Genomic DNA, 57671 nt, shown 5'->3' with positions numbered 1-57671 from the left:
TATATAAGTGCAAAAACAACCGTAAAAATCCTACTACCGATTTTTACTTTGTTACAAATAGCAACAAAGTATTAGAAAAGAGCCATGAAATTTAAGGAGGTAAAATCAATGTCGAACAAAGTACACCCTTATATTCCGAATATGGTACCGGAAATTCAACAAGAAATGCTTAAGGAAATCGGAGTAAATTCTGTCATGGAATTATATGATTGCATTCCTAGTGAGCTTCAATTAAAGGAAGATATGAATCTGCCAAAGGCTCTTACAGAGTATGAGCTTCGTCGACACATCGAAGAAGTACTTCAAAAAAATACTAGTACAAAAGAATACTTGAACTTTTTAGGTGCTGGTTGTTGGCAGCATTTTATTCCGGCAGTGTGTGATGAGATCAATCAGCGATCAGAATTTTTAACAGCATACGCAGGTGAACCTTATGAAGATCACGGCCGTTTTCAAACGCTTTTTGAGTATCAAAGTTTACTAGCAGAATTAGTAGATATGGATGTAGTCAATGTCCCTACCTTTGATTGGGGGCAAGCGGCAGCTACCTCAATTCGAATGGCCGCACGAATAACGAAAAGAAAGAAAGTGCTTCTTGCAAAAACAGTAGCCCCTGAAAGAAGCAAAATCATTGTTAATTATGGTACACCAGACCTACAGTTTGAATTTGTAGACTTTCACACAGACTCAGGATTCATCAATCTTGAAGATTTGAAAACTCATTTGAACGAAGACGTAGCAGCCTTTTATTTTGAAAATCCATCCTATTTAGGCTTTATTGAATCACAAGGAGAGGAAATTTCGAAACTGTTAAAAACAAATGGAACGTTGATGGTTGTTGGTGTAGATCCAATTTCTCTCGGTGTTTTAGCACCACCTAGCCATTATGGAGCAGACATCGTATGTGGTGACTTACAGCCTCTTGGTATGCATATGAATTACAGCGGTGGTCAAGCAGGATTTATTGCAACGAGAGATGAGATCGAATATGTACAAGAATATCCTTCTCGATTATTTGGTGTTATCCCTACGATTAAAGAAGGTGAGTACGGTTTTGGGGATGTTGCCTATGAACGTACATCTTTTGCCTTGCGTGAAAAAGGGAAAGAATCGGTTGGAACTCAAACAGCCCTATGGGGCATAACTGCTGGTGTCTACTTATCCTTGATGGGACCAAATGGCATGTATGAAGTGGGTCAGGCGATTATGCAAAATAGTCAATATGCAGCAGGACAGCTGAACCAATTAGAAGGAATAAAGGGATCACATTTAAAATCATCCTTTTTCAAGGAATTTATTGTTGATTTTAATGAAACAGGATTAACAGTTGAAGAAATCAATCAAAAGCTTCTTCATCATAAAATATTTGGCGGGAAAGATTTGTCCGTAGAATTTCCTGAGCTGGGACAATGTGCTTTGTACTGCGTGACAGAAGTTCACACAAAGAATGATATTGACCGCTTCGTTCAAGTACTTAAAGAGATTATCGGTAAATAGAAAGGAGCCTAATAAATGAACGTCATTCAAAGCAATCTAAAGCATAATACAAATTTCCATCAAGCAAAATGGAATGAGCCCATTATTTTTGAACTTCATCAGCAAGGTGAAAAAGGGGTCGAGGTTCCACCTGTTGATGATGAAATCGTAAATATAGTTGGTGACGGGATTTCTGAAATCCCACAATCAATGCAGAGAAAAGAAAAACCAGCACTTCCTGAGATTGGTCAGGCAAGAGTATTACGCCATTATCTTCGTCTATCACAAGAAACGCTTGGGTCTGATTTTAATGTTGAAATCGGGCAAGGGACATGTACGATGAAATACATTCCAAAAATAAATGAGCTCCTTATTCGAAACCCTAAAATGATGGAGCTTCATCCTTTACAACATGAATCGACCGTACAAGGAATGCTGGAGATTTTTTATAAGCTGGATTTAAGCATGAGAGAAATTTCTGGAATGGATTGTTTCTCTTTCCAACCGAGTGGCGGTACACAAGCGTTATTTACGATGGCATCGATTGTACGCAAATATCATGAAGTGCGCGGCGAAGGTGATCAGCGTGACGAAATTATCACAACGATTTTTTCCCATCCATCACAGGCAGCTACTGCAGCAGTAAAAGGCTATAAAGTGATTACTTTACATCCTGATGAAAATGGATTTCCGGATATTGAAAAACTGAAAGCTGTTGTTTCGAATCGCACTGCAGGCTTTGTGGTTGCGAACCCAGAAGATACGGGGATATTTAATGCGAAAATTAAAGAGTTTACAAAAATAATTCATGATGCTGGCGGACTTTGCTATTATGACCAAGCAAATGCCAACGGGTTGTTGGGTATTACACGGGCGAAGGAAGCAGGATTTGATATGTGTTTCTTTAATCTTCATAAAACCTTTGCAGCCCCGCATATGTGTGGCGGACCAGCAACGGGAGCATTGGGTGTGATTGAAGAATTGAAGGAGTTTTTACCAGCCCCAATAGTTGAATGCAAAGATCAACACTATTATTTAAACTATGATCTGAAGCATTCGATTGGAAAGGTTCGTGCTTTTCATGGGGTAGCACAAACTGTCCTAAGGTCCTACGCTTGGATCCGAGCATTAGGAGCAGAAGGGCTTAAAGAAGTAGCGAAAACAGCCGTTCTTAATAATAATTATATGTATCATAAAGTGTTAAACATTAGAGGTGCAAGTGCTCCATATGTAAAGGGCCATCGATTAGAGCAAGTCCGCTACAGCTGGGAACAGTTAACAAATGAAACTGGGGTTACAACTGAGGATGTCCAAAGAAGGATGACCGATTTTGGTTTGCATTACTGGACGAGTCATCATCCTTATATCGTAAAACAGCCATTTACTTTAGAGCCGACAGAATCTTATTCAAAAAGAGATCTAGACGAGTATATTTCAGCCCTTGAACAGATTTCAAATGAAGCATATGAAAATCCAGAACTAGTAAAGAATGCTCCTAATCAAAGTACGATTCATAGGCTGGATGAGCAGGATTATTTGGATCATCCAGAGAAATGGTGTATTACTTGGAGGTCTTATCAAAAAAAGGTTGTAGCAAAACAAGGAGTAGTAACCAATTAATTTTAGGTCTCTGATTGATCAACAAGATTGAGGTGAATTTACATGACATTATTTCAAAAGAAAGATGTTCGGAATCAACATCTGCTACAACGAAATCGATTGAGCCCAAGAGCCCACTTTCTTTCGTTTCAAAATGAAAGAGAGGCGTTATCGTTCGTTCAAGAGGCTTCTTCCCGGATTCAATTGCTAAGTGGGAAATGGAAATTTTATTATGCTGAGCATCCATTATTGATACCAAAGAATTTTTACGAAAAAAGTTATGATTGCACTGGATGGGACGACATTCAAGTTCCAGGTGTGTGGCAGCTGCAAGGATATGGCAAACCACATTATACAGATCTCTATTATCCATTCCCTGTTAATCCGCCACATGTGCCGGAAAAAAATCCAACTGGGTGCTATCGAAGGAGCTTCTTTATTCCGAAAAATTGGGATGGTAGCAATGTTCATATTAAGTTTGATGGTGTCGATAGTGCATTTCATTTATGGGTGAATGGAAAAGAGATCGGGTATAGTCAAGGGAGCCGCTTAACATCAGAATTTGATATTACCCCATTTATTCAGGAAGGAGAAAATAGTATAGCGGTTCAAGTGTACCAATGGAGTGATGGCTCTTATTTGGAAGACCAAGATATGTGGTGGTTAAGCGGTATTTTTCGAGATGTTTACCTTTTATCAGTGCCAAAGGTTCATTTATTTGATTTTTATGTTACAACGAAGCTAGATGATCAATATAACGATGCAGACTTAAACATCCGTGCAAAGATTAAAAATACTGGAGCTGTGGATGGCAAATTCATATTATCTTACCAGCTTTTTGATAAAAATGAACGCTGCTTAGAAGGCAATTTTTTCGAGGTATTAGAAATCTCAGCTTTAGATGAATTAACATTGAACGTACAAAAACATATTTCATCGCCACGCAAATGGTCTGCGGAAGATCCGTACTTATATACACTTCTTCTTACTTTGAAAAATGAAGATGGGAATGTAATCGAAGCTGTACCGTACCGAATCGGGTTCCGTTCGATTGAAATAAAGAACGGTAATTTAAAGGTAAATGGAACGACTGTTATGTTTAAAGGGGTCAATCGCCATGATCATGACCCTGATAAAGGCCGTACGGTTTCTTATGAAACGATGAAAAAAGATATTATTATGATGAAGCAATACAATATTAATGCGGTACGAACGGCTCATTATCCAAACGATCCTCGATTTTATGATCTATGTGATGAATACGGTCTCTATGTTATCGATGAAACGGACCTTGAATGCCATGGCTTTGAGTTACTTGGGGATGCCAGCCAAATAAGTAATGATCCGAGCTGGGAAGCGGCATATGTTGAGCGATTAGAACGTATGGTGGAGCGTGATAAAAATCATCCAAGCATTATTATGTGGTCACTTGGAAATGAATCAGGATTCGGCTGTAATTTTGAAGCTATGTATAGGCGCTGTAAAGAATTAGATGATACAAGAGTGGTTCATTATGAAGGGGACCGTGAAACGAAAGCAACCGATATATATAGTACAATGTATTCTTCCGTTGAAAGAATTATCGGATTTGCAGAAGCAGAAAACTGGGAAAAGCCGCATATTTTATGTGAATTTGCCCACGCCATGGGCAATGGTCCTGGCGGCTTAAAGGAATATTGGGATGCTTTTTATAAATATGAACGTCTGCAGGGTGGTTTTGTGTGGGAATGGATTGATCATGGATTAAGACAGTATACAGATAAAGGTGAAGAATTTTTTGCCTACGGCGGTGATTTCGGGGATGAACCGAATAACGGAAACTTCTGTATGGATGGTTTGGTAAGTCCTGATCGAAAGCCGTCACCTGGCCTTCATCAATATAAGAAAATCATTGAGCCTGTCATAGCTACTGCACTAGATATTAATGAAGGTATGATTCATATCGAAAATCGATATAATTTCTTGTCTCTTGATCATCTGGAATGCAGTTGGAGTCTAGTGGCTGATGGGGACCTTGTCGCCAGTGGTACAGTATCATTACCAACTATTCCAGCAAACGAAACAGGACATATTCAAATCCCTTATAAACAACAGTCTCTTCAATCACATTGTGATTATAAGCTGAATGTTTCTTTTACATTAAAGTTTGATACATCATGGGCGAATAAAGGACATGAGGTTGCTTGGGCACAATTTGATCTTCCTAATGTGAAAACGATGGAAGAAAAAACTGCTTTAAGATCTCAAGCAACGGTCCATGTAGAGAGTACGGATACTGCTTATATTGTAAAAGGGAATGATTTTGAAATCGAGTTTTCACGGGGCAGCGGACATTTAACCTCTTGGACTGTAAGTGGTCAGCAGGTGATGGAGCAGGGGCCAAAAATGAACTTTTGGCGGGCAATGACCGACAATGAAATGTATATCGTAAAGGATTGGAAGGAATCGTATCTCCACATGCTTGAGCATGATGCTAGAAAAGTAGATTTTGTGCAGCTGGATGAGTATACAGTAAAGGTACGGGTTGAAGTGAATATTGCACCTCTTGTAGTTGGCTGGGGCATAGATGGCTGCTACGAATATACGCTTCATGAAAATGGGCAAGTTCAATTATCAGTATCAGGTGAGCCCTACGGAAAACTGCCGGAAACTTGGCCAAAGGTTGGGTTGGAGATGCGAATTCCAGGCGATTTAAGCCAAGTAAATTGGTACGGAAGAGGTCCTTGGGAGAGCTATCCTGATAGTAAGCTAGCTTGCAAAATAGGACACTATCAAAAAACAGTTGATGAGCTATTTTTCCCATACGAATACCCACAGGAAAATGGAAATAGAAGTGATGTGAAATGGGCTAGCTTCCATAACGGCATTAACTTCGGCTTATTGACAGTAGCTAATGACACGATGAATTTCAGTGCTCATTATTTTACGAAAGAAGATATTGAAGCAGCAAAACATAACTACCAATTGAAGAAGCGAGAATTCATTACATTGAATATCGACCATTACCTGAACGGACTAGGAAGCAATAGCTGTGGACCGGGTCCGCTCCCTGAGTACCAGCTAAAGCCAAGTGCTTTCAAATATGAAGTCACCTTTATTCCGTTACAAGGCGGACAAGAAGCAGGCAAATATTTAAGTAAATTAATATAAAGAAGAAGGTTCATTCATAATGAATGAACCTTTTACAATTTAGCAGTCTAAAAACTGTCCACCCTCCGTGGAAAAAAGGGGCAAAAGTCCACGAACGGTGTCAGGCACCAAAATGGAATCGAAATAAATTTCTGAATTATACAAAATATTATATAATTAAATATAAGATCCAAAAAGATAATAGTCTGCTAGAGAATTTCTAAATTAAAGGAGATGGTAATGGGAATGAGAATATTAGTAGTTGGTGCAGGAGCGATTGGCGGTTATTTTGGTGGAAGATTATTAGAAAAAGGGGAGGATGTCACCTTTCTTGTCAGAAGCAGAAGATTTCAACAGTTGACAGAAACTGAGCTAGTCATAGAAAGTCCACATGGAAATATGAAACTGAAGCCAAAACTCATTATGAGTGGGGATGAAGCAGATCCATTTGACATTATTCTTCTTTCAACGAAAGCTTATCACCTTGATGGGGCAATTGAAAGCATTCGTCCATATATGGATGAGAAAACAATGATCTTGCCTTTATTAAATGGCATCGAACATATCAATCAACTAATATTAGAATTTGGAGAAAAACAGGTCATTGGAGGTCTGTGCTTTATTGAGACCACTTTGGACATAAAAGGGAATGTAATTCAAACTAGCCCTGCGCATAATTTAGTGTACGGAGAACTGAATGGAGAAGAAACGGATCGAATGAAAGTGCTGCAGAATGTTTTTTCTGGAACGAAGGCAAATTTTCAATATAGCCCTAACATTCTACAAGCAATGTGGGATAAATATTTGTTTATATCAACCTTATCAGGAATTACTACCTTGACGAGGGCACCAATCGGACCGATTCGTGAAACAGCAGCAGGAAAGCAAGCGATCCAAAATATAGCAGACGAAGTCATTTCAATTATGGAATCGCTCGAGGCACCAATTGAAACCAATATGACCAACACACTTCAAGACAAAATAAATACATTGACCTATAATATGAAATCGTCTATGCAGCGTGATATGGAAAAGGGTCTGCCAACAGAGGCTGATCACTTTTTTCACTACCTTCTTAACCACGCTAACAAGAACAACCTCAAAACACCAAATTTACAACTAATTTATACAAATTTGAAAGTATATGAGAGGAATGTGTTAGGCATGTAAGAAGCCTAACATATTTTTTTTTATAATTGAAACTATTGATTCAATTATACGTCTAATTTATAAACTGAAATCAGTCTATAAATCTATGTTTAACAGAGAGTATGAGAAATAGATTTTTTTGTCGAAAAGAATATATTTCCATAATTGTAATTTTAAAGTATTATACAAATAGTCTAATAGAAAAGAGGGAATCTATGAAGCCGATTTGGAAAAAGTTAACTGCATTGGGGCTAGGAATTACTCTTGTAGCCTCAACATCACTGTTTTCACAGAATTCTTATGCAATCTCGACATCTTTGGGTAAACAGACGCTAACAAACAAAAAAGTATCAGCCCTTCAGAAGCAGCTAGATCAATCAAAGGGATCCGCGTTTAGTGAGGATACGTTTGTTATCAAGCACCACCCAGATTTTTCAGTAAGAAGTATAACAGGTTATGGGAAAGATTTTGATGTCATTCAAAATGTAAGCAAGCTTCAGTACATGGCTGTAAAGGTTCGTAAGAAGGCGAATTTACAAAAAGTGATGGCAGCTTTCCAAAAAAACAACAAGGTTCTTTCTATTAATCGAAGTGTAATGTTTAAACAATTATCGACAGCTGGCGATCCGAAGGTAAAGGATCAATATCATCTCTCCCTATTAAAAATTGCTGAGGCTCAGAAACTAGCAGGGAAAAATAAAGTGACTGTCGCTGTTATTGATACTGGAGTGGATAAAAACCATCCAGAATTAAAAGGTGCATTCACGAAAAACAGCTACAATGTATTGAATCCAATGAGTCAAACAAAACCTGATATTCATGGTACTCATGTAACCGGAATTATTGCAAGTAAAAAAGGCAATGAAATAGGTGGATACGGCATTAATCCAAATGTCAATATTTTATCCATTGACGTATTTGACCGTATTGGTATTTTTACTTCGGACTATACAATTGCCGAAGGGATTCTCTATGCAATAGATCACGGAGCGAAGGTAATAAACATAAGTTTAGGTTCTTGGTACAGGTCTCTATTACTTGAGGAAGCCGTTCAGAAGGCCATTGATAAAGGAGTGACAATTGTCGCTGCTGCTGGAAATGATGGGGAGGATATCCCTAATTATCCTGCCGCATATGAAGGAGTTATTAGTGTAGGCTCCGTAAATAAGGATAAGAAGCTCAGTTATACTTCAAACTTTGGACCTTCCATAGATCTTGTTGCTCCAGGGGAAGATATCTATGCACCGATCTATGATTTAGAAAAAAAATCTACATTTGAAACGTTAAGCGGGACATCAATGGCTTCTCCGATGATAGCTGGAGTTGCGTCATTACTTCTATCTAAACATCCGAACTTAAAACCTGTACAAGTAGAATATATTTTAGAGCATACAGCGACTGATCTAGGTGAAAAGGGATTTGATCATAAATATGGGTATGGATTAGTGAATCCAACAGCTGCCCTTAAATATGATATTAAAAAGCTTCCAACATTCGTGAAAAATAAGTGGACAAAAAAGGAAATTTTACAAATCGCAGAAAAACTATCCGGCGCGAATTCTTATGTAAAAGAAGGAACTTTAACAAAGCCTTTTGAGCAAAAATGGGTTCAGTTCCATGTGGAAAAAGGGGAATATATTCAAACTCAAGTTGCACCATCCCCACTTTATGACTTGAAGACGATGATTCACTTTTATTCAGATGATGAAAGTCAAAGTCAAATATTAGATGTCAATGATGTTGGAGCCGGTAAAACAGAAGGTAAGCTAGTAAAGGCACCATTTAGTGGCACAATTGCGATTGGTGTTAAAGATGTGAATGGAAACTATGATGATTCCAGCGCCAAAAAGTCCAAATATAAGCTAAAGATCAGTCGCCAAACAGAAGAACCAAAGGATGAATCAACATTTGAATCCCCAATAAATGTTCCAAGCTTGCCATACACGTCCGGATCACTTGCGTTATTTGGAGAAAAGGGTGATGATGATTTCTTCACTTTTAAAACAACAGACCAACAAGTGGTGAAGCTATCAATAAACGGAATTGATGGAGTAGATTCTGCCATCCAAGTATACACAAAAGAATCGCTTGGCTTATCGTCAGAGAAAGAGGAAGATGGATCTGTTTCTACTGGAGAAGAACCTCCAGCACCACCTATATCTATTGATAATATTGAACCCGATTGGCAAGTGAATAATGGAGGAATTGGTGAAGGGGAAACCCTTACAATACCGGCAAATCCAGATACTGAATATTATGTGAAGGTGACAAATAAACCAGGATTTAATGATGGATTTTTCTTTGAGGACTTTGGCAAACAATCTTCAGAACCACAATCATCGTTATTGCCATACCATCTAAAAATTGAAGGGAAAATTTTACCGCCAGATGAAGATAACTTCCCTATTTTAGACGAAGTTGAAAATCCGGTTGATTATTATCAAAGGATATTAGACGGTGCAATTCCGTATTCAGTGGGAGAATCTAAGTCAGGATATCTCCAGACTGTACGTGATGAGGATTGGTACAAAATAAATTTAAAAGAAACAGGGATTTATGAATTTACTTTACCAGAGCCAAAAACAGGGAAGCCTTATTTTGAAATCTATCGTTTCGTAAAAGACAAGGATGAAAAGGGTAATCCAATCATATGGGATGAGTATGTCGTAGATAATGGCCCTGTAAGCTTTTTTAGTAATGATGTTTCAAGCAAGGTATATGCTGGATTGAAAAAAGGTGAAACCTACCTTATCCGTGTAAGGGGGAATTTTTTCACTAATTCATCGGTTTCAATGGATCAATATACATTGGGATCGAAGCTTATTGTTAAAAACCCTAAAGGCAACGATGAGAGCAATCCATCTGGAAAGGTAAAAAATCTCCCAGCTTCTCAAGTGAAAGGGAATTTCTCTATTCCAGGTGAAAATGATCAATTCTATCTAGAAGGAAAAAAATCGACTACGTATAGCTTATTATTTGAAAGTTATAAACCGAGTAAGGATGCATTACAGAAATATCCTAAGGATTTGTTTGAAAGGATTTTTGGAGTAGCGATTATTTATGAAGATGTGAATAAAAATCGTAAGCTCGATGATGAAGACTTGGAAAGAGCAAGTTTTGTTGCGAATGGTCTGTTTGACATAAACCAAGATGTCAATTATGGATCTTTTAAAGTAGAAAAAGGGAAAAACTACATTATTGAATTAGTTGGTTTAACAACTAGCCCTTATCAGCTGTCATTGGTTCCATATAAATTGACGATTGCACCTGCTGTAACAAAGGATGAGGATGCAGGTAATGTTGTTAAGAAAAATATTCCGTCTAAACCTTTATCCTTGAAAAAGGTCAATTCAAAAACCTGGAAAGCAACAGGACACTTAAACAGTGGAAAACCTAATGGTGATGAGGATTGGTATGTTATCAATGTAAAGGAAACCATAGACGGATACCTGTCTTTTGATTCAGGAAAAGAAGTAGATGGTGTTATTTCGCTCTATAAAAATGGAAAACACATTGCTACCTCTAATTACTATAATTCGGGTCAAACAGAGATCATGCATGTACACCTGACAAAAGGAAAATATCATGTCAAAGTAAGAGATGTTTTTGGAAATCCAACAATCAAGCCATACACACTTACACTCACAAAAAAATAAATATGTATTCGGTATCTAGTGGGATTCCACTAGATACTTTTTTTGGTGCCTGACACCATCCGTGGACTTTTAGGTGCTTTTTCCACCCAGGGCGGACACTTATTAAAATTTATGATTTTCAAGAATGGTTGAAACCTTTTTATATCGGGTCCGTATTATTTTAGTAGAATAAGAAAGAGAAAGATGATGCCGCACGTTTCACTTTCTCCTTTCTGTTTAATGACTACTAGATTGACATACGGAGGAAAACATCATGTATTATCTTGTTGCATTATTTGCATTAACATTGAATCCTTTTATTTGGAAGGCTCAATATAAAAAGAAATCCTTTTTATATTTTCAAGGCTTTCGTTTGATTCTAGGGTTTCTTATCACCTTTGTGATTACCTATTTCGGACTCGTTGATCATACATGGGAAGCTTTTATTAGCTATGGATTGTTTTTAGTAGGTATTTTCCTGCTTGTTGATATCCTTTATAGCCAAGTGAAATATGGTTCCCTTACACCATTACTAGGGATAGCTCTTATCATTGGAGGACTTTATTTTACCTTTGTTTACCCATTAACAATCACAAATACTAAATATGAATTTGTTAAACAAAAAGTAAAGGTTGCAGAAAAAGAGAAATCTGTAATCGATGAGAAGCATATTCCTGTTGTCCCGGAAAAATATGCAAGGTATCGCAGTGAAAAATTGATTGGTGAGCTAAAGCATTCATCCTACTACGATTTAGGAGAATCTACTATCCAAAAAATTGATAACCATCTTTATTGGGTTACACCGATTGAATACACTGGTTTCTTCAAGTGGATGAAAGGGGAAAAAGTACCAGGGTATATTAAAATGAGTGCAGAGGATGAGCGTGCTGAAGCACAACTCGTTGAAGCAAACATGACCTATGTTCCTTCTGCTTACTTTGGAAAAGATATTAAAAGACATGTTCGGAAGTATCATAAGGACATGATTTTATTAGATGTGAGCTTCGAACCAGATGATCAAGATCATCCATACTATGTTATTCCTTATGGGAAATATGTAAAGTTCCGCAACATTATTGATGTAAAAGGGATATATTTAGTTGATCCGATTACAGGTAAAATACAAGATTACTCTTTAGACAACCTGCCTGATTTTATTGATCATGCGATTCCAACGAGCGTTGCTGAGGATTGGAATGAATGGTACGGAAAATACGTTCATGGGTTCTGGAATTCTCTTCTAGCTCAAGAGGATGTAATGGTACCTACTCAGTGGGACGATGTGGATGAAGTAAATGGTGTCTTTAATCAGGATTTGCAGCTTAATTGGTTTACCGATTTTACTCGTCCAAAATCCGATAGTGGGGCGATGGTCAGCTATTCGATATTAAATGCGAGAACAGGAAAATTTACCTTCATTACGGAAGGGAATGGTCTTTTAAATGGAAAATCTGCAATGAATGTGGCGGAAAAGACATTTAGAGCCAATAAATATGAAGCAGGAACACCAATTCTTTATTCGATTTATGGCCAATTTACTTGGGTCGTTCCACTTATGGACTCAAACCATGTATTCCGGGAAATGATGCTTGTCAATGCAAAGGATGAAAAAGTATACAGTACAGGAGATTCTAAGCGCAAATTATTCGATGAATACAAATATGCCATTGCGACAAAACTTGGAAAAGATGAAACCACTCCAACAGATATAGCATTGTTAAAATCATTAAAAGGGAAAGTTTCACATGTTTACAAAGCTGAGACAGATCGTGGGACGTCCGTAAAATTTATGATCGAAGGAAATGATAAAATCTTTGTCGTTCAATCAACAGATTTTCCATATTCAATCTTTATTGAAAAAGGATCATTAGTCGAGTTTAACTATATTGATACAGAGGAAATCATTGCCTCAGTCAATAATGAATTTAAAATAATGAAATAAAATCTTTGAAGAGGAAATAATGATTATAAAGTGTGGAGTAAAATCGGCAGGTATGAAATGACGCTTTATAGTTCATTTTTCCTCTTCTATTTCATGACGAAAGAAAGTCCAGAAAATGATCAAAGCAAAGGCACCGAGAACTTCCATTAAAAATAATAAATTTAGGAAGCCTTGCACTATATCCACCTCCAATTTAAGTAAAAGGATTTATAGTTTTATAATAAATTTCTTATGCTAAGAAATGATGAATATATGATTAAGAGTGTATTAAGTAAAATCGAAACAGATGATACCAACTAAATCATATTACAAAAACAGTATATCCAAATATGGTATAATCATACTTTTTATCAAAGCTTTGTTACTGATGTTGTTGATAAAATCTCCTGTATGGTTTGTGTGAAGCGATTTCTTTACGTAGAAAAACTAGCTGAACACATACCATGCAGGTTTTTTTATTAGAAAAAACAATATTGTTTAACAAAGCCCTTAGCATAAAAGATCACTTATTATTACAATGGTTAGATTATTAATAATCCTTATACACACATGATGCATGCTCTATCTAGCCTGCCTATAAAAATAACAGACAGGTAAAACTGTCTGTTCAAAATAAGTAAAACTATTATCAAAAAAGGCCTTATTACCTATCGATTTAAACTGAAGGAATGTATACTTTTGTTATTGATAGTCGCGCCTAGTTTTCCGTGCGTCCGGAATTTTACTTCACTATCCATGTAAACCGTTTTTTTCTTTTTATTATCGGAGCAATCCTTATATAGATTTCATGAGGCTGCCTGCGGTCTTTTACGATAGGAAATTGTTTGAGCATGTATTCTATATCATAAACATTATCGTTCCAATCGTATCCCTGCACATTCTGCAGCTCCTTTCACAGTTTCATCTTCCATCAAGATTTTTAAGGCTTTAAGTGCTCTATGCTGTGTGGTTTTCACCTTTCCCTCGGTCCAGCCTAGTACAGCGGCAGTTTCTGAGATGGTTAGCGATTGGATATATCTAAGAATTAATACCATTCGATGATCTATTTTGCAATTGTTTAAGCATCGATACATTAATTGGATGGATTCGTTTTGTAGTGCAATATCTTCAGGGAGCGGGGAATGATCACTAATTTGGTTGGTTTCAAAATCAAATGTATCTGCTATTCGATGTTTCCATCTTTTTTGTTTTCTAAATGAATCAATGGCCACATGTCTTGCGATAGAAAATACCCATGTTTTTTCACTGCTTCTGTTTTCAAATTGATGATAAGATTTCAATACTCGTATATACACTTCTTGCACTAAATCCTCTGCCTGTTCACGACTTTTAACCATGTAAAATAAAAACTGAAATAAGCTTTGATGATATTTTTCATAAAATTGATAAAATTGATTTTCCATCGCTAGCCCCCCCTAAATACATATGTCGTTTGGGAACAAAAAAGGTTACAAAAAAAATAAAAATTTAATTTAAATGTAATAGAGGTGTAAAAAACTTTATAGTATGTCGATTTGTTATATGTAAAATAAAATGATCTGTGAGGCATACTTGAAGCGATTTCTATACGAAGTATAACTAGCTGAAAGTATGCCTAACGGGACTTTGTGAAATGGAAGTTAATTCGAAGTAAATTTATTGGTACCTTAACTTAAATGAGATTAGAGAATGAAAACACCTTTTATTAGCCGTAACTATCTAGCAATAAAAGGTGCTTTATTGAGCTATAGTCCTTATGAGCATCTTTCGATGAAATAAAAAATATACTCTAATCCCTCTTCCTTTCCCCGATTACACAATTTCGATTATAATATTGGTATCAAATCAATCGAGGTGATGAGCTAAATGAGTGGAATCGTAGGATATATCGGGAAATCTTCAGCTCATTCAATCATAATAGATTGCTTGACCCACTTGGATTACCGTGGGTATGATTCGGCTGGAATTGCAATTTCGAATATGGAATCCATTGAAATTCGTAAAGAAAAAGGCCGGATTGAGGATTTAGAAGCACTAATAGAAATTGACCCAATGATACAAGGCAATCTCGGGATTGGTCATACAAGGTGGGCATCACACGGGGCGCCAACTGTTGCCAACTCACATCCGTTAAGTGATGAACAAGGTCGCTTTATTGTCGTTCATAATGGAATTATCGAAAACTATAGACAGTTAAAAAATACAATGATTGAGGCAGGGCATACTTTTACAACAGATACAGATACAGAAGTTATCCCACATCTTCTTATGCACTATGATACAGGGAACTTTGAGGAAACAGTGAAAAAAGTACTCCCTCTCTTAAAAGGATCATTTGCGCTTGCGATTATGGCAAAATCCCAACCAGATACGATTATTGCGATATCTCAAGAGAATCCCCTTATCATAGGCTTTGGTCAGAATGAAGCCTTCCTGTCTTCGGATAGTTCCGCACTCCTGCCATACACAAAGGAAATTTATCCGATAAAAAATGGAGAAATCGCAGTATTAACTCCAAAGGAAATAAAGGTACAAACAATTAAAGGGGACATCATTCACCCAGAGAAAAAGACGATTGACTGGGATAAAGATGAAATGAATCTACAAGAATATGAGCACTATATGCTTAAAGAGATCATCGAACAACCAAGGGCAATAAAAAATACACTAGAAGGTCGGCTAACTGAAAAAGGCGTTGATATTCCAGAACTACACCAATTTTTAAATGATCAGTGCATTAGTCAATTTCGAAAAATCGATATTATTGGCAGTGGGACTTCGCATCATTCGGGAATTATTGGTAAAAAAGTGATGGAAACGATGTTAGATATTCCGGTTGAAGTATCCATTTCATCAGAGTTTAGTTGTGAACATGGACCATTGAATGAACATAACCTCGTCATCGTCATCAGTCAATCTGGAGAAACAGCGGATACATTATCCGCCTTAAAAGAAGCAAAGGCACATGGATGTAAAACGATAGCAATTACCAATAGAAAACGGAGTAATTTAGCTCGTAAGGCGGATTGTACAATTTGTACGAATGCTGGACCCGAATTAGCGGTACCAGCAACGAAAGCATACACCTCTCAAATCACAGTATTATTACTATTGGCTATTGTATTAACGGAAAAAACAAATGGTCCGGGGCTGAAAAGAATTCCTGAGATGTTGACAGAGCTGCTCCAGTTACCTGAAGAAGTAGAAAAAACACTTGTTATGACTCAAGACGCTATCGATCAATTTGCACAGGTAACAGAGGATCAGAATAGCCTATTTCTAATTGGACGGGGATTAGACTATGTTCTAGCCTTAGAGGGGGCAACTAAGCTGCAGGAGGTTGCTTATTTACACGCAGATGCCTATCCCGCAGGTGAAATGAAGCATGGAACGATGGCTTTAATTACTCCCGGTGTTCCAGTAATTGCCCTCTCTACCCAAAAGCATCTTAGGGATAAAACTATTAATAATATCAAGGAAATTAAAGCCAGAGATGCTTTCGTCGTCGGAGTAACTACAGTTGGTGATGACGACGTAGGTGAAATCGTCGATGAAGTCATGTATATCCCAGAAGTTCATCCTTTCCTTATGCCGATCATAGCAGCCATTCCACTTCAATTATTAGCGTATTATGCAGGAACCGTTCGTGGTTATAATGTGGACCGGCCAAGAAATGTCGCAAAGAGCTTGACGGTTGAATGATTGTTTGGGTGAAAATATTGGTGTTGTTCAAGGATATTAAAGTTGTGTCATGTGGCTTAAAGAAGTACTACGTGAATTAAAATTATATTATATGAATTAAAGTAGTATTCTAGGTTTTACAAATATGATTTAAATGAAAAAAATAAAAATGGGCCAGTAATAAGTTAATTACTTGGCCATTTTTATATTTATAGTGGTTATCATTTTTGTACACTACCCATTCTTCAACTATAGCCCCCGGTAGTTTAAGAACAGTTTTTAACTTATTCATCACTTGGTTTTGTCACTTCTCCTGTTATATTCACGTCCCAACAAATGATTGTTGTACTATCTCTTACACTATTTTCTTTGATGGTATTTAAAAGTGCCAATATACCATCGTTAATTTGATTATTTTTCATTACTTTATAAATATCTTTAGAATTAGAAAAGGGTTCATTAGGACATTCAACTAACCCATCAGTTGTTAAAAATATACGATTTATTCCTTTTCTTAATTCTCTTATTCCACTACTATAACAAGGAACCACTTTCTCAAATGTGTTAACTTGCCCAACCCATTCGTAAAATTGTCTTTGGTTTATTTGATACTGACCAAGTTTGGCAAGTTCTGAATGAAATAGGTAAGAAAGGCAATCCCCTATTGAAAACCACCAAACATACTTATCTTTTCTTAGAACGATTAGACAAGCTGTTTCACCTTTGACTTTTCGACAATCAGAAATAAATTTTTCTTCTTGAAACAAGTTTAGTATTGTTCCTTCAAGTCTTTTTAAAGTTTGTTCAAATGATAGGGATAATAGATTTTGTATTTCTATTTTTACCTTTGAAAATTGTTCTATTACTAATTCAGCACTTTCGGCTGAATTGTGAGCATCTAAAATCACAACAAACTCCCAATTTTCTTCTTCATCTGTCCATACCAGACAACCATCTTCGTTTTTATACTGTCCTGCAACTGAATTGCCACCGAAACGTCCTATTGATATATGGTTAATATTATTGATATTTATTTTGTCTACGAAACTCGCTTGGCTCCCAATCCAACTAAATTCACTAATGGAATTTTCCATATCAGTCAGTTATTCTCCAAATATGCTTTTATACGATTGCATAATTTTACAACTGCATTGTTATCACCCATAGGTGCATTTTCCCAATCGTAAACTTCTGATGGCCCCCAATATTCTTTTGGTGTATTAGGATAACGAGCTACTATGTGCATATGAAGATGCGGAACCGAATTCCCTGAAACAAATGAATAGATGTGCTCAGCGTTTTCTGACTCCTTTAGAGCCTTGCTGACTCTAGCCATAATGACTCCGAATGCTTTTGCCTCTTCCACTGTCATATCGGCAAGTGTAGGAGCGTGTCTTTTTAAGTCAATCATAATATGACCTAGATAATTTGGTTTACCGTTTCTATCAATATGGCCTACATAAACATATTCGTCTTCGTAAATCATTACTCCCGAAGTTTCAATATTCCCAGCATGTTTATTGCAAATAAAACAACTTTCACTCATTAGTAAATTCCCCCTTATAAATTCTAAAATATGAAAATAAAAAAATCCTACTGTCTCATAAAGAGACGATAGGATATTTATCGTGGTACCACTCTTCTTGTTTCATTTTTTTTAAATGAAACTTCTTAGGACTTGTTTACGGAAGTTAACCGTATAGATCTACATATCAATCTATCCACTCCTAGGCGAGTTGGGGAGGTTAATGACTGTCTTGCACCTTCCGACAGCTCTCTATACAATAACTTATCCTTAATACTCCTAATCAAAGTGTTTGATTTATATATTTTTAAATATTCTATATATTACCATTCCATTTGTCAATAGTTTAATCTTCTTCCTTTTTCAACCACCCTGCCAGTTAGCAGTTCAATAAGAAAAGTTGCCAATCTGAAAATTTTATAAATCTTTCTTTCATCTACTAGGAGGATGATTTCCATAATATTACTTTAATCTTCCTTGATAAAAAATAAAGTTGTATATCATGATACAACTTTATTTCATCATTTGTAACAATTTTATTTGACAATCAGGAATTGAGTAATTGTCATAATAAAACTTTAATTAATGTGTACAGGTGTATTTAAAATAAATTGAACTTTTTTCGATTATCATGAATAAATAAATAAAATCCCAATTTTTCTCGGTATATAACACTGAGAACATTGGGATTTTTATGTTCGGATATCAATAACTTTGTTAATCGCATTCTCTTGATGCATCTCCTAGAGTCAGTGATGGTAGATTTATAGTATCCAAATTAACAAGGGTTTTATCGATTTTGCTATTTTCATTTTCTCTCATTTCAGGTTACTACAGTTAAACGGTTGCTCTTCGAAGGAACAGATACGATAAGAGCGTATAAACTACACTTACAAGTATGATTCCTAAAGAAAGTAGATTAGGATTATGGGACACCCATTTAAAGATTGGAATCCACCATTGAAAATACGTACAAGCAAAACTTAAAACGGTAAAAAGAAGAACTAGAATGGTGAAAAAGAGATACATTCCGTTTCGTCCAAATCTTCGGTACAAGCTGGAGATAATAAATCCACACAAAAACATGTGCGACAATAAAATAAAGAAGATCCATAACTGCCAGAAGACATTGTCGTTAAAAGCGTTTAGTAAGCTAAAAAAGTGTAGATCATGACCCCATCCGCTCGTTAGGTTTTCTAAAAGGGAAAATACGGATATTACGACTGCCGATACTGCGCTTACGACCATAAAGACAGTAATAGTACCTAAAAAGTAATCTTTTCTTCGTACGCTCAATCCTAATGCGAATGGAAATGTATGTGCGATTATCCCAATACCTATAATAAACATATAAATAAATATAGAAGCTAACCCACCCGTATAAAATCCTTTATTATCATCTACTAGAACAACAATCAAGAGATTTATCCCAAAGCTAAATAACAGAATTGCCCATGGAAGGAGAAGCCATGAAAATTTAGATTTCATATGCATTTTCATAACAGGAGATAATCGATTCATTTGTTTATTACCGCCTTTCTATGTGATTTGCCGTCCGTTAGATGAATGATTAACTGTTGCATAGAGACCGGCGTAATTTCTAATCCCAGCTCTTCTGCCTGTATTCTAGTTTTTAGATTCAATTCTTCCATAACTGTTGTTGAAACCAAGCTGCCAATTGATTCTCGTTTCAATATTTCTTTTCCAACGGTAAAGGAATCTACCTTTTCGGAAGGCCCGACGACAGAAAATGCCCGACCACGAATAGCATCTGCTTCCTCATTGATAATCAGCTTTCCCTCGTTGATTACTAATACATGCTCTAACAGCTTGCTTACTTCGTCAATTAAATGGGTGGATAAAATAACTGTTCGAGGGTACATTCCGAAATCCTCAAGTAATCGATCGTAAAACATAGTTCTAGCAACAGCATCCAGCCCTAAATATGGTTCGTCAAAAATAGTAAGCGGTGCACGGCTTGCTAGACCGACAACGATCCCTACTGAAGATAGCATTCCTCTAGACAACTTCTTAATTCTCCGTTTAATAGGCAGTCTGAAATCTTCAATTAACGAGTATGCATACTCCTGATCCCAGTTTTTAAAAAACGATGAGCAAAGATCCAGTACATCAATAATTCGAAAAGTATCAGGATACTTTTGACTTTCCTTAATAAAACATATTTGGCTGAGTACGGAGTGATTTTCATAGGGTGACTCTCCAAATACTTTTATCTCCCCACTAGTAGGGAAAAGTTGTGCCGTAATCATATTCATGATGGTTGTTTTTCCAGCTCCGTTTCTTCCGAGTAACCCATAGATCTTTCCTTCTTCAACAGAAAAATTAATATCATTTATTGCAGTTATATCCCCATACGATTTTGTTAGATTTTTAACCTCAATTATATTATTCATCGAATGTTATCCCCCTTTTTGGATCATTTCAGTTAATTGCTCCCTTGTAATTCCCAGCTTTTCTGCTTCGTGAATCATGGTCACCACATACTGCTCAAAAAATTGTTCTCTCCGTTTTTCCATTAATTTCTTGCGAGCACCATTAGCTACAAACATGCCAACACCTCGTTTTTTGTATAAAATGCCCTGATCTACCAACAGATTCACTCCTTTTCCTGCCGTCGCTGGATTGATTTGATAAAAAGACGCGAATTGATTTGTTGAAGGAACCTGTGATTCTTCGAGCAGTCCGCCTTCAATGATGTCATTTTCGATTCGTTCAGCAATTTGCACGTATATAGGACGGCTGTCATCTATCAATGTTCTACTTCCTCCTTCGTTACTTTGTTAGTTAATTACTTATGTAACTAACTATATAAGGTGAAAAATGTTCTGTCAATAGGTGATTTAAAATATTTACACAATTTGCGAAAATAGCCTTCGCATAAGATAGCTCGTATTTTCCATAATCTAAATAGGATTTTATTTTAATTTATCGTCAAGGTATAATAGTTCCAAGAAAACTTTTTAGAAATTAAAGAAAAAGGGTGGGGGAATAGTATGAATGAACGATTTCCAATAGGTGAATTCGAATGTGCTGAACACATTACAACAGAAGATATAAAGGCATGGATTAATGAAATACGTTTGCTGCCTATGAGATTAAAAGAAGTCGTTAATTCTTTGAATGACGAGGCTCTAGAATGTACATATAGAGAAGGTAGTTGGACCATTCGGCAAATAGTCCACCATATTGCAGATAGTCATATGAATGCTTATATCCGCTTCAAATTAGCATTAACAGAAGAAAATCCAACTATTAAACCATATGCTGAAGATAAATGGGCTGAGCTGCCAGATTCCAAATTACCCATATCCGTTTCTTTGAAAATAATTGAAGCGTTGCACGAGCGTTGGGTTTATTTACTCGAAAACTTAACAGCTGAGCAACTAAAAAGAGCATTTATTCATCCCGATTCTGGTATTGTAACAGTTGAAAAAAATATAGGTATTTATGCATGGCATGGTAATCATCATTTAGCCCATATAAAAAATGCTGTTCGTTAATATCTAGTATATAATTTCACTAACATTTTACAAAAGGAGTAGATCATAAATGGAAAATTCAAATCAAAAAATTACAACGTTTTTAATGTTTTCTGGCAAGGCAGAAGAGGCAATGAATTTTTATACTTCTTTATTTAACCAATCTGAAATAAAAAGTGTTTCCCATTTTGAAAATGGGCAAGTGATGAAGGCTGTTTTTACATTAAAAGGTCAAACGTTCATGGCTAACGATAATGGCTCGGGAGTCCATCATAATTTTACTCCGGCTATGTCATTATTTGTTACTTGTGATTCTGAGGAGGAAATAAATCATATTTTTGAAAAGTTATCACAGGAAGGGAAAGAACTTATGCCATTGGCTGCCTATCCTTTCAGTGAAAAATTTGGCTGGGTTGAAGATAGATATGGTGTTTCCTGGCAGCTAAATCTTGCAAAATGATATCAATTTGCATGCAATGTTATATAAAAAATAAGCTGTATTTAGTATGTATCTTTTAGTCATGCGTACATATAAATAACGAAATGGAACATAATTTAGATATAGTGAAAAAATAATTAGGATGACCGGATTTCTGAAATTAGATAGTTAATTTTTAAAAGGGAAGGACTTACATCATGATTTTTCGTTCGGCTCTTAAATACATATCTGTTTTGGTATTTTTGATTTTTTCCACTTTTATCTATCCTTCCATTTCAACAGCTGAAAATAGGGATAATATACAACAGCAGGCATTTTCGAATTTTGAAAAAAAGATCTTTGAAATGATCGACTCTAGTATGGAACCATTAAATAAATTAGACAAGGAATTAGATGAGGAAAGCTTGAGGAAGATTGTTTTATCAGCGAAACAAAAATTTTCCGAAAACCATAGGAGCTTTCTAAAAATAAAGGTACCTGACGTACTTTCAGCTGATATCAAGGCTTCGCTAGAACAAATTAAAGATGAATTCTCTACAGGATTTTTAGTTTTACAAGAAAGCATGGACTATTTTGCACAGTATATGGAGAATCATAGTCACCTATTGTTAAAGAAGTTTATGGAAAAGCGAAACAGAGGATTTCTTTATATTGATGGTGGATTAACTTCGCTGGCTACAGTCAGATTACGGTTAGATGCACCGAAGTTGGAGGCAACTCCGAATGTTTGGGATGTAGGAAAAAGGCATCTATACGAATTACCAAAAAAAATTCCTGAAAATAATAAGGCAGTTCCGATAAAAAGCAAGCTTCGCAAAAGTAACTGATATGATAATGACCTCTTAAAACAATTTTTGTATTAAGAGGTCGTTTTTTTTTGTTAGGAAATAAATATAAACATTGAAAATTTACTAACTTTTTAATAAACTAATATTTTACAGCTTATTTGTTTTTTGGGGAGGTTAAAAAATGATTCATTTCGAAACAGAAAGACTGCTTTTTCGGGATTTTGAACTGAAAGATTTACCAGAGTTCAAAAGAATGAATGAAGACTCAGAAGTAATGAGATATTTCCCTAAAACACTTTCACATGAAGAAACGGAATCTTTTTTTCATGCAATAGTGGATGAATGGAAAGCGTATGGATATGGATTATTTGCGGTTGAGCGAAAGGATAATGGAGAATTTATTGGCTTTATCGGATTTCATCGAGCCACATTTGAGGCTGACTTTACACCTTGTATTGAAATTGGCTGGCGCTTAAAAAAAGAAGCCTGGGGACATGGATTTGCAACAGAAGGTGCAAAGGCTTGTTTAAAATATGCGGAAACAGCGTATGATTTCAAGAATATTTATAGCTTTACCGCAAAAATAAATATGCCATCAGAACGGGTGATGCAAAAAATCGGTTTAGTAAAGATCAAAGCTTTTTCTCATCCAAAGCTAGATCCTAACAGTCCATTATCCGAGCACGTATTATATGCATTAAAGAAATGAAGTTAGAAAAAATTTACTGATTGGATGTGTGCAAATGACTAGAATTGGTTTCGTACGACATGGAAGTACTGCTTGGAATAAAGAGGGGAGAGCACAGGGCAATGCTGATATCCCGCTCGATGAAGAGGGCCTGTTCCAAGCTAGCAAACTTGCAGAACGATTAAGCAATGAAAATTGGGACTTTATCTATTCTAGTGATCTATTAAGAGCAAAACAGACGGCAGAAATAATAGGAAATAAAATGGGGAATAAACAAGTCCTACTCGAACAAAGACTCCGTGAAGTTGGCGGCGGCCAGATTGAAGGGACAATTGAACAAGAAAGGGTCACAAAGTGGGGAAGTAATTGGAGAGAACTAGATTTAGGAATCGAAAAGGCCGAAAGTGTTATTGAGAGAGGTCAATCATTTATTGATGAGGTAACGAAGAACCATCACTCACAAAATATCCTAATCGTTTCTCACGGAGGATTCATTAAATACTTATTGAAAGAACTAGTCCCACATTTGGATTTGGAAGCTTCGATAAAAAATACGTCCCTTACCAAACTCTTAAAAACAACGGATGGTTGGGATTGGGAACTATTCAATTGTTCTAGTCATTTAGATGATGTGGTCAAAAACTAAAAGAGCTAAAAAAGAGGGCGTCTCATAATAGTCAACTCGTTGGTTTTGTGACACCCTCTGACCTATCATGTTTCCATTTGGCTGTTTTCGCATAGATTGCTGCTTCGTATATAGCTCCAATCCTTAAATAATAGGCTTCGTGCTCTTTTCATCATCCCATACTCATTATGAAAGTAGTAAATAACCGTAAAAATCCTACTAGATATTTACTTCGTAAAATCTCTGCCGATTTTTACTTTGTTGTAGAAAGCAATAATGTTTCAGAAAAGAGCCTTCCATTTACATTTTTGGCGCTTCCATTCCTATCTTTGCCCATTCTTCTTTTGAAGGGCCGTAGACACCTGGAACTGTTAACCCTGCTTGACGCATAAGGACAGTCATTTGCCCGCGATGATGAATTTGATGTTGAATAACAAACGTTAATAATATTCCGTTAGTCATATTTTGTCCAAAAATATTGTGGACTTCTTGTAGTTTTTGATTGCTCCACTGAGTTTCCACGGCATGTAAAAAAGCTTCACTCGTTTTTCGATAGCTATCTGCAATATACTTAGCTGAATCAGGGACAGGAAAATCCTTTTCTGGCGAATCAAAGCTTAGACCAGTTTGTGAACCAATCACTTTAACCGCAGTCACAATATGCCAAGCAATCCTTCCCAATGTCCAATGACCTGGAGCGATTTCCTGATGAAGAGAAGCATCGGTCAGCTGATCCAAAACCTTCTGAGTTTCCACTGTTTCATGTTTCCAAAGTTGAGAAAATCCTTCTAAAGTTACAAACATATTAAACCCCTCCTCATGATTTGTATATCTAAAATATTCTCTAGAATATTCATTTTTTCCTATCAAATTTTAAATAAATATGAAATTAGGACTTTGTAAGATACCTTCATTCAATGGAATAACCAACTATTGAACATTAATTTTCCTATCTACAAAAATACTTCCATCGGTTTGCAATTCTGCGTAAAAAATATCGTTCAAATTCGGAAATCCTTTCCTTTTTAACTCGTTTAATAACCAATCTTCATTTATATTAAGTTCTTGTAAGTTTTTACCTATAAATTTTCCATCAACCACTAATTCTGTAGGAATATATGGACGACGCTTCACCTGAATATTTGCGTCTTTTTTCGTTACCGGTTCGTATTCTTCCTTTTTTAGCACACTTAGCTGGCCATTTGGTTCAAGAATCGCATATTCGACCTCGGAAATGGCAAATACATTCTTTATCCGTAGAAGCATACTTAAGTCATCCATATTCAATTTATTGGAAGAGAGAGCTTTTTCCATAATTTTTCCGTGTTTAATGACTATGGAAGGCTCACCATCAAATAATATTCTCGATCTTGAAAATTTTAAAACTGTATATTCTATAGCTGCAGTTAAAAATACCCACAGAGCTAATCCAATAATGCCATCTATGATTTTAACATCCTTATGTATCACCAAATCACCTGCAATATTCCCTAAAGCAATCCCAGTGATATATGAAAAAAAAGACATATGAGCTAATTGTTTCTTTCCGAGTAAGCGAATTAAAAGAAGCAATACAAAAAAGCCAATAAAAGTACGAACAATTGTATCTAGTATCAGAACCATGTCCTTCTCCTTGTGAAAGGTTTATGAGAGCTATTATTTACCATTTTTATTATTTTCATGTATAGTCCCATCAATGGTGTCCATCAATGGTGTCAGGCACCGCCCATGGACAAACGGGGTATTTTTCCACCCCACATGGACACAATCTGTTATATTTACAAAATTTGTTATAGTGTCCGCCATGGGTGGAAAAAAACATTAAAAGTCCACGGCAGGTGCCTGACACCAGTTTCGATTTGTATCGAAAGTCACCATTGACAGATATGAAATGATATGTGTATATTATAGCTATGATTAAGAATGGGGGCGTAACTGTTTATGAACATCGGAGATAATGTTCTAATTATTAGTTCACCTGTGTTTGAGCAATTATCATCTATGTTTGTATTGCAAAGGAACGCAGATCTTTTTAAAGATTTGTCTGTTGAGGTACAGAAATGGGTTGATGAGAAGAAACAGAGTATTTCACAGGCGGTTATCAGTGAATTAGAAGTTTTTTTTAGTAAAGAAAGCTTTGTTGGTTTAAGCATGATTCGTTACGCGTATGAAAATAATTGTTATCAATCGATTCCCGAATTTATCAACCAGCTTGAATCAGAAACAGCACATACGATTTACAAACATTTTTTACAGACTGGCTTTACTCCAGAAGAAGTCACAGATATTCATAATATCGATGAAGTTTGTCATTTTATAAAAAATTCAAGTTTGCCTGAGAATGAAAAATGGAAATTAACTTATTTATACGTCGACATCGAAAATACAAAAATGCGGTTCTTATCATTAATAAAGCAGTATTATGAGTTTTACTTCAAAGCGGATATTCCTTTCTTCATGGAAAAACAACAAAAAACCTTAGATTATTTAAATGAAAAGAACGTACTTTCTACTAGGGAAAATGTAGGGGAAGCTTTTCCGATGATTCCTTCCTATGTCATAGAAAATAAAGAAACGACACTAATCCTTTCACCATCCTTTTTTTATGATACAGCCTCACTATGTTCGGAAACGGATGAATCGTTTTTGTATCATTTTGGTTTAAATGAATATGATCAAATCGAAAAAAACAAAATGTCTCAAGATGATGTGTTAGATGCGATAAAAATTGTAGCAGATGAAAAGCGAATTAAGATCATCAAGCTTTTAAACAAAGCACCTAGGTATGGATACGAGCTTGCAAATACGCTGGACTTGTCAAACTCAACCATTTCACATCACCTTTCAACTCTTAGTTCGATTGGAATTGTGTTCTCGACTAGAATTGAAAACAAGGTTTACTACCAAATAAATAAAGAAAAACTGCAAATGTTAATGGAATCGTTAACTAAGTCATTGCTGGAATAATGGAGATCCCTTATGGACTCCTTATTTTAAAAATCGACATTCGATGTTAATCGAAAGATATATTTCACGTAAAGTGAAAGGTATTTTTTTAATAAGTGATTCTATGTTTATCGAATTTATAGTTTTATATCAATAGAAAGACGGTGTATATGATGAATAGTAATTTATTAAAAAATAAAAACTTCGTCCTGTTGTGGCTGGGGAACGGTGTTTCCGTTCTAGGGAACCGCTTTTATAACATCGCGATTATGTGGTATATCATTGAAAAAACAGGATCGTCCCTTGCCTTAGGATTAAGTGTCCTTTGCTTTACTGTTCCGTCTGTATTGATCATGCCTTTTTCCGGAGTATTAGCAGATATGAATATTAAAAAACATCTCCTTGTTATATCCGACCTAGTAAATGGATGTATTATGATTTCCATCGCTGCATTAATGTTTAATGATGGGTTTCCTATTTATATTCTCTATGCCCTTATGATTGCTTCATCCATTGTTTCTGCTTTTTTCGGTCCGACAATCGGTGCAACTATTCCCCTTATTGTTGGAAAAGAGGGACTTACGAAAGCGAATTCTTTTATGCAGGTAACTAATCAGTTATCAAATATCCTTGGCCCGGCACTTGCGGGGGTGCTTATTGCTTTAACACATATGTGGATTTTGTTTTTTATCAATGGTGTATCCTTTATTATTTCTGCAATAAGTGAATTGTTTATTAAAATTCCAAAAGTCGATATCGAGCATGCAAAGAAGAATTTTATGCTGCAATTTAAAGAGGGTTTGAATTATGTTATCCAATATAAAACTCTCTTACATTTAATCATTGTTGGGGGAGTCATCATCAACTTTTTCCTAGCGCCATTAAACGTATTTATTACTGTTCTGTGTAACCAAGTGTTAAAGGTCGGGGCTAGTGGGATGGGAATCGTTGATGCGGCTATATCTGTTGGTGCATTAGCAGGTAGTTTGCTTATTTTGCTAAATATAATGAAAAACAAAGTGAATATGGTAATTTTGGGGTTATCTATTGAAGGGATTGCACTTTTAATTGCAGGGATATTTACTGAAAGCTATATAGCACTGATCTTTTTTGCCTTTATTTTAGGATTAGGAGTATGTTTTGCTAGTGTTGGGATCGGAACTTTATACCAAACGATGGTTCCAGAGAATAAAATTGGCCGTGTAGGAAGCTTGACTTCCACATTAGGAACGTTTATTGTCCCGATTGGAACGATGTTTGGTGCCTATATCATAAACCATCTCTCTATTTCATGGGTTTTAAATGTATCAGGATTATTAGTAACACTCTCAGGTCTATCATTAATCATTACTCTAAAAAAGATAAACTCAAAATCAGTGCCAGATACATTGGGTGCATAACATCGATATTCTTCATTCTGATTAAGTTTAGTATTGAAAAATTTACCACTGGTGATTAGGTCAGCGTTTTTTTTACAGAATAACTAGCTAAACTCGTGCCCCGTAGGCTCTTTTTTGTATCAACAAATAGACTAGCAAAGAACATGGAGAAATAAAAAATTCGGATAAATTTTGAGTGATGCTGATTCCCTTTATTTTTAGTGAAAATAAAGGAAATCAGAAAATCATATTGAATTTACTTATAGAGATAACCATTTTTTGATTAAAGGGAGGATTCTAAGTGGAACATTCATTACAGTTGTATCAATATCATGTTTGGGCAAACAATGAGATCTTTAAGCATCTAAAACAAATACCGGAAGTGTACTCTCAAGAAGTGAAAAGTGTTTTTTCATCTGTTAAAGAAGTTCTTTATCATATGTATCAAGTAGAATATGTTTGGCTAAGAGCAATTTCTGGTGATCCGTTCAATGAGATAGTCGCTTCTGCTCAAAAATTAAAAGAGGAATTCAACGAAAAAGATATTGATGGAATGGAAGAGTCTTTCCTTCAATTATCGGAAAAATATAAAGCATTTATCAATAGCCAAGAAGACATGAATGGAAGCACATCCATTCAGCATCCTCACTTTGGAACGCTTCAAACATCTTATGCAGAACTTATACAGCATGTAGTCAATCATGGAACCTATCACCGTGGGAATATTACTGCGATCCTTAGACAGCTGGGGTATAATGGTAAAGCAACTGATTATATTTTTTATTTATATGCTATAAGTCAATCTTGAACACTAAATTTCTGTGTGATATGATCAAAATATACATAAGCATTGAATAGCACAGTAACTGACGACATTTGTGGAATGAACCACATGGGAGCTGTGTTTTATATATAGTCGGGTCGTCTGGGCAGAGATAAGGAGGTAACACCATCCTTATCTCTTTTTTATTGTCTAGCGCAAGCAGTCGTCCCCTTGAGGTCAAAAACAAGAACCATAGAGACTTCTATGGGTGGAGAACATTTTTGCCAGAGGCTGATCAAGGCTTGCGCATTTCGAATTTTAGGAGGATTCTCTAATGGAAAATCTTATTTTAGATGGAAAACTTGTTGCTCAGAGTGTAAAAGATAGCCTAGTAGAACGTGTGTCAAAGTTAAAACAAAACGGTGTAACCCCTTGTCTTGCAACGATCCTAGTTGGTGACGATCCATCTTCCGAAACGTATGTGAAAATGAAAGGGAATGCTTGTGAAAAAGTAGGTATTCAATCGATGCGTATTCACCTACCGAAAGAAACGAAGACAGAAGAATTATTAGAAACGATTCAGAAGTTAAATGACGATGAAGGGGTTCATGGTATCCTGCTTCAACATCCTGTCCCATCGCATATTGACGAGAGAAAAGCATTCGAAGCCATTGATATTCGCAAAGATGTCGACGGTGTAACAAGTATTGGATATGGTCAAACCGCTTTCGGTTTTGGGCAATACCCTTCCTGTACCCCGGCAGCTATTATGAAAATTCTAGACTATTATCAAATTCCAATTGAAGGCAAGCATGCAGTTGTTATCGGAAGGAGCCCGATTTTAGGGAAGCCGGTTTCTGCCTTACTATTAAATGAAAATGCCACTGTGACTACATGTCATTCACGTACAACCAATTTAGCAGAAATGGTAAAACTAGCTGACATAGTTGTAGCAGCTGTTGGAAAACCGAATTTTATCCAAGGGGATTGGATTAAAAAAGGTGCAGTTGTACTAGATGCTGGTTATAACAAAGGTAACATCGGTGATGTGGATTATGAAGCATGCCGAATAAATGCTAGTGCGATCACTCCTGTTCCTGGCGGAGTAGGACCAGTTACAATTTCGATGCTGCTCAAGCATACGGTTGACGCAGCAGAAGAAACGCTTGTCTAAAAAATATAAAATAATAGGAGGATGACCCAAAATCAATGTAGCTGAGATTTTATGGGACATCCTCTTTTTTTATAACTCCCTCAGTAAAAAGAAGAAAATTAATCATCTAGATAGAATGTATGTTGAATTAAGATATTATGATATGATGTTTTTTTATAAAGACTATTTTCGTAAACTGGTTGCTTTTGGTCTTATAAATAGACGGTAAACTCCTAATATTTGTACGGATATAATTTTCTATTCGAAAAACAATAGGTTAGAATCCGCAACGATTTTACAAAGTAAATATCGAGTAGGATTTTAACAATCTATACGAATATTGCCTTTCTAAATGATGAATGTATACTTCTTTTTTATTGAGGGGATAAATATGGATTTTAAGTTAATTGAACTCATCGCGTTAACAATAGTGATTCACTTAATTGATACACTTGCCTATTCTGTTAGGCTAAACTCGGTAAAGAGTGGAAAATATGCTCTGTCACTTTCTCTTTTTAACATATTTGTTCTTATTTCTAGAACAGCTAATATGGTTCAAGCTCCTTTAATTGGGATCATTATCGGAAAGTGTATCGCGGACGGAATAGATCCCAAACTGGATATACACCTAGTTACTTTTGCTGCAACGACAGGTACGATACTTGGAATCTTGTTCATTCCAACATTTTTAAAAATTTTTTCGAAAGCGGTGGATAAACTAGATGTAAAAGGATCGGTTCCATCCATTGTTGTTGAAGCATTACATATTAATAATATTAAACGAATGGTAAGAAGTACGACGAAACCACGTAAATCGATGTGGACGAAATTAAGATATAAGGAAATCCCTAAAAGACTTTTACTTTTAAACACCTTTATTACCGCAGTATACACAATCGGAGTACTTTCTGCTTACTATTCCTCCTTTTTTGTTAAAGAGGAGTTTCGTTTAGCTGCTTCTGCTTCATCAGGTATGATTAATGGTGTAGCTGCTATATTATTAACCTTGCTTGTCGATCCGCAATCTGCGATCATTACTGATCAAGCATTAAGAGGAAAACGTCCATATGGAGATGTAAAAGCACTTGTTATTATGTTAATCGCTTCAAAACTATTAGGAACACTCCTTGGACAATTACTGCTTTATCCAGCTGCAAGGATTATTGCAAGCTTCTATTCATAAGATAATGAAAGGGGCTGTCTGACATTTATCAGATAACCCCTTTTTACATATCCAGTTAGATCCAAAATGTCGGTATCTAATTAAACAAAACTTCTCGTATTATTATTTCTTCCAAACTTATAAATTGCAATGAGGAAAAAGGCAGCAGCAAACGCAAAGAGAATCATGATATTTAAATACAAGCTGCCAAATGTACTTCCATCCTGTAATTTTGTTAACGTATCTAATGTCCAGCGTTGTGGCAGGAAGTTTGCGATTTTTTGAATGGAAGCAGGCATTACTTCTACTGGCCAAAAGCATCCTGAAAGCATCACGGTTGGCAGCACGATTAAATTCTGCAATGCTCCTGCAGCACTTCTATTGGTTGCAAACGAAGTAGTGATTAAAGAAATCCCGATAGCAACTAATGCGAATATAAGCATGACTCCAGTGATTTCCCAAAATGGGATTTGCGGATCTATATGAAAAACAGTTGTCATGATCGTTACTGTGATCAAAACTTGTGCGGTCATTACAATCATATTCACAATTACATTAGAGAGTATATATTTTCTTGCATTAATAGGTGTTGACAGTAATCGGAAGTAGGTTCGATTTTCTTTTTCTGAAAGAATGATCTCTGACATGTTTCCTGCGGACAATAACATAACCATGATTAAGAATCCGATCGTTTGATAGGTCATATACTTATTTTTCGACGTATCTGCTAATGAATGAGTTGTTACTTTGAAGTTAGTTTTCTGGAAATTCTCATACATTGTTTTAAACATTGCTTGATTGCCATTCGCAACTTTACTAATCGTCGAAATATTGTTGATATATTGATACAAATAGGATTTTACAAATCCAGTAATTGCAGCTCCTTTAATGGAGGTGATTTGGATATGTTCAGGATTTCCGCTCAATATACTATCAGAATATCCTTTATCAAAGGTAATGACACAATCTATATTCCCAGATGTAATTTTATCCTTTACATCTGTATCATTCAGTTTGGTTATCTTGACATTTTCTGATCCTTTTAAAAATGTGATGGTGTCTGATGTTATCTTGCTTTGGTCATGATTTACCACTCCGACATGAAGGATCATTTTTTGATCTCCTCCATAGGCTAGAAAAGCAATAAAGATCCCAATGAGAGGCAAACACAAATATCTAATAATGTTATTCTTTTTTCGAAAGGTCACACTCAACGTGTTTCGAATTAACCATAGCATATCCTTCATTATAATCCCTCCCGTCTTTGTAAAGAAATCACTGCTATAAGAAAAAATACAATAGCGACTCCGATGTTGAACGTTACTGCAGGAATAGCAGCTGATAAGTCATTCGCATAAATGATTTTTGTTATCGACTGATTTTCCCATGTTAGCGGAGAAAGGTTTGTTATAAACTTCAAGATTCCTCCTGGATTTTCGATTTTAAAATAGGCTCCACCAAAAAATGAGGCTAATTGAATGACCAACATGAGGATAACTCTTGGTCCCGCACTTGATTTAGTTAGAAAGCTGACACCAAGTCCAATGCTGACAGCCATTAAAACCTCTGTTAATAATACGAGGAATACCATTCCGAGATGATCTCCCCAATTCGCTTTATAAACAAACTTACTGAACGCAATAACTAACACGACACACAGTGTATTGATAACGATATTTCCAAGTACTTTTCCAATAAAAATTTCACTTTTGCGTACAGGAGAAGCAATTAATCGATCAGCCGTCTTCCTTACCCTTTCACCAAAAATTAACATACTTGCTGATATCGCTCCATAGAGGGCAATCATCGTCGTTATTACAATTGCATAATAATCCATTGATCCAGGCTGTTTATTAGGCTGTAAGGAAGTTTCTTTAATAAAATCATCTTGTTTCTCATTGGAAATTACTGTTCCAACTTTCTCAGGTGCTACTTTTACTACCTCAGAAGCAATATTGTATTTATCGACAAATGAAGTAAGCATTCCCTGAAGAATACTGCCTTCAATACTGTTTCTTTCATTTAAATACAACTGTAGGCCATTTTGTTTCACTTCAACATATCCATCATATTTGCTTTGTTTTACTTCGTTTTTACCGTCAACATTACTTGGGGCTTTTTTAAAATGAATGCCTGATTTATCCGCGGCCTTAAAAAATGGATCCAAGTACTGAGAAAATTCACCATTTGTCGTATCTTTATATAAAACATTCATATCATCGATCGTAATACTAGTTGTAAATGCATTAGACAATGCTGTTCCGAGTACTAGCATTAATACGAGAGGGAATGCCAGCATGAACACTAATGTTCGAATATCTCGGAAATCACGTTTAATTTCATTCTTGGCGATATTGAAAATATTCAACTGAAGAACCTCCTTTTATATTGTCCAGCTCCAGCGCCTATCGGCTAGCGGATTTCTCCGTCTTCTCCCTACGATAAGTCAACATCGGGTGAAATTTGAAGTGCCAATTTCACTACCTCGCCGTGTTTCATTTATCTCAGTCGAAGCCTACAAAATCCGTACGCTAGAGCTGCGGCGCTTCCGCATTTCTAATTTATTGATCTCTCAGGTTTCTCCCTGTTAAGGTTAAAAAGACTGTTTCTAAGTTTGGCGCTTTTTCTTGTAATGAGCGGATTTCGATATGGCTGTTTATAAAATGCTCGATGATTTTGTTTAAATTATTGACTCCAGTATCAGAGTTAATTTTCACAAGGTTTTCGTCAATTTGAACAGCCTCTACACCACTAATTTCTTTGATAGAATGAGGGTTTACGTTTTTAGTGGACTTCACTTCAATCCATACATCCTTCGTATTTGTAATGATCGATTTAAGCTGTTCTTTCGTTCCTTCAGCGATAATTTTTCCATGATCAATGATTGCGATTCGGGAACAAATTTCCTCAACTTCCTCCATATAATGGCTGGTATAAATGATCGTACATCCCATTTCGTTAAGCTTGCGAACCGATGCAAGAATATAATTTCTTGATTGTGGGTCAATTCCAACGGTTGGTTCATCCATAATAATTAGTTTAGGACGATGGGCGATCGCACAAGCAATATTGAGTCGTCTTTTCATCCCGCCAGAAAAATTCTTTGGATAGCTTTTATGCTTATCTTGTAGTCCGACAAATTGCAGAGCTTCTTCGACTCTGTCATGAAGCTCAGCCCCGCGTAAACCGTATAAACCAGCAAAAAATTTTACATTTTCATAAGCGGTTAAATCTTCATAGATTGCCAAATCCTGTGGTACCATTCCGATATTCATTTTTGCAAATCGACTATGTTTAGTGATGTTTTTTCCAAGAATATTAATCGTTCCATCATTACTGCGAATAAGACCGGCAATCATATTAATTGTTGTACTTTTTCCTGCTCCGTTGGCCCCAAGAAATCCAAAAATTTCACCTTCTTTAATGGATAGAGACATATTATCAACAGCAATAAAATCACTAAATTTTTTCGTTAAGTTTTTAATTTCTAATACGTTCATCTTCTCACCCCTAAATTGTTTGTATGTTGTAAGTATAAAAAAAAGAATGAACGGCGATAAGTGGAATCGTTCACTCTTTTGATATGAATATTTTCATGTTTTTTATATGAGAATTTCATTAGGGCTCTTTTCTTATATGTTATTGCTATATATAAGGCGTTAGTATTTAAAATACATTCCGAAATAGCTATTTTTTTGAAAATAATCTTTATTATTGGATGGGGAGCAGGGTAGTAACGGAAAAACCATGAGTACTATCGACAATTATTTTTCCATTAATGGACGCTGTTCGTTCTTCCATCCCAATGATACCCAAGCCTTTTTTTATTATTTCTGCTCCTTTTCCATTATCCTTTACCTCAACTCGTATCAGCTTGTTTAGTACTTTGAGATCGACTGAAATATGGGAGGCGTCTGAATATTTCATTGAATTTGTTAAAGCTTCCGTGACATTCTCATGGATAATTTTCCATTGAATAGGGGAGATAATGTCTAAATTTCCTTCATGAGTTAATGCCGTTTTTAAATCATGCTTTGCAGAAAATTCATCGATAAACAGCTTCATTCTATGAATCCCAACCTGAGCTGTAGGAGGTTTCATATTTTTTAACGTTAGTCGGATGTTCTCTATTCCATCCTTTGAAATGTTTATTGCATTCTGGAGCAGCTCTGTTGCTTTATCCTTATCGATATTCATTAACCGTTTGGCTGCTTCCATTTGGATTAATGCCCCTGTCATCGAGTGACCGATTTTATCATGGATTTCTTGAGAAATCCGATTACGTTCCTCTAGCTTAAAAGTGTATTCGGATTGCCTTATATATTCATTATTTTCATTTAAGCTTTTCGTTAATTTTTGTATCGCTTTTCGCATCGCATCTATTTGTTTTTCATTTTTTAACATTTGATTAATATACATAGATGTTAGGGTATAAATCGTAAAGCTAATAATGGTTACTAAACCGTAAATAGGTTGTAATGATTCATTTATATAAAAAATTGGGAGGGATGATATTACAAGTATCATCCATCTTTTATCGATAAACCCTGATGTAAATTCAATGAGGGACATTGGCAACAATATAATAAACAAAGGATGCACAACTGAATACGACAGAATTAAAAGGGAGATCGAGAACAACAAAAGAATTCTTTTGATATTTAAGTTTTTAAAAATATAAATAGTAATATTTAGACAAAAATAAAGAAGAATTGAGAAAACAACCCATGATAGGTTGGTGATATCTGCTCGCACACAAGTGATTGCGATAAATACCATCAATGCCAGTTTATTAAAGATGACCCAAAATTCCATTTCTATTCTACTTTCCCAGTAATATAGTAAATCGCAATTTGTGTCCGATGCTCAAGCCCTGTTTTACCTAAAATTGAAGTAATGTAATTAGCAACTGTTCCTTCGGAGATAAACAGATGTTTCGATATTTCTTTATTAGAATATCCCTTTGCAATCAAAGACATAATATCTCGTTCTCTCTCTGTAAACAGCTTTTTATCTATTTTTGTCTCCGTTTCCTTGGTCCCCATTAAATTCGATTTGATTTTATCTAAAATGACATCTTGAATGATGCTGTTACCGTTAAAAACACTTTTGATTGCATCACGAATTCGTTCAGGCTCATTATTTTTTAATAAATATCCCTTTGCTCCATTCTTTACAGCATCCAAAATATATTCATCATCATCAAAGGTAGTTAAAATCAATGGCTTCGTCTTCGTCTGCTTAGAAATTAGTTTTGTTGCTTCCACACCATTCATATTTGGCATCCGAACATCTAGAAGTGCAATATCCACCTCATGGGTTTTACAATAATCCAATGCTTCCTGTCCATCATTCACCGTGGTTAGTACTTCGAATTCATCGTATGTATTTAAAATAATCTTCAAGCCTTCACGGATAAAAGAATTATCATCCGCTATAATCACTTTAATTGTCATAATGATAAGTGGGGAATGGACTCCACACTTCTTCACATCCTTTACACAAAGTTTTTACGTATATATATTATATGCTTAAAATATAGGTGGAAAATATAGAATTGAATACAAATTTTAAAAAGTGAGTGATTCATATATTGCACCTAAACTTGAATATTTAAGTTTAAAAATAATAAAAGAAGCGTCGAAAGACGCTTCGATGTTGTTTAGTATTCTCCGCGCATGAAAGAAGCACCAACAATGATTAATAGAATAAACAACACGACAATTAAAACAAAAGCTGAACCACCGCCATATCCAGTAGATGTAGGATATGCGTAGCCTCCATGACCATAGCCCATAACAACACCCCCTTTAATAAGGATAATTTACTATATGTAGGGGGGATGTCTTTTGAAATGGACAATAGTTTATTGATAGAAATTAAAAATAAATCCACAATTATCATAGACCCTAACAAAGCAATACTCTTATCTTCCTATAGAAACAAATTATTGCTTCTGAAGATAAATAGTTAAATATTCAAGACCAAGTGATAATTTATCATATTCATAAATATTAGGAAAAATGGCAGTACTTCCAGTATTTAAAAGATCAGTAATGGTTTCTTTATAATTCTGTACCTGTAATGTTTGATCTTTTTCAATAAAAATTACCTTAACCATGGAATCCTCCTAAATACCTTTTATACTATAATTTTACTAGAAGTTGACATATCATTCTATATAAAAATTCGAAAATAAGGAAAATATACACAACTTCTCAAAATAGGATTATGCCATTAAATAAAAAAATGTAGTACGACAAAGCCAATTATTAACTTTCTTTTGCTCAAAATTTTTGTACTTAGTAGGAAAAAGTCGTCTCAAAGCTTGACAAGCTGAATAAATTAGAAGAAAAGGGGGAAATACAATGTTCCAAATTTATGATGTAGCTATCATTCCATTAATTATGGGAATTGTAGAGCTATTTAAAAGAGCTGGACTTCCTAATAAATACTCCCCATTTGTCGCAGTAATACTCGGTTTATTATTCGGCTTCTTTTATATTGCAGACAATGTCAAAGAAGGAATTATTGTCGGACTCATGTTTGGCTTATCGGCAAGTGGGTTATACAGCGGTTCAAAAAATCTAACAAAGAGCAATGATAAATAGCCATTGCTACTTTTTTTGTTTTTTCATTAATAATCGTTTAATAGTATTGCCTGGGAAATTTGATGATTTAGCGATGAATTTGTCGAATAAGATAATGGTTGTGAATTTTTTCCTGCGTAGGATTTTTATTAAAATGGCTTTGTTAAAAAATAACAAAGCTATTAAAAATAACAATAAAAAATAGTATAATAGTTTATTATAATTTGAAAATTCGGGGTGAGATCTATTGAAACTTTTTCGATCAGCTGCAATATTTGGTTTGTTTTTGATGCTATTTTGTATTTTGGGTCAAAATAGTGCTTTTGCGGCAAGTAAAACAGATACACTTGTCAATAATGCGATAAAAGCTGGGAAAACTCTTACAAATGTCACGACAGTAGAGAAAAAGGCAAATGGTAAAAGTATCCCTACAAAGGAATACAATGCAGCTGTTAAAGCATACAAATCTGCAAAATCGGCCGTGAATAAGCAGTCTGCAAAACAAAAGAAGACTAATCTTTCGAAGCTGAAGACAGTAAACACTCAAATCACACGTGGAAAAAAATACATCGATGCCGTTACATACGGTAAGAAAATAGCGCAAAAAAAAGCAACTTTAGATAAATATGTGAAAACTGGAAGCACGAAAGAAATGCTGAATACATATTCGTCTTTATTAAGTGACATAAAAAAATACTCACCAAAATTTGATGCAGTATACGGTAAGAAAACTCGTGATACGATAAAAAAGCTATACAAAACACCTGCAGATAAAATCATCAAGGACCTTAATTATCCTGTTACCGTCAAAAAATCTATCAATGAAACGACAAAGCTAATCAAGGAATCTGCATCATCTAGTAAACTAGCTGCGCAATAATATAAAATTGTTTTATACATTGACTTTATTCCTCAAACAAAATTAAAGCAGCAGATTTTGACAGAACTGAAAAAATTGAACGATTCCATCCCAGCTAAGCTGAAAACAGGGAAGTTTGCTGATTATGTTTTAATGGAAACTCAATATGAAAAACTAAATTCGCTTATTTCAAAATGGAAATCAGATGAACAAGTTCCGGGAATTCATGATAATTTAAAATCTAAAATTTCATCAATTAGTTCAAACTCAGATAAAGCCCTATTGCAAAAGCGACTAACGGTTATTATGGATCGTTTGAAGATAACAACAAAAGAGCTAAAAGGTTTGCTAACAAAAGCAGCAAGAGAAAAAGGGATTCCTCCTGAAGTGGTGAAATCTATCGCCATAACAGAGAACGGTAATTTATCCCAGTTTTTGCCGAATGGAGAGGTTTTTAAAAGCTTTGATAATGGTTATGGCATTATGCAGGTAACACCACTATCTGATGAAGATCAAAGCATTGATGATTGGAAATCGATTAAATATGATCTTTCCTACAATATCCAGAAAGGTGTAGAAATTTTGTCTGAAAAATGGAAATATTCTTTCCTTCCTAAAGTTAATAATGGGGAAGTCAATATTTTAGAAAATTGGTATTTTGCGATAATGGCCTATAATGGTTTATCTGATAAAATAAATGATCCAAACAAAGCAGCTAATCCCTACCAGATTAAAGTCTATGAATATATGAAAAATCGAACATTTATGGATCCAGATATCGTGAAACCAAAGGATGCTGCTTTCACAGTAAATCCGTTGCATTTCGATAAAATGGAAGTAGTTACGGATTATCAAACAAAATCAACCCAGCTTTATAAAAAGAATGATCAAATAACCATCTCATCTACTGCAAACTTTCGAACAATACCATCAACCGTAAACAATACACCTAAAGCATTTCCGAAAGGAACAAAGGTAACGATCCTAGATGATCCAATTGAAGACGATAATCCAGCAAATCTATTTATATGGTACAAAGTTTCCATTGCAGGAGAAAAAGGTACATGGTATGTTGCATCATTCAATTTAAAATAAACGAACGAGGCGAGATGCCTCGTTTTTTTATTCTGGCTGTTTTCGTAAAGTTTGTTGATTTTTTGTTGATATTTTATTAACAATCTGAGTTGATTGTAGCGGAGGACACTTGACTCCTGCGGGAAAAAGAGGGAAATGGGAGACCCCACAGGCGGTAACGCCGAGGAGGCTCCCATCCCTCCCCGCGGAAAGCAAGTGTCTGGAGTGGAAATCAACGGACTAAGTTTATTGTCTAAAAACAACAATTTATACAAAAAGACATTTATTTTAAATTAAAACTTAAGACTAATTACAAAACTTTCCCCTTATTGGAATGTTTTCTTAGGAAAATGCAAAACATAAATCCACTATTATTTTTTGTACACGAAGGGATGAATAAGCCCTATGAAAAGACTAATGCAAGTTTTATTAATCAGTTTCATTTTATTTAGTGGCAATACAGTATATGGAGTCGGACAGTCTGGACTTGTAGATATGCGAATCATGGAAACAACGGATCTACACGGTAATATTGTTGACTATGATTACGTTGAAAATAAAAAGACCGTAGAATTTGGGTTAGCCAGAACAGCGACACTAATTAAACAGGCTAGGAAAGAAGTTCCCAATACACTTTTGTTCGATGATGGGGATTTATTGCAAGGGAATCTTTTAGCAGAATATGTAGCATTGATTGATCGATTTCGAACGGAACCCGTTCATCCCATGATTAAAGTAATGAATGATCTTCGCTATGATGCAGCAACTCTCGGAAATCATGATTTTCATTATGGGCTTGATTTTTTATACCGGACTATATCAGACGCAAAGTTTCCTTTTGTTAATGCCAATATGTATTTTAATGATCATCAACCGTATAATTTTAATGCAATCAATATGTTTAAGCCGTATGTTATTTTAAATAAAAAAGTTATAGATAGAAATGGAAAAAAACACCTTATTAAAGTAGGGGTAATCGGATTTGTTACACCCGCTGTTGTTAAGTGGGAAAAAAAGGGGCTTGCTGGAATGGCTAAAGTAATGGATATTGTCGATTCAGCAGAAGCCTTTGTTCCGAAAATGAAGGCAGAAGGTGCAGATATTATTATTGCGTTAGCCCATACCGGTTTTGATGCTACTGCGAAGGCATATGAAAAAGCAATGAATGCTGTGTATCCATTAAGCTTTGTACCAGGAATTGATGTCATCTTATTTGGGCATCAACATAAGGTTTTTCCTGATAAATCGAAATTGAAGGGGATTGCGGGTGTAGATACAGATACTGGTACGATCAATGGTGTACCTGCTGTTGAAGCGGGAAGCTGGGGGAATTACCTAGGGATGGTTGATCTTACCCTTCAAAATACGAACGGTCTCTGGAGCATCGTCCACTCAAAATCAATAGTCAAACCTATCTTCAAAATAGAGAAGGGAAAGATAAAGCCTTTAGTTAAAGCAGATCAAAAAATATTGAATGAAGTAAAAGAAATCCATGAGAAAACGATGCAATATAGTCGAAGGATAAGTCATACCAAAGTAGATTAAGCAGAATTGGAGAGTGTCTAATAATGTGTGAACTTGTAAGCTAAGCACATTATTAGATACTTTTTTTAGACTTACAAATGAAAAAAGTATAAGAACAAATAAAATATTCCTTCTATGAGTCATTAGTGATGGGATTCGTGATAATATGATGATAGTTGTTTTCTTAAAAAACGTGCAATTTCGAAAACGTTTCAAACCCTAATATGGTTTGGTATCCGGTCTTTTTCTTAGAAAAAGAGCCTAGATAATAAATGTTTACTAGCTATGGAGGTTTCTATATGAGGAAAAAGCTATTCAAAATTGTAACTGCATTGGCAATGACAGCAATCATCATTAATCTTGTGCCTGGCCTTGCAAATGCCCAAGAAAGTTTAGAAAGGTTTAAAAAAAGTTATTCGACGACTTCGAAAGGAAGTAGAGTTTTTTCCTCTATTAACCTATCAAAAGTAAAAGATCGTCAAATTATTATTCGGACAAAAGCAAGCAAAAAGACATTAACAGATGTATTTGGCATTAAATTTTTAAGTACTCATAGTATTCTAGAATCAAAAGATTTATTTATTGTTAGAGTTCCTGAAAAGTTCAATTACTCTACTGTTTTAATGAAACTAAAGGAATCACCATTCATCATTTCGGCAGAACCTAACTATTTACAAGAACGTAAAGATATTAGAATTCCTAATGATGAATTTTATAAGGAACAATGGTATTTAAAAAAAATTGGGGTAACATCTATTTGGCAGCAAATCGATCCTCTCGCTAAGCCAGTTGTCGTAGCTGTTCTTGACACTGGAGTAGATAAAAATCATCCTGATTTAGAAGGTCAAGTACTTGAGGGATATAATATACCTAACCATAATCATAAAACAAATGATCAAGACGGACATGGAACAGCTGTCGCGGGGACTATTGCTGCGAAAATGAATAATAAAATTGGAATAGTTGGCGTAAATCCCTTTGCGAAGATTCTCCCTGTTCGAATTGGTGATGAGGATATATCAGATGCAGACTCAATAGCTGGAATTTATTACGCAATAAAACATAAAGCAGATATTATCAATTTGAGCTATGGGGGACCTGAGTATAATGAAGAAGAACATAAAGCAGTATTAACTGCAGCGGCGCATGGAATTTTAGTTGTAGCTGCATCGGGAAATGGAAATGATTTTGGAATAGGGGGACCGGTGGACTATCCCGCAGCCTATCCAACAGTTTTAAGTGTAGGGTCCACAAATAAAAAAAATATCGTTTCGAGATTTTCAAACTATGGTCCACAGCTGGATCTAGTGGCTCCAGGAGAATCAATAAAAACATTAGCATTAAATAAGAAGTATGATGTTGAAGATGGAACCTCTTTTTCAGCCCCAATCGTTAGTGGGGTAGCATCTCTGTTAAAAGCTGCCTATCCTGATATGCCAGCTAATGTAATAGAATATTTACTTGAAAAAGGAGCAACACGTTTAAATAGTAATTCGATTCTCTGGACCATGAAATCCGGATATGGAATGGTGAATGCATTAAATGCCTTTAAAGTAGCTATGCCTAATTTAACAAATGCTGCTGGCAAGACACGAGAAACTGCAAAATCTATTGCACTTAATAAATCCTATTCGGATAAATATGATTTACCTTTAGATTCCGACTGGTATAAGTTAAAGGTTACAAAAAAAATGAAGATAAAAGTAGTATTGAGTGCTGTGTCTAATATGGATGGAGTCATTTGGATGGACAAGTACTCAAATGGCAAAGTCATTATGGAGAAGCCTTACAACACAGGAAAGTTAGGTAAAAAACTTAGCTATACATATAACGTAACTCCAGGAACGTATTATTTTGAAATTCTTGAAGCAAATAATCATTGGTCGACTAAACCATATAACTTTAAAGTGACTGAAGTAGATACAACACCACCTTCAGCTCCAAAGGTCAATCGTTTTACAAACAAGGATACAAAGCTTACTGGAAATGCAGAAAAAGGGGCAAAGCTGATATTAAAAAAAGGGAAAACTGTTATAAAGACTGGGATAGCAACATCGAAATCTACCTTCTCCATCCCAGTAAAACCACAAAAAGCAGGAACTGTCCTTTATATAACAGCAACCGATGCTGCGGGGAACCAAAGTAAAGCAACAAAGATAATAGTAGTAAAGGAAAAGTAATATAAGGGCTAGACCAATAATGAGGTCTAGCCCTTATATTATTTAGCTCCAACGCTTTTAGTTATCCCTGCTGAGGAGGATATGCCTTCCATGTAGAAAAATCAGGCTGTTCTTTTTGCACTAGCGCTCCCGGAAAAATAAATGTCCAAGGTTTACTAGTATTTGCTTTTACCTCGAAGTCCTCTAGCTTAAAACCACCTGATGCAATAATATCTCCTGAAGCATCTTCAATAATGAGTGGCAAGGATTCAATGTTAATATTTTTATCTGATCCATTGCGAATTAATAAAGTGATATGTAAATCACCAGTTTCCTTATGAATCGCTTGTAGGCCCATAAAATTCACTTCACCTGGTTTTGGCGGCTGTAGTGAAGAAACTAGATTCTTTAATTTCTCTTTTTCTTCTTCTGGAAGACTTTGCTCCCAACTGCTTGCCAAGTCTAAAGAATGCTCTTTCTTTAATTCGAAGGCAAGCTGCCAACCATCCTGTGGAATGGAGGTAGTATAAATCTCATGAGGTGAAAAAATGAAATGCCATGGACGACTGCTTCTTGGTGGAAGCTCCTCAATCTCACTTAAATCAAAAACCTTACTAGCGATCCGTTCGCCATCTGGGCCAATTAAAACAATCGGTACCGAATCGAATTGAATGGCTTTATTTAAACTGCTTCGTACAAAGGCTGTAACGATAAGATTCCCTTCATCATCTGTGTTTAATTCAATTCCAGACAATGAAACTTGATTAGGTTTCAGTGGTTTGTTTTCATTATTAAGAAACCGAAGAACATATTCCTGTTCATCCGAATCTAACCAATCTGGCAAAATTGATAGTTCTGTTTTTACTTCATCATTCTCATTTTCACTAACAATTTTTTCATCGAGTAATTCTTCAGATGAAATAATACTTTCTTTTCCGCGATTCTTTTTTTTACCGGTAAAAAACATAAAAGAGCCCCCTAATCTTCAATTTGAACTTCCAAACTTGCTTTCACATGCTCACTTACAATGATGCAAATATCTTCTTCAATTTGATAGTACGTATTTGTAAATTCTTGAAGACCCTCTTTTTGATAGATTTGAATCGGATCATCTTGACTATAACTTCTTAAGCCGATTCCCTCTTTCAGCCTAGTCATTGCTTCTAAATGCTCATTCCAATACATATCGATCGTTTGCAGCATTTCATATTTTATTTCATGGAAGAACGTAGAATCACTTTCATGATTTTCTTTTAACATTTGCAGTGATTGATCTAAGCAGGTCATCAAAAAGTTTTTGAAATCATCAATATCTTTTTCCAAGTTATCCGCATCAAATTCAATCGTAGAAACCAACTGTACTTTATACAGTAAATCTTCTAGTTGTTCTTCACTTAGCTCATCTTTACTGAAAAATTCTTGTTTATAAAAATCAATTAAGTTTTCATACGTTTTTTGAATATAGTCAAAAAGGTGATCTGTTTCTAGAATGGTATCCCTATTTTTATAAACAATATTTCTTTGTTCATTAACAACATCATCAAGTTTAAGGGTGAATTCACGTGCGGAGAAATTGCTTCCTTCACATAATCGCTGCACCCGGTCAATAAACTCATGGATATTTTTATTTAAAATTAAACCATTTTCATCCATACGAAGTGATTTTCGTAACTTTTCTAGCTGTTCAAAGCCAAAACGTTGAATTAATTCATCCTCAATTGAAATGAAAAATTGACTGGATCCCGGATCTCCCTGTCTTCCTGCACGCCCTTTTAATTGGTTATCAACACGTCTACTCTCATGTCGTTCGGTACCGATTACGCATAAGCCACCTAATTCTGCGACGCCTTCACCAAGTAAAATATCCGTACCTCTTCCAGCCATATTTGTAGCAATCGTAATTTGATTTTTTTGACCAGCAACAGAAATCAGTTCAACTTCCTGTTCGACGCTTTTTGCATTTAATAATTGGAATGGGAGTTTGGCTTTTTTTAAATATTCGGCTACTGTTTCGGATTGTTCGATGGAAGTCGTTCCAATAAGAACAGGCTGGCCATTTGCATGACGGAAAGCTACTTCTTTTGTCATCGCTTCATATTTTTGGACGATCGTTTCAAAAACGAGGTCGTCCTTATCAATTCGCTGCTTCGGTTTATTTGTCGGTATTTGGACAACATCCATCCCATAAACCTGCTGTAATTCCTTTTCTTCGGACTTAGCTGTTCCTGTCATTCCTGATAAAATTGGGTACATTCTGAAATAGTTTTGGATCGTTATCGTCGCTTGCATTTTATTTTCTTCAGTAAGCTTTAAGCCTTCTTTTGCTTCAATCGCTTGATGAAGTCCATCACTTAAGCTTCTTCCTTCCATCACACGTCCAGTAAATGAATCGATCAGCTCAATTTTCCCGTCATGAACAATATAATCGACATCTTTTTTGAAAACGACTTCTGCACGTAATGATTGAATCATGTAATGATACAATGCTTGATGCTCTAAGTCGTATAAATTATCAATTGAAAATGTATTTTCAATTTTGGTTATTCCTTCCTCTGTATAGCTAACTGCTTTTGATTCTAAATCGAAAGTATAATCCACTTTACTTTTTAATCTTTTTACTATTTGGGCACAAATAGTAAATAATTCAGAATTCAAACTAGCTTTTCCTGCAATAATCAGAGGTGTTTTTGCCTCGTCAATGAGAATGCTGTCTACCTCATCAATGATGGCAAAGTGATATGGTCTTTGAACTCGCTGATCGGGGTCCAAAATCATATGATCCCTTAAGTAGTCAAATCCAAATTCTGTTCCAATTCCATATGTAATATCCGCCGCATAAGCTTCTTGTTTTTCATGTGGTTGCATATCAGCAAGATTAATTCTTACCTTTAAACCAAGAAATTCATGGATTTGACCATTAATTTCTTTATCACGTTTTGCTAAATATTCGTTAACAGTTATTATATGAACACCTTTTCCTTCAAGAGCTCTTAAATAACTTGGCAACGAAGCGACAAGTGTTTTTCCTTCTCCTGTCGGCATTTCAGAAATATTTCCTTCAAGCAGTGCGAGCCCTCCGATTAATTGAACATCGTAATGGCGCATACCGAGGATTCTTTTTGATGCTTCACGAACTACTGCAAAAGCCTCTGCTTTAATATCCTCAACTGTTTTTCCATTCGCTAGGAGTGTTTTAAAATAGGTTGTTTTTTCTTTTAACTCTTGATCTGAAAGCTTCTCAAACTCTGATTCTAATCTATTAATTTGGTCAACAACCTTTTGATATTTTTTAATCGTGCGTTCCTGAGGATTGTTAATCGTTTTTTTTAGGTATGAAATCATTATTTACTCTCCTTACAGACTGGTAAAATTATTATAACATAGTTAAATATTATGGAGATAAGTAGAATTATATGGGAAAAGGTCGAAATATATCAATAAAAACTAATTTATTCCCTCATATATAATAAAACAATGTTTAAGGGAAAACGAGCATGGTATAAACTTATCGTTATGACAAATTATCTAGAATCGTGATAAAAGAATAGTCCAAATGGAACAAAAACAGATGCTCAGGTTGTTCTTTTTATGTTATATTATGTGAAATATTACGTTTTCATTATAAGATGAAATTTTTAAGTAAATATTAAACAAAATGATGTATGATTACTTTTAGATTTGCTGTAAGGGGAATAATGATGAAGAGTGTTCAAAATGTACCAATTCTTGGTGTACCAATTTTACATACAACGAAAGAGAATTTTATTGATTTAATACATGAAAGAATAAAACTTGAAAAAAAGACTTTTATCGTAACGGCCAATCCAGAAATAGTTATGATGGCAAATGAAAATAAAGAATTTATGAATTATCTTCAAAAAGCTGATTTTATTACTCCTGATGGAATTGGTATTGTAAAAGCTTCGAAATGGTTAAACAAGCCACTGCCTGAAAGAGTGCCCGGCTTTGATACGATGAAGGATCTACTAGCACTTGCTAACCGAAACCATTATCGAGTGTATTTTTTAGGAGCTAGACAAGAAGTATTAGATCAATTAATTCAGATAACAGGCAGGGAATACCCTGAGATGAAAATCGTAGGAGCCCATAATGGCTTTTTTGATTGGCAGGATAGTCAAATTCTTGAAGAAATTCAACAGCTAAAACCAGATCTTATTTTTATAGCACTTGGCGCTCCTAAGCAAGAGCAGTGGATATCTCAACACATTGATCAATTTGAAAAAGGCATTTTTATGGGAGTGGGAGGGAGCTTCGATGGGATAGCTGGGGTTGTACCCCGTGCACCTGAAATATGGCAAAAGCTAAACATTGAATGGCTTTATCGACTTTTTCAGCAGCCTTCCCGCTGGAAACGTATGCTGGCCATCCCGCAATTTGTCCTAAAGGTTTGGGGACAAAAAATAAAAAGATAAACAGTTGGTATGAAGTCTTCGTGGATATTCATTTTTTAGGATTTTATTATTGCTTTCAAAAAAATAAGTGTAAGGAAAAAGCTTTTTATCATTTTTTCATCATTTTCTAATCTTCCTTGTATATAATAAGAAATTAGGGATTAGTTAATTTTTCTATATCTTCTTAGATGGACTATGGTATAATTCATTTGACTTGCAAAATTTGACGATTTAACTAGAAATTTAGATTGAAATTTTTATAGATTGAATAATTTTAAGTGTTTACATAAAGATGGTACCTTTTAAATTACGGGTAGATACCAACTATTATTAGTTCCGGTGCATCTTTTAAAAGAGGCTTATCCTCATAGTTAGGATATAGTCGATCAAAACTATTGATTCAAAAGCAAGATTCAGAAAAGTGCCTAATTATTTAAGGTGATTTCTTCCTGTTGTTATTGGCTTTACTTTTGGGCATTATATCGTTAAGGAGGATTAGAATGATATATTGGACGCTTGTTTTATGTTTTCTATTATCGATACTGTTAACTCCTTTGATTGGAAAACTTGCCGTTAAATTGGGTATAACTGATAAACCGAATAGTCGAAAAGTTCATCAGAAAAATATGCCGCTCATTGGCGGGCTAGCTATATATATTAGTTTTATTGTTGGGTATTTTATATTAAGACCTATACCGGAACATAATGATGGTGTGTCTAATCCACTGTGTATTATAATTGGTAGTCTTATCATAATCATTACTGGGATTCTCGATGATAAGTACGAACTATCGCCAAAGTTAAAATTACTCGGGCAAATTTTAGCTGCGGTTGTTGTAGTTGTTTTGGGCGGAGTAGAAATTAATTTGATTAACCTTCCTTTTGGTGGAAAAATCGAATTGGGATTTTTTTCAATTCCATTAACGATTTTTTGGATAGTGGCTGTTACAAATGCCATCAATTTAATTGATGGATTAGATGGATTGGCAGCAGGTGTTTCCTCGATTGCGCTGATTACGATTAGTGGAATGGCGATCATTATGGGAGATATGTTTGTTGCTGTATTAGGCGGAATTTTATTAGTAAGTACTTTGGCGTTTTTAATTTACAATTTTCATCCTGCGAAAATATTTATGGGTGACACCGGTGCATTGTTTTTAGGTTATATGATTTCTGTCTTATCTTTGCTCGGTTTTAAAAACGTTACATTTATTTCCTTGATTATTCCGGTTATTATTTTAGGTGTACCACTTTCAGATACCTTCTTCGCGATCATTCGCCGAGTATTAAATAAACAGCCGTTTTCAATGGCAGATAAATCCCATTTGCATCATTGCTTATTGCGTGCAGGATTTTCTCACCGTCAAACAGTCTTGATTATTTATGCAATGGCTGCATTATTTGGATTAGCAGCAATTATCTTTTCGATGTCAACGATGTGGGGATCCATAATCCTTATTACGGTGCTATTGCTCAGTATCGAATTATTTGTGGAAGCAATCGATTTAGTTGGGGAGAATTACAAACCACTTTTAAAATATGTAAAACCAAAAAGATCAACAAACCAGTAAAAATAAATAACATATAAAGGACCAGTATCAAAAAACTGGTCCTTTTTTCAAAAGGTAAGAAAGTATAAAATTTACTAAGGATATTAGGCATGAAAAGTGTCTGCTGTGTCTAGCTCCAGCGCCTATCGGCTAGCGGATTTCTCCGTCTTCTCCCTACGATAAGTCAACATCGACTCGTCCCTCGTCGTGTCTCCTTTATCTCAGTCGAAGACTACAAAATCCGTACGCCGATGAGCAAGGCGCTTACGCTTTTCTTAAGTATTAACTTCAAACTCAAACTCCAAGTATAGTGCTTCACCTTCGATAATTTCAGCTTGACCATTCGTTAGTTCGGTCATCCAATTGATAAATTCCTCTGTTTGTTCCTCTTCTACAAAAGTTTCAATTTCCACATGATCTAAATAATTGATGTTTTTGATTTGATAGATAGAGGAACGTAATTCATTTTCAACTTTACCAAGCCATGTATAGTCAATCTTCGTTTGGACGATACTCATTAGCTTTCTTTCGACTACACCAGTAGCATTAATACCTTCCGAAGTGCACTTTCCGTAAGCTCTAATTAAACCGCCGGTACCTAATTTAATTCCGCCAAAATAGCGAGTAACAACAACGACTGTGTCCTTAAGATCGCGCTTCTTCAGTACTTCAAGCATCGGTACACCCGCTGTACCACTTGGTTCTCCATCATCATTCGCTTTTTGAATTTGATTTTGCTGCCCTATCATATAAGCGGAGCAATTATGTGTAGCATTCCAATGCTTTTTTTTAATTTCTTGAATAAAGTTAAGTGCCTCCTCTTCCGTTGTAGCACGATGAACATGGGCAATGAATCTCGATTTTTGGATAATAATTTCGTGTTCCCCATCACCTTTTACCGTAAAATATTGTTTTAGCATAAAGTCACTCCTAAATAAAACGGTTATCCATATTGTCTACTATACATAATTATAGAAATTATTTAAATCCACGCGAATTCATTTTTAAAGGTTCAGCTTTTTTAGACTTGTATATATTTTACGAAATCCCCCTTTTTAAATGATATTATGAAAATTGTAGTGATATAATGATAGTGGGGAAAGAGGGAATCCGTACTTCATTATCGAATATTTAAATAAGAGTATTCATCACTCGAACTTTTAGATTAGGGACTTTTTCCTAACTTTTTATTTGTTTAACATTTCAATTAGTAACATTTAGAAAATAGAGGTAAAATAACTATATTATAGAGTGAATATCTCTTGGAGGAGTAAAGATGACGTTAAAAAAAATCGATGCAAAGACATTGGATCATATATTGGAAAAAATGATTGATACAGTCGATTCTAGTAAAACTGAAATCTTTCATATTGGAGAACAATGTCGCCAAGATTATGAAACTCTGTCCGATGAACTAAAAGAAGTAAAGGTCATGGTATCCCAGACCATTGAAGAAGGCGATGAATTAGAAATAAAGACTCGTCAATCGAGAAGACGTTTATCTGTAGTTAGTCAGCATTTTCGTGACTATACGGAAGAACAGGTTCGAGAAGCATATGAAGCAGCACATAACTTTCAAATGAAACTTTCAATGAATCGGGAATTAGAAAAGCAGCTCAGAAGAAGACGGGATGAATTGGAAAGAAGACTTGTTCATCTTGAGGAAACGATCGATCGTGCTAATCATCTTGTCTCACAAACAAGTGTTGTTTTAAATTATTTAACAAGTGATTTAAAGGAAATTGGAAGCGCATTAGAAGATGCTAAACAAAAACAGGATTTCGGACTTCGTGTCATTGAGGCACAAGAGGAAGAACGGAAACGCCTGTCAAGAGAAATTCATGATGGTCCTGCGCAAATGCTGGCTAATATGCTGTTACGCTCTGATTTAGTAGAAAAGGTATATCGTGAGCAAGGAATTGTCAATGCACTAGAAGAAGTTCGCAGCTTAAAGAAAATGGTGCGATCATCCCTTTCAGAGGTCCGTAGAATTATTTATGATCTCCGTCCAATGGCTCTAGATGATTTAGGTTTAATACCGACCCTCAGAAAATACCTAGAACGAACCGAAGAATATAACAATGGGATAACATTTAAATTTACCAATTTAGGTGATGAATATCGATTACCATCAAAATATGAAGTTGCATTATTTCGGTTAGTACAGGAATCCGTCCACAATGCCATAAAACATGCAGAAGCAACAGAAATCCAAGTAAAAATAGAAATGACACAAAATCGCGTGTATGTCATTATTAAGGACAATGGAAAAGGCTTCGATGTACGAACGAAAAAAGAAGGCTCATTTGGAATTATGGGAATGAGAGAACGCGTTGAAATTATAGATGGTAAAATAACGATAGATTCAAAAATTGGTGTAGGAACAGTAGTAACAATTCAAGTTATGTTTGATTAAGGCGTTTTTCTTAAACTTTGTTGCTATTAATCAATAATCTTTATAACAACTTCCTAATCAGGTTAATGCTCCCAAAAAAGTTTGTCTTTTATCCAATTTTTACTTTAAAAAACATTGAAATAAGCCTTTATAAAAAGCATTGATAAAGTAGGAGGAGAAAATATGACTACAAAAATCGTCATTATTGATGACCACCAATTGTTTCGCGAAGGGGTAAAAAGAATTTTAGAATTTGAAAAAACGTTTGAAATTGTCGCAGAAGGCGATGATGGGTCAAGCGCTCTTCAATTAATTGAACAAACGAAGCCTGATGTTGTCTTGATGGATATCAATATGCCAAATAAAAATGGAATTGAGGCAACACGTCAATTAGTAGAATCCTATCCTGATACAAGAGTTATCATTTTATCTATACATGATGATGAAAATTATGTCACTCATGCCTTGAAAACAGGAGCAACTGGATATCTATTAAAAGAGATGGATTCAGATGCTCTAATCGATGCAGTAAAAGTTGTTGCAGACGGGGGCTCATACCTACATCCAAAAATTACTCGTAATCTAGTAGAAGAGTTTCGTCGTCTAGCGAATAAGCAAAATACTGGAACAGGCTATCAACAGCCAGAAGTGGTAAGACCACTCCATCTCCTCACACCACGTGAATGTGAGGTACTACAATTATTAGCTGACGGCAGAAGTAACCGTGTCATCGGTGAAACATTATACATAAGTGAAAAAACGGTTAAAAACCATGTCAGCAACATCTTACAAAAAATGAATGCCAATGACCGCACCCAAGCAGTCGTATCCGCCATCAAAAACGGCTGGGTCGAAGTCCGATAAATCAAAGGAATACTCCTCTAAAAAATAGAGGAGTATTTTTTTGATTTTATCGGTGCCTGACACCCTTCGTGGACAAATGGGGTATTTTTCCGCCTGAGATGGACACTTTCCCATTTATTGTTAACGAAGCGATACTTATTCTTTAAAATTTATGTTGACTAACCTGTATATACAAGTTAATATAAAATCATAAGTTCTAACTTGTATATACAGGTAATAAGAATGTAATGTAAGCGGTTTAGTATATTGCTATTTTATTATTTTTAAGTTTTTCTTTTTTAAATAAAATGAAACCGCCTACAAAATAATTTAACCGTTTTCATTAAGGTTCTTTTCTCAATAATTGTTGCGTTATAAAATAAGATACTCATCCATTAGCAAAGCGAACGAGCTTTTTTCTATAACAATATCTATTTCTTTTTCCTGGGAGTACACTTTATTTTCAAACGAGCAATTAAAAAAAGAGCCATTAATAGAAACGAAAAGGAGGAGGATGGAGAAATGAGTGTCAACAAACAATCGGTTGAACAAATTGTCGCTGCGATTGGCGGAAAAGAAAATATTGCTGCCGCTACACATTGTGTCACACGTTTACGTTTTGCGTTAAAAGATGAAAGTAAAGTGGATAAGGATGCACTTGAAAGCATTGATCTTGTTAGAGGCTCTTTTTCAACAAATGGTCAATTTCAGGTGGTTATTGGTCAAGGAACCGTTGATAAAGTGTATAACGAAATGGTTCGCCTTACAGGTATCGGGGAATCGTCAAAGGAAGAGCTGAAAGATGTTGCAGCACAAAAGTTAAACCCACTTCAACGTGCTGTGAAAACACTTGCAGATATATTTATCCCAATATTGCCAGCAATCGTAACAGCCGGTTTATTAATGGGAATTAACAATGTACTAACTGGTCAAGGAATTTTCTTTGATAAAAAATCACTCGTTGAGGTATATCCACAGTGGAATGACTTTGCTAGCATCATTAACTTAATTGCTAACACGGCCTTTACCTTTTTACCAGGATTAATCGGTTGGTCGGCCGTGAAAAAATTTGGCGGAAATCCTTTATTAGGGATCGTCCTTGGATTAATGCTCGTTCATCCAGATCTTTTAAATGCATGGGCTTATGGATCTACAAAGGAAATACCTACATGGAATTTATTTGGACTAGAAATTCAAAAAATAGGCTATCAAGGTCAAGTATTGCCTGTGCTAGTGGCATCCTATGTTTTAGCAAAGCTTGAAATATTCATGAAGAAACGAATACCAGATTCATTTCAGCTTTTGCTAGTCGCACCAATAGCTTTATTAATAACTGGATTTTTATCATTTATCGTCATCGGCCCAATTACATTTGCCATTGCGAATGTAATTACTGATGCTGTAGTAGGAATCTTTAATGCCGCACCGGCAATAGGCGGTATCATTTATGGGTTACTTTATGCACCGCTTGTTATTACTGGTATGCACCATACCTTCCTTGCTGTAGACTTGCAATTAATCGGTTCAACAGGATCGACATTTTTATGGCCGATGGTTTCTCTTTCAAACATTGCCCAAGGTTCCGCGGCATTAGGAATGATGCTTGCAACAAAGGATGAAAAACTAAAGGGATTATCTTTAACTTCAGCAGTCTCTGCCTATTTAGGAATTACAGAACCGGCTATGTTCGGGGTAAACCTCCGCTACCGATTTGCATTCATCGCAGCGATCGTAGGGTCTGCCATCGCGGGAATGATTATTTCCTTAAACGGAGTGAAAGCACCATCCGTTGGGGTAGGTGGATTACCAGCCTTCTTATCCATTTTCCCACAAAACTGGGGAGTATTCTTCATCGGAATGGCCATTGTAATCATCGTGCCATTAGTGTTAACAATCGTCTTTGCGAAAATGAAGAAAACAAACTAAAACTAAATCTTAGGGACATGGAATCAATACACCATGTCCCTATAAAAATTAGACCTGTGGGATAACTGACATCGATTTTTAAATGTATATTTCTCACAGAAACTTAACAAAGCTAAAAATAAAAAAGTGGTGGTATAGAGATGAAGCAGCCTTGGTGGAAAAAAGCAACCGTATATCAAATTTATCCGAAGAGTTTTTATGATACAGATGGGGATGGGTTCGGTGATTTGCAAGGAATCATCCAAAAGCTTGAATATTTGAAAAAGCTAGGAGTGGATGTCATTTGGTTAACCCCCATTTATAGCTCACCGCAAAATGATAACGGCTATGATATTAGCGATTATTACCGAATATATGAGCAGTATGGTACGATGGAGGATTTTGATTTTCTCCTACAAGAGGCCCATGCACGTGGAATAAAATTAATCATGGACATCGTTGTTAACCATACATCTACAGAGCATGAATGGTTTAAACAAGCTTCTTCGTCGAAGGAAAATCCTTATCGTGATTTTTATTTATGGAAAGATCCTTTGTCTGATGGAAGTGCACCAAATAACTGGAAATCAAAATTTGGTGGTTCAGCATGGGAGCTTGATGAAAAAACGGATCAGTATTACTTGCATTTGTACGATGTCACCCAAGCAGATTTAAATTGGGAAAACGAAAAAGTCCGCAATGAGATATATAAAATGATGGGTTATTGGTTTGAAAAAGGTGTAGATGGATTTCGTTTAGATGTAATAAATGTCATTTCAAAAAATCAGGACTTTCCAAATGATCATACTGGTGATGGAAGAAAGTTTTATACAGATGGCCCTAGAGTTCACGAGTTTTTACATGAGTCTAATCGTGAGGTGTTTTCGAAATATAATGCTATGACTGTTGGCGAAATGTCTTCCACAACGATTGATCATTGTATTAAATACACGAATCCTGATCGCCATGAGTTAAGTATGACCTTTCAATTTCATCATTTAAAAGTTGATTACGAAAATGGTGATAAATGGACATTAGCAGATTTTGACTTTATAAAATTAAAGCAAATCCTCTCTACCTGGCAAACGGAAATGTATAAAGGCGGCGGCTGGAATGCTTTATTTTGGTGTAATCATGATCAGCCACGCATCGTATCGCGTTATGGAGATGACGGTCAGTTCTGGAAGAAATCTGCAAAAATGCTGGCTACAACCATCCATATGATGCAGGGCACCCCTTATATTTTTCAAGGGGAAGAGATTGGGATGACTAATCCATCATTTAATCGCTTAGAAAATTATCGTGATGTAGAATCGCTAAATGCATACCAAATCCTTCTTGAAAAAGGCTTGCTAGAGGAAGAGATAATAAAAATTTTAAAAGAAAAATCGCGTGATAATTCTCGTACACCGGTTCAGTGGTCGAATGAAGCAAATGCTGGCTTTACAACGGGGACTCCTTGGATTCGTGTTGCACCAAATTTTCAATCGATTAATGTGGAAAACGCACTGCAAGATAATGACTCCGTGTTTTATCACTATCAAAAATTAATTCAGCTGCGAAAACAATACGACATCATAACTGACGGAAGTTATGAATTGATTTTAGCCGATCATCCATCGATCTTTGCATATATTCGAAATGGACATAATGAAAAATTACTAGTTATCAATAATTTTTACAAGAATGAGACAAGCTTTCAGCTTCCACATGAAATGGATTTAAAAGATTATTCAAGCGAAATCTTAATTTCGAATTATCAAGATTCAAGTACCAATGTTCAAAACATCTCTTTACGACCTTATGAATCAATCGTGTATCACTTGAAAAAATAAGCATTGTTTTTATTTTCAAGTATTTGTACAATAACGTTGAGTATCGGTATAGTATTCTTTTTTCGGAAGGCTTTATAAACTATGCTGTTGTTTCTGAAAAAGTCCTATAACAAAAATGCGGTGATACAATGCGTGAAAATAAATTTTTGGCAATTTACGATGATATAGTTGAACAAATTCAATCAGGTAAAATTAAACCAAACACGAAGCTGCCATCTGAAAACGAGCTAGCTGAACAGTTTGGGACGTCTCGTGAAACCGTTCGTAAAGCATTAAACCTATTGTCTCAAAACGGATATATTCAAAAAATTAAAGGGAAGGGCTCCTTTACCCTTGATGTCGGTAAATTCGATTTTCCGGTTTCTGGACTGATCAGTTTTAAAGAACTAGCAGAGAAAATGGGAAAACCGTGGAAAACAATCGTATACGAACTAGAATCCGGTAAACCAGATGGCTTTATCCAAAAGCAATTAAATATCACGTCGAAAGATCAAGTTTGGAAACTAGTTCGAGCTAGAGAACTCGAAAATGAACGAATTATTTTGGATAAAGACTTTCTCTTACAATCAGTCGTTCCTTCAATGACGAGGGAAATATGTGAAGGTTCGCTATATGAATATCTAGAAGGTTCACTCGGCTTAAAAATCAGCTTTGCGAAAAAGGAAATTTCAGTAGATGAACCAACAGAAGAAGATTATCGTTACTTAGATCTAAAAGACTACAAACACATCGTTGTCGTCAAAAACTATGTGTATTTAGAAGACGCCAGTTTATTTCAATACACCGAATCACGACACCGACTCGATAAATTCCTCTTCGTCGATTTCGCACGAAGAGGCCACTAAAAGCATCTGCCAAGCAGATGCTTTTTGTATGTGTGCCAGGCATGGCAACTATCTAGGTGGTGAAAGTCCACTGTGGGGGTACACATCAGCCAACCACTAAGGAAGCGCAAGGTACTTGCCGT

47 protein-coding genes, 1 riboswitch and 1 other annotated feature are annotated in these 57671 nt (G+C 35.5%); of the genes, 29 read left to right on the top strand and 18 right to left on the bottom strand.

Going from position 1 to position 57671, the window contains the following annotated elements; genetic code table 11:
- Window positions 1-108: 108 nt before the first annotated feature.
- From gcvPA to ACQKP0_RS03935, 6 genes are all read left to right on the top strand, one after another.
- Complete coding sequence (gcvPA, locus tag ACQKP0_RS03960; RefSeq protein WP_427404515.1) at window positions 109-1497, top strand: aminomethyl-transferring glycine dehydrogenase subunit GcvPA; 1389 nt, start codon at window positions 109-111, stop codon at window positions 1495-1497.
- A gap of 15 nt (window positions 1498-1512) precedes the next feature.
- Window positions 1513-3096: an aminomethyl-transferring glycine dehydrogenase subunit GcvPB gene (gene gcvPB / locus ACQKP0_RS03955; RefSeq protein WP_427404514.1), complete on the top strand. Its 1584-nt coding sequence runs from the start codon at window positions 1513-1515 to the stop codon at window positions 3094-3096.
- 42 nt (window positions 3097-3138) lie between these two features.
- Window positions 3139-6225, top strand: a complete 3087-nt coding sequence (ebgA, locus tag ACQKP0_RS03950) for a beta-galactosidase subunit alpha (RefSeq protein ID WP_427404513.1) — start codon at window positions 3139-3141, stop codon at window positions 6223-6225.
- Between the two features lie 225 nt (window positions 6226-6450).
- Complete coding sequence (locus tag ACQKP0_RS03945) at window positions 6451-7374, top strand: ketopantoate reductase family protein (RefSeq protein WP_427404512.1); 924 nt, start codon at window positions 6451-6453, stop codon at window positions 7372-7374.
- 194 nt (window positions 7375-7568) lie between these two features.
- On the top strand, window positions 7569-11009 hold the full coding sequence (locus ACQKP0_RS03940; RefSeq protein ID WP_427404511.1) for a S8 family peptidase: 3441 nt from the start codon (window positions 7569-7571) through the stop codon (window positions 11007-11009).
- 253 nt (window positions 11010-11262) lie between these two features.
- The gene (locus ACQKP0_RS03935) at window positions 11263-12930 is read left to right on the top strand and encodes a hypothetical protein (RefSeq protein ID WP_427404510.1); all 1668 of its coding nucleotides are present in this window, start codon (window positions 11263-11265) and stop codon (window positions 12928-12930) included.
- An 851-nt stretch (window positions 12931-13781) separates the two neighbouring features.
- On the opposite strand, the gene sigX is transcribed toward ACQKP0_RS03935, so the two are convergent.
- On the bottom strand, window positions 13782-14333 hold the full coding sequence (sigX, locus tag ACQKP0_RS03930; protein WP_427404509.1) for an RNA polymerase sigma factor SigX: 552 nt from the start codon (window positions 14331-14333) through the stop codon (window positions 13782-13784).
- Window positions 14334-14775: 442 nt separating this feature from the next.
- On the opposite strand from sigX, the gene glmS reads away from it, so the two are divergent.
- Window positions 14776-16611, top strand: a complete 1836-nt coding sequence (gene glmS, locus ACQKP0_RS03925) for a glutamine--fructose-6-phosphate transaminase (isomerizing) (protein WP_427404508.1) — start codon at window positions 14776-14778, stop codon at window positions 16609-16611.
- Window positions 16612-16874: 263 nt separating this feature from the next.
- On the opposite strand, the gene ACQKP0_RS03920 is transcribed toward glmS, so the two are convergent.
- From ACQKP0_RS03920 to ACQKP0_RS03900, 5 genes are all read right to left on the bottom strand, one after another.
- Window positions 16875-17684, bottom strand: coding sequence for a protein phosphatase 2C domain-containing protein (locus ACQKP0_RS03920; RefSeq protein WP_427404507.1), 810 nt, complete (start codon window positions 17682-17684; stop codon window positions 16875-16877).
- Window positions 17685-17689: 5 nt separating this feature from the next.
- Window positions 17690-18136: an HIT family protein gene (locus ACQKP0_RS03915; protein WP_427404506.1), complete on the bottom strand. Its 447-nt coding sequence runs from the start codon at window positions 18134-18136 to the stop codon at window positions 17690-17692.
- A gap of 58 nt (window positions 18137-18194) precedes the next feature.
- Window positions 18195-18411: a binding site (T-box leader), on the bottom strand.
- A 541-nt stretch (window positions 18412-18952) separates the two neighbouring features.
- Entirely contained in the window at window positions 18953-19636 is a 684-nt protein-coding gene (locus tag ACQKP0_RS03910) for a hypothetical protein (RefSeq protein WP_427404505.1), read from the bottom strand.
- Window positions 19633-20529, bottom strand: a complete 897-nt coding sequence (locus ACQKP0_RS03905; protein ID WP_427404504.1) for an ABC transporter ATP-binding protein — start codon at window positions 20527-20529, stop codon at window positions 19633-19635. Before ACQKP0_RS03905 ends, ACQKP0_RS03910 begins: the two co-directional genes overlap by 4 nt.
- A 6-nt stretch (window positions 20530-20535) precedes the next feature.
- Complete coding sequence (locus ACQKP0_RS03900) at window positions 20536-20886, bottom strand: GntR family transcriptional regulator (RefSeq protein ID WP_427404723.1); 351 nt, start codon at window positions 20884-20886, stop codon at window positions 20536-20538.
- 243 nt (window positions 20887-21129) lie between these two features.
- Here ACQKP0_RS03900 and ACQKP0_RS03895 point away from each other — a divergent pair, with 243 nt between their 5' ends.
- The 5 genes from ACQKP0_RS03895 to ACQKP0_RS03875 all read left to right on the top strand — a co-directional run bounded on the left by ACQKP0_RS03895 (window position 21130) and on the right by ACQKP0_RS03875 (window position 24176).
- Window positions 21130-21636 (top strand): YfiT family bacillithiol transferase, encoded by a 507-nt coding sequence (locus tag ACQKP0_RS03895; protein WP_427404503.1) that lies wholly within the window; start codon window positions 21130-21132, stop codon window positions 21634-21636.
- Window positions 21637-21685: 49 nt separating this feature from the next.
- Window positions 21686-22075, top strand: a complete 390-nt coding sequence (locus tag ACQKP0_RS03890) for a VOC family protein (protein ID WP_427404502.1) — start codon at window positions 21686-21688, stop codon at window positions 22073-22075.
- A gap of 176 nt (window positions 22076-22251) precedes the next feature.
- Entirely contained in the window at window positions 22252-22881 is a 630-nt protein-coding gene (locus ACQKP0_RS03885) for a hypothetical protein (protein ID WP_427404501.1), read from the top strand.
- A gap of 142 nt (window positions 22882-23023) precedes the next feature.
- Window positions 23024-23551 (top strand): GNAT family N-acetyltransferase, encoded by a 528-nt coding sequence (locus ACQKP0_RS03880; protein ID WP_427404500.1) that lies wholly within the window; start codon window positions 23024-23026, stop codon window positions 23549-23551.
- A gap of 34 nt (window positions 23552-23585) precedes the next feature.
- The gene (locus ACQKP0_RS03875; protein WP_427404499.1) at window positions 23586-24176 is read left to right on the top strand and encodes a histidine phosphatase family protein; all 591 of its coding nucleotides are present in this window, start codon (window positions 23586-23588) and stop codon (window positions 24174-24176) included.
- Window positions 24177-24455: 279 nt separating this feature from the next.
- Here ACQKP0_RS03875 and ACQKP0_RS03870 read toward each other — a convergent pair whose 3' ends face one another.
- Window positions 24456-24959, bottom strand: a complete 504-nt coding sequence (locus tag ACQKP0_RS03870) for a DinB family protein (protein ID WP_427404498.1) — start codon at window positions 24957-24959, stop codon at window positions 24456-24458.
- Window positions 24960-25085: 126 nt separating this feature from the next.
- Window positions 25086-25778, bottom strand: coding sequence for a YetF domain-containing protein (locus ACQKP0_RS03865; RefSeq protein WP_427404497.1), 693 nt, complete (start codon window positions 25776-25778; stop codon window positions 25086-25088).
- Window positions 25779-26096: 318 nt separating this feature from the next.
- Here ACQKP0_RS03865 and ACQKP0_RS03860 point away from each other — a divergent pair, with 318 nt between their 5' ends.
- The 5 genes from ACQKP0_RS03860 (at window position 26097) to ACQKP0_RS03840 (ending at window position 31579) form a co-directional block, all read left to right on the top strand.
- Window positions 26097-27122 (top strand): ArsR/SmtB family transcription factor, encoded by a 1026-nt coding sequence (locus ACQKP0_RS03860; protein ID WP_427404496.1) that lies wholly within the window; start codon window positions 26097-26099, stop codon window positions 27120-27122.
- A 152-nt stretch (window positions 27123-27274) separates the two neighbouring features.
- Window positions 27275-28501 (top strand): MFS transporter, encoded by a 1227-nt coding sequence (locus ACQKP0_RS03855; RefSeq protein ID WP_427404495.1) that lies wholly within the window; start codon window positions 27275-27277, stop codon window positions 28499-28501.
- 280 nt (window positions 28502-28781) lie between these two features.
- The gene (locus tag ACQKP0_RS03850) at window positions 28782-29288 is read left to right on the top strand and encodes a DinB family protein (RefSeq protein ID WP_427404494.1); all 507 of its coding nucleotides are present in this window, start codon (window positions 28782-28784) and stop codon (window positions 29286-29288) included.
- A gap of 44 nt (window positions 29289-29332) precedes the next feature.
- Window positions 29333-29418: riboswitch (ZMP/ZTP riboswitch) on the top strand.
- A gap of 159 nt (window positions 29419-29577) precedes the next feature.
- The gene (locus tag ACQKP0_RS03845) at window positions 29578-30417 is read left to right on the top strand and encodes a bifunctional 5,10-methylenetetrahydrofolate dehydrogenase/5,10-methenyltetrahydrofolate cyclohydrolase (RefSeq protein ID WP_427404493.1); all 840 of its coding nucleotides are present in this window, start codon (window positions 29578-29580) and stop codon (window positions 30415-30417) included.
- A gap of 370 nt (window positions 30418-30787) precedes the next feature.
- Complete coding sequence (locus ACQKP0_RS03840) at window positions 30788-31579, top strand: lipid II flippase Amj family protein (protein WP_427404492.1); 792 nt, start codon at window positions 30788-30790, stop codon at window positions 31577-31579.
- A gap of 80 nt (window positions 31580-31659) precedes the next feature.
- On the opposite strand, the gene ACQKP0_RS03835 is transcribed toward ACQKP0_RS03840, so the two are convergent.
- The 7 genes from ACQKP0_RS03835 to ACQKP0_RS03805 all read right to left on the bottom strand — a co-directional run bounded on the left by ACQKP0_RS03835 (window position 31660) and on the right by ACQKP0_RS03805 (window position 37679).
- On the bottom strand, window positions 31660-32805 hold the full coding sequence (locus ACQKP0_RS03835; protein WP_427404491.1) for an ABC transporter permease: 1146 nt from the start codon (window positions 32803-32805) through the stop codon (window positions 31660-31662).
- Window positions 32805-33926: an ABC transporter permease gene (locus ACQKP0_RS03830; protein WP_427404490.1), complete on the bottom strand. Its 1122-nt coding sequence runs from the start codon at window positions 33924-33926 to the stop codon at window positions 32805-32807. The genes ACQKP0_RS03835 and ACQKP0_RS03830 overlap by 1 nt, the downstream gene beginning before the upstream one ends.
- A 193-nt stretch (window positions 33927-34119) precedes the next feature.
- Window positions 34120-35058, bottom strand: coding sequence for an ABC transporter ATP-binding protein (locus ACQKP0_RS03825; protein ID WP_427404489.1), 939 nt, complete (start codon window positions 35056-35058; stop codon window positions 34120-34122).
- A 211-nt stretch (window positions 35059-35269) separates the two neighbouring features.
- Window positions 35270-36373, bottom strand: a complete 1104-nt coding sequence (locus tag ACQKP0_RS03820; protein WP_427404488.1) for a sensor histidine kinase — start codon at window positions 36371-36373, stop codon at window positions 35270-35272.
- Between the two features lie 2 nt (window positions 36374-36375).
- Complete coding sequence (locus ACQKP0_RS03815; RefSeq protein ID WP_427404487.1) at window positions 36376-37014, bottom strand: response regulator; 639 nt, start codon at window positions 37012-37014, stop codon at window positions 36376-36378.
- A 206-nt stretch (window positions 37015-37220) separates the two neighbouring features.
- The gene (locus tag ACQKP0_RS03810; protein ID WP_427404486.1) at window positions 37221-37355 is read right to left on the bottom strand and encodes a YjcZ family sporulation protein; all 135 of its coding nucleotides are present in this window, start codon (window positions 37353-37355) and stop codon (window positions 37221-37223) included.
- A 150-nt stretch (window positions 37356-37505) separates the two neighbouring features.
- Window positions 37506-37679, bottom strand: a complete 174-nt coding sequence (locus ACQKP0_RS03805; protein WP_427404485.1) for a hypothetical protein — start codon at window positions 37677-37679, stop codon at window positions 37506-37508.
- Between the two features lie 247 nt (window positions 37680-37926).
- On the opposite strand from ACQKP0_RS03805, the gene ACQKP0_RS03800 reads away from it, so the two are divergent.
- The 5 genes from ACQKP0_RS03800 to ACQKP0_RS03780 all read left to right on the top strand — a co-directional run bounded on the left by ACQKP0_RS03800 (window position 37927) and on the right by ACQKP0_RS03780 (window position 43785).
- Window positions 37927-38169: a hypothetical protein gene (locus ACQKP0_RS03800; RefSeq protein WP_427404484.1), complete on the top strand. Its 243-nt coding sequence runs from the start codon at window positions 37927-37929 to the stop codon at window positions 38167-38169.
- 226 nt (window positions 38170-38395) lie between these two features.
- On the top strand, window positions 38396-39028 hold the full coding sequence (locus ACQKP0_RS03795) for a hypothetical protein (RefSeq protein ID WP_427404483.1): 633 nt from the start codon (window positions 38396-38398) through the stop codon (window positions 39026-39028).
- A gap of 57 nt (window positions 39029-39085) precedes the next feature.
- Window positions 39086-40102 carry a transglycosylase SLT domain-containing protein gene (locus tag ACQKP0_RS03790; protein WP_427404482.1) on the top strand — a complete coding sequence of 339 codons (1017 nt, stop codon included), beginning with the start codon at window positions 39086-39088 and terminating at the stop codon, window positions 40100-40102.
- Window positions 40103-40486: 384 nt separating this feature from the next.
- Window positions 40487-41626 carry a metallophosphoesterase gene (locus tag ACQKP0_RS03785; protein WP_427404481.1) on the top strand — a complete coding sequence of 380 codons (1140 nt, stop codon included), beginning with the start codon at window positions 40487-40489 and terminating at the stop codon, window positions 41624-41626.
- 278 nt (window positions 41627-41904) lie between these two features.
- Window positions 41905-43785: a S8 family serine peptidase gene (locus ACQKP0_RS03780; RefSeq protein WP_427404480.1), complete on the top strand. Its 1881-nt coding sequence runs from the start codon at window positions 41905-41907 to the stop codon at window positions 43783-43785.
- Between the two features lie 61 nt (window positions 43786-43846).
- Here the strand turns inward: ACQKP0_RS03780 and ACQKP0_RS03775 are convergent, their stop codons facing one another.
- Window positions 43847-44731 carry an accessory Sec system S-layer assembly protein gene (locus tag ACQKP0_RS03775; protein ID WP_427404479.1) on the bottom strand — a complete coding sequence of 295 codons (885 nt, stop codon included), beginning with the start codon at window positions 44729-44731 and terminating at the stop codon, window positions 43847-43849.
- A gap of 11 nt (window positions 44732-44742) precedes the next feature.
- The gene (secA2, locus tag ACQKP0_RS03770) at window positions 44743-47106 is read right to left on the bottom strand and encodes an accessory Sec system translocase SecA2 (RefSeq protein WP_427404478.1); all 2364 of its coding nucleotides are present in this window, start codon (window positions 47104-47106) and stop codon (window positions 44743-44745) included.
- Between the two features lie 356 nt (window positions 47107-47462).
- Here secA2 and ACQKP0_RS03765 point away from each other — a divergent pair, with 356 nt between their 5' ends.
- Window positions 47463-48197 carry a WecB/TagA/CpsF family glycosyltransferase gene (locus ACQKP0_RS03765; protein WP_427404477.1) on the top strand — a complete coding sequence of 245 codons (735 nt, stop codon included), beginning with the start codon at window positions 47463-47465 and terminating at the stop codon, window positions 48195-48197.
- 479 nt (window positions 48198-48676) lie between these two features.
- A complete protein-coding gene (locus ACQKP0_RS03760) occupies window positions 48677-49747 on the top strand; it encodes a glycosyltransferase family 4 protein (protein ID WP_427404476.1) in 1071 nt (356 codons plus the stop codon).
- A 254-nt stretch (window positions 49748-50001) separates the two neighbouring features.
- Here the strand turns inward: ACQKP0_RS03760 and ACQKP0_RS03755 are convergent, their stop codons facing one another.
- Window positions 50002-50646, bottom strand: a complete 645-nt coding sequence (locus ACQKP0_RS03755; RefSeq protein ID WP_427404475.1) for a YigZ family protein — start codon at window positions 50644-50646, stop codon at window positions 50002-50004.
- Window positions 50647-51002: 356 nt separating this feature from the next.
- Between ACQKP0_RS03755 and ACQKP0_RS03750 the strand changes: the two genes are divergently transcribed.
- The 5 genes from ACQKP0_RS03750 (at window position 51003) to treR (ending at window position 57549) form a co-directional block, all read left to right on the top strand.
- Window positions 51003-52142, top strand: a complete 1140-nt coding sequence (locus ACQKP0_RS03750) for a sensor histidine kinase (protein WP_427404474.1) — start codon at window positions 51003-51005, stop codon at window positions 52140-52142.
- Between the two features lie 162 nt (window positions 52143-52304).
- Window positions 52305-52985, top strand: coding sequence for a response regulator (locus ACQKP0_RS03745; RefSeq protein ID WP_427404473.1), 681 nt, complete (start codon window positions 52305-52307; stop codon window positions 52983-52985).
- 501 nt (window positions 52986-53486) lie between these two features.
- Window positions 53487-54890, top strand: coding sequence for a PTS system trehalose-specific EIIBC component (gene treP / locus ACQKP0_RS03740; protein WP_427404472.1), 1404 nt, complete (start codon window positions 53487-53489; stop codon window positions 54888-54890).
- Between the two features lie 140 nt (window positions 54891-55030).
- On the top strand, window positions 55031-56704 hold the full coding sequence (gene treC, locus ACQKP0_RS03735; protein ID WP_427404471.1) for an alpha,alpha-phosphotrehalase: 1674 nt from the start codon (window positions 55031-55033) through the stop codon (window positions 56702-56704).
- 128 nt (window positions 56705-56832) lie between these two features.
- Complete coding sequence (gene treR / locus ACQKP0_RS03730; protein ID WP_427404470.1) at window positions 56833-57549, top strand: trehalose operon repressor; 717 nt, start codon at window positions 56833-56835, stop codon at window positions 57547-57549.
- Window positions 57550-57671: the final 122 nt, after the last annotated feature.

The organism is Heyndrickxia sp. NPDC080065 (assembly GCF_050281185.1).
Lineage (GTDB): Bacteria > Bacillota > Bacilli > Bacillales > Bacillaceae_C > Heyndrickxia.
Note: the sequence above shows the minus strand (reverse complement) of the source record. Positions and strands in the feature narration are given on the sequence as shown.

Bases quoted from the DNA above. Each gene is read 5' to 3' on its own strand.
- ACQKP0_RS03875 (WP_427404499.1), top strand. From the start codon at position 23,586: ATGACTAGAATTGGTTTCGTACGACATGGAAGTACTGCTTGGAATAAA.
- gcvPA (WP_427404515.1), top strand. From the start codon at position 109: ATGTCGAACAAAGTACACCCTTATATTCCGAATATGGTACCGGAAATT.
- ACQKP0_RS03870 (WP_427404498.1), bottom strand. From the start codon at position 24,959: ATGTTTGTAACTTTAGAAGGATTTTCTCAACTTTGGAAACATGAAACA.
- ACQKP0_RS03895 (WP_427404503.1), top strand. From the start codon at position 21,130: ATGAATGAACGATTTCCAATAGGTGAATTCGAATGTGCTGAACACATT.
- ACQKP0_RS03825 (WP_427404489.1), bottom strand. From the start codon at position 35,058: ATGAACGTATTAGAAATTAAAAACTTAACGAAAAAATTTAGTGATTTT.
- ACQKP0_RS03940 (WP_427404511.1), top strand. From the start codon at position 7,569: ATGAAGCCGATTTGGAAAAAGTTAACTGCATTGGGGCTAGGAATTACT.
- ACQKP0_RS03855 (WP_427404495.1), top strand. From the start codon at position 27,275: ATGAATAGTAATTTATTAAAAAATAAAAACTTCGTCCTGTTGTGGCTG.
- ACQKP0_RS03840 (WP_427404492.1), top strand. From the start codon at position 30,788: ATGGATTTTAAGTTAATTGAACTCATCGCGTTAACAATAGTGATTCAC.
- ACQKP0_RS03750 (WP_427404474.1), top strand. From the start codon at position 51,003: ATGACGTTAAAAAAAATCGATGCAAAGACATTGGATCATATATTGGAA.
- ACQKP0_RS03780 (WP_427404480.1), top strand. From the start codon at position 41,905: ATGAGGAAAAAGCTATTCAAAATTGTAACTGCATTGGCAATGACAGCA.
- ACQKP0_RS03815 (WP_427404487.1), bottom strand. From the start codon at position 37,014: ATGACAATTAAAGTGATTATAGCGGATGATAATTCTTTTATCCGTGAA.
- ACQKP0_RS03890 (WP_427404502.1), top strand. From the start codon at position 21,686: ATGGAAAATTCAAATCAAAAAATTACAACGTTTTTAATGTTTTCTGGC.
- sigX (WP_427404509.1), bottom strand. From the start codon at position 14,333: ATGGAAAATCAATTTTATCAATTTTATGAAAAATATCATCAAAGCTTA.
- secA2 (WP_427404478.1), bottom strand. From the start codon at position 47,106: ATGATTTCATACCTAAAAAAAACGATTAACAATCCTCAGGAACGCACG.
- ACQKP0_RS03880 (WP_427404500.1), top strand. From the start codon at position 23,024: ATGATTCATTTCGAAACAGAAAGACTGCTTTTTCGGGATTTTGAACTG.
- ACQKP0_RS03845 (WP_427404493.1), top strand. From the start codon at position 29,578: ATGGAAAATCTTATTTTAGATGGAAAACTTGTTGCTCAGAGTGTAAAA.
- ACQKP0_RS03755 (WP_427404475.1), bottom strand. From the start codon at position 50,646: ATGCTAAAACAATATTTTACGGTAAAAGGTGATGGGGAACACGAAATT.
- ACQKP0_RS03935 (WP_427404510.1), top strand. From the start codon at position 11,263: ATGTATTATCTTGTTGCATTATTTGCATTAACATTGAATCCTTTTATT.
- ACQKP0_RS03910 (WP_427404505.1), bottom strand. From the start codon at position 19,636: ATGAATCGATTATCTCCTGTTATGAAAATGCATATGAAATCTAAATTT.
- ACQKP0_RS03860 (WP_427404496.1), top strand. From the start codon at position 26,097: ATGAACATCGGAGATAATGTTCTAATTATTAGTTCACCTGTGTTTGAG.
- ACQKP0_RS03810 (WP_427404486.1), bottom strand. From the start codon at position 37,355: ATGGGCTATGGTCATGGAGGCTACGCATATCCTACATCTACTGGATAT.
- ACQKP0_RS03905 (WP_427404504.1), bottom strand. From the start codon at position 20,529: ATGAATAATATAATTGAGGTTAAAAATCTAACAAAATCGTATGGGGAT.
- ACQKP0_RS03800 (WP_427404484.1), top strand. From the start codon at position 37,927: ATGTTCCAAATTTATGATGTAGCTATCATTCCATTAATTATGGGAATT.
- gcvPB (WP_427404514.1), top strand. From the start codon at position 1,513: ATGAACGTCATTCAAAGCAATCTAAAGCATAATACAAATTTCCATCAA.
- ACQKP0_RS03775 (WP_427404479.1), bottom strand. From the start codon at position 44,731: ATGTTTTTTACCGGTAAAAAAAAGAATCGCGGAAAAGAAAGTATTATT.
- treR (WP_427404470.1), top strand. From the start codon at position 56,833: ATGCGTGAAAATAAATTTTTGGCAATTTACGATGATATAGTTGAACAA.
- ACQKP0_RS03915 (WP_427404506.1), bottom strand. From the start codon at position 18,136: ATGAGTGAAAGTTGTTTTATTTGCAATAAACATGCTGGGAATATTGAA.
- glmS (WP_427404508.1), top strand. From the start codon at position 14,776: ATGAGTGGAATCGTAGGATATATCGGGAAATCTTCAGCTCATTCAATC.
- ACQKP0_RS03785 (WP_427404481.1), top strand. From the start codon at position 40,487: ATGAAAAGACTAATGCAAGTTTTATTAATCAGTTTCATTTTATTTAGT.
- ACQKP0_RS03765 (WP_427404477.1), top strand. From the start codon at position 47,463: ATGAAGAGTGTTCAAAATGTACCAATTCTTGGTGTACCAATTTTACAT.
- treC (WP_427404471.1), top strand. From the start codon at position 55,031: ATGAAGCAGCCTTGGTGGAAAAAAGCAACCGTATATCAAATTTATCCG.
- ACQKP0_RS03805 (WP_427404485.1), bottom strand. From the start codon at position 37,679: ATGGTTAAGGTAATTTTTATTGAAAAAGATCAAACATTACAGGTACAG.
- ACQKP0_RS03745 (WP_427404473.1), top strand. From the start codon at position 52,305: ATGACTACAAAAATCGTCATTATTGATGACCACCAATTGTTTCGCGAA.
- ACQKP0_RS03920 (WP_427404507.1), bottom strand. From the start codon at position 17,684: ATGGAAAATTCCATTAGTGAATTTAGTTGGATTGGGAGCCAAGCGAGT.
- treP (WP_427404472.1), top strand. From the start codon at position 53,487: ATGAGTGTCAACAAACAATCGGTTGAACAAATTGTCGCTGCGATTGGC.
- ACQKP0_RS03885 (WP_427404501.1), top strand. From the start codon at position 22,252: ATGATTTTTCGTTCGGCTCTTAAATACATATCTGTTTTGGTATTTTTG.
- ACQKP0_RS03835 (WP_427404491.1), bottom strand. From the start codon at position 32,805: ATGAAGGATATGCTATGGTTAATTCGAAACACGTTGAGTGTGACCTTT.
- ACQKP0_RS03945 (WP_427404512.1), top strand. From the start codon at position 6,451: ATGAGAATATTAGTAGTTGGTGCAGGAGCGATTGGCGGTTATTTTGGT.
- ACQKP0_RS03820 (WP_427404488.1), bottom strand. From the start codon at position 36,373: ATGGAATTTTGGGTCATCTTTAATAAACTGGCATTGATGGTATTTATC.
- ACQKP0_RS03865 (WP_427404497.1), bottom strand. From the start codon at position 25,778: ATGGTTCTGATACTAGATACAATTGTTCGTACTTTTATTGGCTTTTTT.
- ebgA (WP_427404513.1), top strand. From the start codon at position 3,139: ATGACATTATTTCAAAAGAAAGATGTTCGGAATCAACATCTGCTACAA.
- ACQKP0_RS03760 (WP_427404476.1), top strand. From the start codon at position 48,677: ATGATATATTGGACGCTTGTTTTATGTTTTCTATTATCGATACTGTTA.